The sequence below is a fragment of the Frankia sp. Mgl5 genome (assembly GCF_023242985.1).
GTDB classification, from domain to species: domain Bacteria; phylum Actinomycetota; class Actinomycetes; order Frankiales; family Frankiaceae; genus Parafrankia; species Parafrankia soli.
On sequence record NZ_JALKFY010000640.1, the window covers coordinates 1 to 47070 of the forward strand.

Here is a 47070-nt window from a genome sequence, read left to right on the forward strand (position 1 = left end):
GCCCGCGCTCGCCGAGACTTCGCCGCCTGCGCCGACTACACCGCGGCCGCCGCCGAGCTGTCCATCTCCACCGTGCATGTCGAGGTCTTGGCCGTCGCGCTCGCCGCGGGCGACATGCGCGTCGTGACGGCGCGAGTCCGAGAGATGCTCGCCATGCGGCGCGCCTACGTCGAGCGACGTGCCGAGCTGGACGCCGCGCTCAACGCCCGGCGGGCGGCGCTGGCAGTGGACACCGAGCCGGCCGAGGACCCGGACGCCGCCATGCGCCGGCTGTCCGAGCTGGCCGCCGCCGAACAGACCGGCGGTGTCTGATGGGCCGGACCAGCGGACCGAGCGGCGGCACCGGCGGCCACCCCGCCACCATCCGCATCCGCGGCATCCAGGCCGACCCGCACGGCACCCGCGAGCAGCGCCGCGCCGCCCGCAAGCTCGGCGTCCTCTGCCCGGCCGGATGCGCGGGGTGCGCGGCCAAGACCCAGGGGCAGACGGGCGGTGCGCCGTGATCGACCTCGACCCCACGCTGCCCCACCGGCTCGCCCAGCCCCACGCCCCGGCCCCCGGGCGCAGCCTCACCGGACGCGCCCTCGGTGGACTCGCCGTCACCCTCGGCGGGCTCGCCATCGGCATCGTCGGCAGCGGCGCCGCCCTGTACTGCCTCGGCGCGGCGATCGTCACCTACCGGCTGTGGCCCCTGTGAGCGGCAACGAGGACAACCCGTGGTGGGCCATCGCCCTCGGCATCGCCGTCCTGACCGCCGTCATCTTCGGCTGCGCCTGGATCTACGACTCGCTACCCCAGCCCTGATCGACACGGCCGCCGGCCGGGACGCCCATCCCGACCGGGGCCGTGCAGCCCTCACCACCCGACCTACCGGGAGTGAAAGCCGTGACCATCCTGGACCACCCCACCCTCACCGCGCCGCCGAAGCTCAAGCCCTGGCCGGCGGCCGTCGCCGTCGCCCTGGCGCTCCTCGCCGTCACCGCCACCTACCAGCCCGCCGCCACCCTCACCAGCCTCCGCATCGCACCGGCGCTCCTCCTCCTCGCCGGCGCCCTCTGGGCCGCCTACCAGACCCGGGCCGGCGTCTGGGTCACCTCCCGCACCCCCACCGGCCACGCCATGACCACGGCGACGCTCGTCCTGATCGGCATCGTTGGCGTCCTGGGCCAGCCGCAGGATCTCGCCTGGGCCCACCCGGCCGGCGCGGCGGTGGTGGCCCGATGAAGTTCCGCCTTCGCCGCCAGCCGCAGGCCCCCAGCGCGCCCGCGATGCCCACCGTCACCCGGCGCCACAGCCAGCCCTGCGAGCACCCCCGCTGCCCCCTCACCATCACCGGGCAGACCCACGCCGACCTCACCGAGAACGCCGAACGACACCGGTGGCTCGTCCACACCGGCGCCGTCAGCGCCGGAGGGGAGTCCCGATGAGGACCCGCACCCGGACCGTGCAGGTCCCCGGCACCCACACCATCAACGGGCAGACCATGCCCGTCATCCGCGAGCAGCAGATCGTCGAGCCCGTGCCGCCCCGCGACTGGGACGTCCTAGCGACCCGCGCGGCCGTAACGGTCATCGTCGTCCTCACCACGTTCTCCGTCGTCTGGTCGACGGTGTCCATCGCCCGGCTCCTCGGCGGCGGGTGGGCTGCCACCCTCGCCGCGGCCACCTTCGACGCCGCATGGATCGTCACCGGCGTCATTGCCTACCTCGTCCGTCACCAGCCCGACCGGCGGGCCGTTGTGGACCGGGGCGGCTGGGCGCTCGTCGCCGTCACCGTGATCGCCCTCGGCGTCGAGGGCTGGCGGACTAGTGGCCTCGCCGCCGCGTGCGCGGGTGCCGCCGTGTCCCTGATCGCCAAGGGGCTGTGGTGGATGTTTGACCGCGCCACCCGGGCGCCGCTGTCCTCGGATGACCGGCAGTGGCTCGCTGGCCGCCGCTCCCAGCTCGGCGCACAGCGCGCACTCCTCGCGATGCAGCGGCAGGTCGCCCGCGAGCAGGCCCAAGTCGCCGAGCTCGCCGGGTCGACCCCTCCCGACCCGGACCGGCCCCGCGGGTCGACCCAGGTCGACCTCGACCCGCCGCAGGTCGACCCGACCCCGGCACTGGAGTCGACCCCGACCCAACCCAGCCCGGCCCCGACCGCGCAGGTCACAGCCCCGCAGGTCGACCCCAGGTCGACCCGGCAGGTCGACCCGACCCCGGCCCCAGGTCGACCCGAACTCCACGCCGTCCCCGACCAGGTCGACCCGGCCGACCTCGACCGGGCCCGCGCCGTCGTCGCCGCCCTCCGCCGCGACCAGATCGCCCCGAGCACCGAGCAGATCCGGCGGCGGATGGGGATCGGCCGCGACCGGGCCCGCGCGTGCTGGCTCGCGATCCAGGCCGACGAAGCCGACCCGGCCCGCCGCACCGCCTGACCGACCCGACCTCGACCCGCCCCGGGACCGCCCACGCGGTCCCGGGGTCGACGCGTCAGGAGAACCATGACCACCGACCCAGACCCGACCCCACCCGAGCCCGGGGTCGGACCCCTCACCCCCGGTGCCCTCCTCGCCATCGGCGCCGAGGTCCTCGTCACCGCAGGCGCCGGCGTCTACACCGCCGCCGGTGTGGTCGGCCTCGCCGCCGCCGGTGTCGCTGGCGCCGGTGGGACCGCCATCGCCACCTACGCCCGCCGCGGCCACCGAACCTCCGCCAGCCGCGGGCCGACCCAGACCCCGGGCAGGTCGACCCGCGCGACCCGAGCAGGTCGACCTGCCGGGCCGGCCCCCACCCGGGCCGGGTCAACTGCCGGCCGGCCCCGCGCGACCCCGGGTCGGACCGCCACGGCACCGGCCGGACGCAGTGCGGGTCGACCTGCGGGGAGCGCTCCGGCCCGCACCGGGTCGACCCGGCGGCCGTCGCTGTTCGCCTCGAGGCAGCCCGCCGCCAGCGGGACGAGCCGGCGGCGCGGCGGCCTCCGGCTGCCGACGCTCGGCCTCAGCCTGCCCGGCCGGCGCCACAGGTCAGGTCGGCCCGGGTCGACCCCAGCACGCGGACACGGGTCGACCTCGACCCGCGCCGCAGGTCGACCCCGCCGGGCCGCCGGCCGGCTCGCCCAGCTCGGCCGCCGGGTGGCCAGCGCGCCGACCCGCAGGACGACCCGCCCCGCCCCGGCCCCCACAGGACGAGTCCGGCCCCACGTCCAAGCCCCGCCCGGCGTCGCGGCCCGACCCCCGACCCGCCTGGCCCGAACCCGCGCCGCTGGCCGGCCCCACGCCCGACCCGCGCCCGCCATCCCCCCACCCGACCCGACCCGGAGGCCCGCCGTGACCACACCCGACCCCTACCGCAGCCCCCACGGCTGGGCCCCCGCACAACTCCTCGCCGAAGCCGCCGACGCCATGACCCGGTACGAACCCGACCACATGGAGGACTACATCGGCCACCTCGGCCAGCTCCCCGCCATGGCCGGCAACTTCCAACTCATGATCCGCAGGCTCGCAGAGAAGACGGAGAAGGAGCTCCCCGCCGCCGGCGCGGTCTCCGCGCTCCTCCACGACATGGCCCGGGCCGTGTCCGCCGTGCAGGGCGCCGCCGAAGAAGTCGCGCCCGGCGCCCGCCGCGCGCACCGCGAAGACATCGAGCGCCTCGAGAACCCCCGTAACGGCGTCCAGGCCGAGAAGAAGTGGAACGCCCGATGAGCCGCAGCGCGCTGCGCTGGCCGTCCACCCGCCCCGACTGGACGTTCAGCCCCGCGTCCGCCGCAGTGAACATCGGTGGGGCGCTCCTCACCCTGGGCGCCGTCGGTCACGCCGCACAGCTGGCGCCCGTCTGGTCCGTCGCCGCTGTCGCCGCGGCCGCCGCCGGCAGCCTCATCGCTGCCCGCGGGCGCGACCTGTCCCGACTGTCCCTCGCCCTGCGGATCGTGCTGTGGGTCGGCGCCGGAGTGTGGCTGTGGCTCGCCCTCGCCGGCTCCCCGTGGCGGGTCGGGATGCTCGCCAGCCTGGCCATCGGCACCGTCGCCGCCACCCTCGCAGCCCCCGCGCTGCACCGCCGCGACCAGCGCCTCGAGGTCACCGCGGCAGACCGGGTCGAGGCCCGCGCCCGCGACGACCAGGGCGCCCAGTGGGAGACCTGGCTCCGCAACCTCGGGATCCGCGACGCGAAGGTCGTCGGGCTGGAGCGGTGGGACCCGGTCGACGTCAACGGGCAGCAGGTCCAGCCCGGCTACACCCTGGACGTGAAGGCGGCCGGCGCCACCCTCGACCAGTTCGCCGGCGTCACGGCTCGGCTCGGCTCGCTGGCCGAGCTCCCCGCAGGCGCCGGAGTTGAAGCAGCAGAAGGGATCGACCAAAGCCGTTTCCTACTCTTCGTGGCGACCGCCGACACCCTGGCCGATGACCTGACATGGGAGCACGGCCCGCAGTCCGAGGTCACCGACGACGCCGTGATCGGCCGATACCGCAGTTCGTTCCCCACCCTGGTCAACTGGCGTGAGCGGAAGGTGCTCGTCGTCGGCACACCCGGCACCGGGAAGAGCACCACACTGCACGGCCTGATCGGACGGGCCCGGGAACAGGTCGGCCACCTGGTCTGCATCATCGACCTGTCCGGTGGCGGGGACCTGTCCCGGCCCTGGCTCCAGCCATGGCTCGACGGGCGGATGGACCGGCCCGCGATCGTCTGGGTCGGCGCCGACGTCGAGGAGGGCATCCTCATGGCGGAGGCGGTGCTGGACATCGGCCGGTGGCGCAAGGGTGCGACCGTGCAGGCCCGGCAGGACGCCGACACCACCCTGATCCCTCTGGGCCCCGACCTGCCCCGCATCACGATCATCGTGGACGAGGGTGAGACGTCCGCCGGGGGCAGCGCGGACCGGCGCGGCCAGTACCTCGGCGGGCTTCTCCTCACCATCAACAAGGAGATGCGGAACCCGGGCTGCGACGTGTGGTTCTGCGCGCTGCGCGGCATCGGATCCAGCCTCGGCAGCACCGACTACCGGGCCCACGCCCCGATCCGGATCCAGACCGGCGGCGGCCTCGACGAAGCCACGCACACCTTCGGCAGCGCCCGTGGCCTGTCCTCCACCGACACCGCCCGGCAGGGCCGATCCTGGATCCAGATCGACGAGGGTCTGCCCCGGCCGTACATCGCGCCGAACCTGGCCCCGTCCACCATCGCTGAGATCGCGATCCGGACCGACGAGTGGGCGGTCGACCTCGACGAAGGCAGCGCTCGGGCGGCCGGGGAGGCGTGGGCCCGCCGGTGGGACCCGGCACGGGTCGCGTGGCTGTTTGCCGACTCGACCGCACCGGCCGTGCGACCAGCGGCGGCCGTCGTCGACCAGGCCCCGGCCGCGCCGACCGAGTCGATGGGGGCCGCGGTCGCCCGGATGGACGCCACCGCGGCCCGGCTCCGCGCCGAACGGGAAGCCGATGAGGCCGGCCAGCCGGGCCCTGCCGGCCCGGCCGATGACGACGTGCTCGCCGGGATCCTCGCCGCCACCGAGGAACGGGAGTCCGCCGCTGTGCGCCTCGCCCGCGCCGGTGACCGCCGCGGTGCCGCCCTCGCCCTACTCCTGGACGCCGGGAGAGACGGCATCGGCCCGAAAGCCCTCGCAGACCTCCTCGCCGAGGCCCTCACCACCGCCGGGGACACGACCACCGCGACGAGCAGGCAAACCGTCCAGGGATGGCTCCAAGCCGAGCACCGCGCCGGCCGGGTTCACCGCCGCCGTGGTGGCCGGTACGTCCACGGCGACTACCCGGAGCCCGCCGACATCGAAGACGGCGACGGAGAGTCACAGTCGTGAGTCGCGTCGCCAGTCGCGTCGTGAGTCGCGTCGCGCCGACCGGCCCTCGATGCCTGGGATTTCCCGGGGGCGACTCCTGCCAGGCGGGCGACGCGACACGACGCGACTCGTGACACGACTCGCGACTCTGCTACAGACCGTCACACCCGGGCGGATCGCGGCTGGCCACGGCTGATCGCCGCCGTTACACCCCCGCAACTTTTGCTCACCGAAAGCGCACATCCCTACTACCGTGCGCAGCACAGATCATCCCGCCAGATCAGGAGAGGCCATGGACGCACAACAGAGACACGCTCACCCTGGGCACCAGAGACCACCCACCAGGGAGACCCCATGCCACCCATCACCCGCCGCGGGCTCGCCCTCGGCACCCTCGCCGCGTCCGGCCTCGCGATCGGCGGCCGGCTCGTGACCATGGACCAGATCGACACGTCCGCCGCCGAACGTGAGCGGATCGCCGCCGAACTCGACGCCGTCGCCGACCAGTGGGAAACCCTTCCCCCTGCGACCCTCCGCGCCCGGCTCTACGCCATCGAGACCCGACTCGGGATCGTCGGCCGCGGCCGCGTCGGTGCCGGCGACTGGGCCGCGCTCGGCGCCACCACCCTCGTCATGCTCGCCCAGGCCGAAGACGACGCCGGCGACCCGGAGGCCGCCGCGGCCACCGTCCACCGGGCCCAGACCGCCGCCGCGCAGGCCGGAGACGGGCCACTCCAGGCCCACGCCGAGCTGATCGCCGGGGAGATCTACGGCCGGTACGCCCCGAACGGCGACGAGCCGATCGACATGCTCGAAACCGCCGGTCTACGAGGCGGACAGACCGTCGTCGGCGTCCAAGCCCGCGCGCTGGAGGCCATCGCACGGGCGAACCGCGGCGAACCGGCCGGCACCGTCCTCGACATCCTGCGCACCGCGGAGGAGATCCAGGCTGGGCTGCCGGTCACCCCACGGTGGGGCCCGGGGCATCTACACGCCTACGCCGGCCGAGCCGCCATCCGCGCGGGCGCGCTCTCCCAGGGTGCCCGCTGGCTGTCCACCGCCCGCGCGGAAACCGCCGGCCAGCCCGGCATCGGCTCCGCCGCCACCGTCTACACGGCGCACGGGTACGCCGCGGTCGGCCAGTGGGACGGGGCGTTGCAGACAACGCGGGATGCGCTGTCGGTGTCCGGGCCCCGCGGGGTGCCGTCCTGGCTGGCCAGTAACGCCCGCACGCTGGCACAGGAGGCACGGGGCCGCGGCGGCGACTGGACGCCGGTCCGGAGTGCGGTTTCAGCAGCCGTTTAGGCGTTCCCGCCCAGTCGTGTTGGGCGGGAACGTGCCCGACCGTATCGCCCGTCCGGGCTCCCCGGGCGGGCGATCATCGATCTACCATGAACATCCGCGACGGCGCGCACACGGGGAGACGGCATGGCGTGGAACAAGCGGGGCAGCACCGAGGGCGGCGCGTCCACCGGCCGTGACGGCGTCAAACGCGGCGGCAAAGGCGGCACCACCGGCAGCAACGTCCAGTCCGTCGAGTTCGCCGACTGCCCGACCTGCAACGGCACCACCAAGGTCACCCGGGACGTCGTCGAAGGCGACCAGGACGGCCGCTTCACCGGCACCCAGGAAGTCGACTGCACCAGGTGCAACGGCACGGGAAAGGTGAAAAAGAAGTGACCGCGGAGCAGCCGGCGGATAGGCCGATGGTGCGGATGCTGTCGATGGTCGCCTGCAACCGATGCCGGCGGGACCGCGGCGACCAGCTCCGGCGTACGGGCCACGTGGAGCCGGTGCCGGAGTCGGGGACCTGCCCGCACGGGAATCCGCTACGGACCGCGTGGGCGGACGGCTTCGGCCCCGGCTCGGAGCCACCCGAGGACTCCGGCTACGACCGCACCCCACCCGTCTGACCCCGGACGTGACGAAGCCCCGCTCACCCGTCGCCAGGATGAGCGGGGCTTCGTCGTGTCCGCCACCGAACAGCGGCAGGCTACCTGCCGTGCCGTGACGACCACGGCACCCGACACGGCGCGCCGCCAGACCCCGGACACGACGGCGGCCGGCCCTGCCGGGAGGTGGCAGGCCAGAGAGCCCTCGGCCGGCGGAAGCTGGCACGGATAGGCCGCTTCTGCCAGAGTTGGCGGCGTATGGGAACGTTGCGCGTCGTGGCGCAGTTTCCCCGGATGAAGGCGCGCGAGCTCATCGCGGTGTTGCGCCGAGAACCCTTGAACTACGAGGTGACACGGCAAAGCGGGTCGCATCGGATGTTGGAGGCCCCAGGACGGCCCCGGCTGACGATCTCGTACGCCGACGGCGACGACGTACCACCGGGTGTGGTCCGAAAGTATCTGGTGAAGACCATCGAACTCAGCGACGATGCGGCTCTGCGACTCCTGGGGAGAGGCTGACATGGTTGAGATCACTGTTGAGTACCACGAGGAAGACGGCCTGTGGTGGGCGGAGTCCGAGCAGGTGTCGGGCTGGGCTGCCGGTGGTGACACCCGGGAGCAGGCCCGCGAGCGGGTCCGCGAGGGTCTGCACTTCATCTACGGCGAAGACGTGATCGTTGACGAGAGGTTCCCTGACCTGATCAACGATCTCCATGTGTCCGCCACAGGCGTGAGTCTGATCTTGGCCGGAACCGCTGGCGGAACCGCCTTGCACGCCGTCCACCAGCGTGTGACCACGGCAGAGATCAAAGTCCCAAAGGAGACCGTCTCTGCATGAGACTCACCATGATCCTGTGTGATGCGGCTCAGGTATCCGCAGGGAAGCTCTTCATTCTCGGCGGGGGCTGGAATATCGCCGGACCAGGACCGTTCCCCTCCGCGCTCGCAGTCCTCGTCGAGGTCCCCTGGGATCGTTCGAACACGCCGTTCACTCTGAGCCTCGAGCTTCTTGAGGAGGACGGTGAGCCGGTCATACATCAGGGGCCCCTAGGCCCGCAGCCGGTGCGAGTTGAGGCGCAGATGGAGGTCGGCCGCCCGCCAGGGATCAAGAAGGGCTCACCGCTCAGCGTCCCATTCGCGGTCAACGTCGCATCTATGCAGCTGACGCCCGGTAGTCGCTACTACTGGGAAGCGAAGATCGAAGGCCAGCCACCGGATGGGGACCGGACGGTCAGCTTCCAGGTCCGGGCGAACTAGATCGCTACCCGACTCCCCAGCCCGACCCGGACACGACGAAGCCCCGCCCACCTCACCGGCGGGTGAGATGAGCGGGGCTACGCCACATGGGCCATCGGACAGCGGCAGACTACCCAGCCAGGCGCCGCCAGCCCCAGCACCACGGCCCGTGTCGCCCCCGGACACGACGAAGCCCCACCCGCGTTCCCCTGCAGGTGGGGCCCCGCCGCAGATGCCTCCCGCAGGAGCACCTGCCGGCAGGCTAGCCCGCGCCGCACACCCCTGACACGACGAAACGCCGGCCACCCCGGGTGGGGTGACCGGCGCTCGCTGCGTCAGGGGGGAACGCCCCCGCAGGCTACCGGGCGTCCAGCTTCGCGACCGGCGTCACCCGCTTCCGCGTCTCCCACGTCGTCCACACGGCCAGCACGGCACCGACCAGGCCGATGACCCACTGCTGGGTCGCGTCGTCCAGCACCAGCACACCCGTACCGGCCAGCGCCAGCAGGACGTACTTCACGGCATCGAGGATCAGAACGGGCTCGAACTTCACAGGGTCTCCTCGGGGTGGGACTGGGTGGGGACGAGGCCCACGGCGTGCGCGCTGGCCGCATGCGCCAGGCGTATGGCGTCGACCGCGTCGAGTCGGGTGACGGCGTCGAGCAGGGTGGCGAGCGGGAGCGGGGCGACCATCGCCTGCGCGGCCGCCGGCGCCGCGGCCGACAGCCCGCGCTCGATGCGGTCCAGGCGGGCGATCGCGTCGCCCGAGGTCTCGTAGGTACGCCGCAGCACCGCGCCGGCGTGGGCCTGGAACGGCTGGTGCCAGTCGGCCGCCGCGCCCTGGGGCCGCTCCCCCATCTGCTCCCACAGCTTGCCGAGCACGGTGTCGGCGACCGCCTCACAGTCGGCCGGCGTCAGCGGCATGTCAGGGTCCTCTCTGAGCTGCTGGACGGAGTTGATGGCCAGGGCCTGGCGCAGGATGTCGCCGCGTCGACCGGCCCGGATCGGCCCCGGACATCTGTGCAGCCCCCACGCCTTGCCACCCATCCGGTGCGTGCCGAGCCCGTAGCCGTCGGGCGAGTCGGTCACCTGCGGCGCCCACCCGAACTCGCGCATCCCCCAGGCGTAAAGCTCGGCCAGGCGCTGGACCTGGATCGGGGTGTAGTCCTCGGAGTCGAAGCCCGCGCACTCCACGCTGATCCAGTACGAGTTGCCCGCGGCCTGCGCCCAGGCCCGGCGGTTGAACGGGACGTACTGCTCGAAGTCGCCCGTCTCGCTCAGCCACAGGTGCGCGGAGACCTGGCTGGACGGGTTGTCGAACCAGCCGAACAGGCTGTTGCGGCCGACCTGGACATGCGGGATCAGGCCCCGAGTCGGCTCCACCATGAACCCGGACGTGTTCCGGACCGGGCGGAACTCGGCCGACGGGTAGAGCATCGGCGGCGCCATCATCCCGAGCAGCCCATCTCCCGGGCCGCCAGCTCGTGCGTTCCGACGATCTCCCGCGCCAGGGGGCTTGACCGCTCCGACAGCAGCTCCGGCCGGCCGACGCTGGCGAACGCCACGCAGCTCGCCTTCTCGTTCTGCCGGATATCCGCGACCGCACCGACCAGATAGACCATGACCACTGTCAACGCCGTGGCACCGACCAGAACCGCGCCGAGCACCCACCGCCACAGCCGGCGCGTACGCCGCCCCAGGTCGCCGCGCAGCCGCTTGACCTCCTCGGCCAGCTCCTCAACTGCCTGCGTCAACGTCCCCATCGCCCCCGCTGGCATCGGCTCGCTCACCGCCACCCCCCTCTCCCTCGTCCTCGGATAGCCGGTCGATCTCGTGACGCAGGTCCGCCACCAGATCCGCAAGTCGGTCCGCAAGCCCGTCCAGCCGGATCCGGGCATGGTCCGCGTCGGTAGACAGGCGAGTCCGGTCCGGCATTACCGCACCCGACTCAGCGTTGTGGTGGCGTCGGCGACCGCCCGCGCCGCTTCCGCTAACGCGCCCGCATATCGCTCCAGCACGGTGCGGTTCAGCTCGTCGAGCTTCTCCTCGAGCCGATCCGCGCGAGCGGTCTCCCTGGCGTATGCGGTCCGGGCGAACACCATCAGCACGGCCGCCAAGGTGCCCGTGACGCCGGTCTGTACCAGCGTGTCCAGGCCCAGCCCGCCGCCGTCGGTCGCCGCCTGAGCGAGCAACGGCGAACCGGTCACGGTGCCGGTCAGGGCGTAGAGACGGATCACGTCACTGTGCCCACAGCCGCTTGTACTCGGCCGCCGCCTTCGGGTTCTGGCCCTGCGAAATGTTCATCTTCTGCGGCAGGTCGTCGTAGTAGCACTCGAACGCCAGCAGCCGCCGGCCGTCCGGCAGCCGCCGGTTCCACGCCTCGGTGAACACCTTGTGCATGTTCGTGATGAACGCCGGGTTGTCGCCGCCGCCGTCCAGCGCGGTGTTGTTCTTGACCGCCCACTCCGGCACGGCGAACTGCAGGCCCAGGGAGAACGCCAGGTCGGCGTACCAGCGGACCCCGTTCACCGCCGCCGCCTCGCTGTCGAACGGCACCCGGGTCGACGGCGGGTAGTGGTCGTAGTAGTCCACGGCGATCGCCCGCAGGTACTTCGGGTCGGGGAGGATGTTCCGCGGGTCGTTCGCCGGATACCGGTCGGCCGCGAATCCGGGGCTGTCGTGCCCGTTCATCGTCCAGATGATCTGCGCGTCCGGGTCGACCTCGAGGACCGTTTTCCCGAACAGGTCGAACGTGTCGACGTACTCGTCGTACGACCGGTAGTTCTGAGAGTTGGACGACGGGCCGGACCAGTAGTGCAGCCGGTTGTGGTTCGCCTCCCACCCGGGGCTGATCCACTTGCGGCGGCCTTTCCAGTTCCGGGCGAACTGCTGCCACTGCGGCACGAAGTCCCCGCGGGCCGCGGCGGCGTACGAGTAGCCCCCCGCGGGGAAGAACGGCATCTGGATGACCGGGGTGATCGGCGAGTTCACCCACAGGCCCGGCTGCCCGGACGTTGCAGAGACCAGCGTCTGCCAGTTGTCGCGGGTCGGGTAGCACAGCGCGACGTCACCATCGTCGACCGGCCGGCCGCGCCAGACACCGAACTGCGTGGACGCCGCCACGCTGTTGATGTTCGGGCTTCCACCCGACGGCCAGAACCCGGCCGGCTCAGGTTCGGGTTCGGGTTCCGGGGTGGGGTCCGGCCCGTGGTCGGCCACATGTTCGAACAGTCGGCGCTCCAGCTCGGTCACCCGCGCGGACAGCGCCACGTGGTCGTCCCACGGCGGCACACTCACCCCGGCCATACCGCCCCCACCCTGCATAGACAACACCTACCGACACGATAGGCCCGACCTATACCGATCATCCCCTCGGCGCGCACAACACGGACCATTCGCACCATTCACACCGCGATCCGGGCGATCACGAACGGTGCGCCGCCGTGCTGCCGGCCACCACCCCGCCCCGACCCACCCGACTGCGTCACCAGCACCACCACCACATCCCCGACCGTCGGCGTGGTGATCGAATCCGCGTAACGAACCCCGGCGCCGGCGATCTTCCCGCCGGCCGTCACCGTCAGGTCCAGCGACTTCGGCGGGCCCGCGTTCACCGCCGAGATCACCCATGTGCGCATCGACACGGCGCCCGCCGGCTGCTCCTGCACAATCGTCGCGGCCAGATCCACACCCACCGGATTGCGGCTCATCAGCTCACCGTCCTGCGTAGCCAGCAGGTCATCTGCATGTCGCTCTCGTCATCGACGGGCAGGGAGATCGAGTCGACGATCACCACATCGTCGAAACCGCTACGCTCACGCCGCACGTACAGCAGGTCGCCCTCGTCCACCGCGTAGTTCGGGACGCAGGTCACCGTCACCTGCTCCGTCAACCCGAACAGGCCCCGCCCGCGCGCATCCGCCGCCGCCTGCGCCTGCGCCGTCGTCGTGATCAGGCTCGACTGCTCCCACGTCGGCCGCTGCGGATAGTCCCCATACCAGTAGGTAGGCGACTCCGGGTCCAAGTCGTAGGCGACCGCCCGCACCGGCACGGTAGAGACGCCCTCGCCGATCATCACGACCGCGTTCACACCACCGTGCGACTTGCTGTAGGTGCGGCGCAGCGCCTTCACCGTGCACCGGGGGCCCTCGATGAGCTGCCAGGCCACCGGCTGCACCGTCGGATCCGGCACGTCCCGGATCGTCAGCCGCCCCGACCGGTCGAAATACGTTTCCGCGCCCACCGCGGCGGCGAACGTCGAAATCCCGTCCGCCCACGGCGACGCTTTCTCCTCGAGGATGTGCGCGGGAAACACATCGGTCGCGCTCGTCAAGTTCACGATCTCCACGAGGGGATAGCGGTCCTGCGCCAGCGCGGTGATCGCGCTCACCGCGTCCGTGCCGTTCGCGGTCGCCCACGGCTCGAGCAGCGTCGACTCGCCGATCCGCTCGGCCCGGTCCGATCCGCTCAGAGCGACCTCGACACCGTCCGAGGTGTCGACGAGCTCCGAGTCGGTGATCGTGAACACGCCCTGCGGGACCAACTCCGACGTTCCGTCCGGGTAGCGGATACCCGCACGGATGATCAGATCGTTGCCGTAGATGTCCAGCGGGGTCCGCTGCCGGCTCGTCGGGATCAGTTCCCGCGGCACCCCGACAACTGCCAGCCGGCAGGTTCGGCGCACGTCGGCGGACCGGGCTACGGAGATGCTGCCGCCGGTAACCCGCAGGTCGGTGGCGACCACCACCCCGCCGCGCATGATCTCCGCCTCGGCCGCCACCTGGTAGGAAGCCGTGACCGCGGCCTTGAACCGGTCGGAAACCTCGTACGCCATCCGGGCCGCCTACAGGGCGGACAGGTTGATACGGCCGAACCGCAACGCCCTCGCGGACGCGGCGAGGGTTCGGAGCCGGGCGGTGTAGCCGAGCGCCGTCGTGGCCGCCGGCAGATTGGCTGTGTGCGTCGCGACCAAGGTCCCGTTGACCCAGAACCGGATCGACGTGGCCGCCGAGTTCACCTCGACGATCAGTTCGTAGGAGGTGTTGGCGGCGATCGCCGCGGTGGTCGTGGTCACGGTGGCGTTCGCCGCGTCTGATGTGACCGTCCGCCAGAACGCGGTGCCGTCGACATCCGTCGCATAGCGGAACCAGGCACCCGACGCGACCGCGTACGCGCCCGTCGACGCCGGCCCAGCATCCGCCGCGATCTCAGCGGAGACCAGGCCAACCGCCAGCCGCGTAGACGTGACCGCCGACGCGTCCGTCATGATCCGCCCATAGAAGTACGGCGCCCACCTGGCTTGGATCCGGCCGAAGTCGGAGAGCACCCCAGCGTCCACCCCGGATGCGGCCGTCGTCGTGTACGAGTTCATCGGCCCGGCGGCCTGGTTATCCACCGCGGCCGTGATGTTCGTCGTCGCCACAGTCGGCGTCGCCATCCCGTACGAGCCCAGCGTCGTACTCGACCCCGTCGCAGCGACGACGAGTTCCCGGCGGTGCACTGACGCGAGCAGCTCGTCCTCATGCCCGACCGAGGTCCGCGCCCGAGGCCGGCCGCCCCGGCTCCAAGCGACCGTCCCGGCGGTGGTCGTATACGAGCCCTCGACGGTGTGCGTCCCGTCCGGGTTGCTGGTCGGCGCCGTGACAGCGTTACCGAGCGCGAGAACGCCATCCCCGCCACCCGGGTCTCCTCCGGCGATCCTCAGCCGGCCGTTGGAGTTCAGCGAGCCTTTCCGGTTGGTAGTGGCCGTCCCCGTCGCGGTGGAGATCGAGTCGTTGGGGTCCGCCGATAGCAACCCGAATCCGCCGGTCGGGTTCACGAAGAGGATGTCCGAGCCCTGGTGGTCAACGACCTTGAGCCCGGACTTGAGTGACGAGCTGTTGAGGCGGATGACCATCCCGTAGCGGGTGTTCTCCCCCTCGGGCACGACGAAGTTCCACACGCCCTCGTTCGCGCTGCCCGAGGTGCCGAGGAGGCGTTGCACCTGCCCCCCGGAGGTGTACGAGCCGCTGCCCACCGCGCCGTTGAGCGTGAACGTTGTAGCCCCGGTGCGAGTGATCGTCCACGTGCCGTTGGAGCCGACATGACCGGCCACCCCGGCGATCTTGACCACATCGGCCGTGCCGTAGCCGTGGTTCGCCGTGGTGGTCACTGTGACCGTGCTCGTGCCGGACACGGTCGACACGGTGAGCGGCGCGCCGCCCATCGCGATCGTCCCGTCCGCGCGGATCACCAGCCGGGCCAGCAGATCACCCGCGAGCAGCACGGACAGCAGCTTGGTTGTGGCCGCAGCCACTTCCTTGTCGGTGTCGGTCAACGCGGCGATCAAGTTCACGTAGTGCGCCAGATCGGAGTGCTTCTGGGCGTGGCCGGTGTCGCCTACCGACACGGTCTCGTCGAGCGGCAGAGCAGTGGCCATTAAACGATCTCCCAAACCAGATCAGTGATCACATCGTCGTTGGACAGGTCCGGGTCGAGCCGGTCAACCTCGGTTGCGGTGATCTCCACCGAACGGACAGGCGTGTTCGCCCGGTCCGCGCTTCGTTTCAGCAACGTGCGGCGGGCCGGGCCGAGCTTCACCGGCCACTGCTCCCCGAAATCGCCCTGGAACAGCAGCGGGTAGCCACCCGCGCGCATCTCCTCGAACTGCGCGTAGGCAGCCGCCGAGGTGAACGTCAACGGCCAGGTGAACTCCTCGCCCTTCACCACATCGCTGACCACGACCGGGTTGCGGCGGCCGAGCGTGTCGTGGACGGTCTGCGGCTCCCGGCTGGTGTGGTCCAGGTCCCCGGAGTGCCACACCTCGATCAGTCGCGCCGGTGTCAGCACATCCCGCAGCCAGAACCGGTCCGCCGGCATGCTCGCCGACACCTCCGCCGACGGCTCGGATGCCACCGCCGCCCCATCTGCATCAAGGGCGTAGTCCACGGCGGCCGTGCTCGCCCGGTAGATCCTCGCCGACCCGGGTGGCGCCTCATAGTCATAGACGGTGATCACACGCTCGGCCGGGTAGTAGGCGCGGGTGGTACCCCGCACCTGCTCCCACGTGCTGCCGCCGTCGTCGGAGTACTCCACCAGCGCGTACGCCCGCGCGGACGGTCCCGGCTGGTACACAGCAGGCGCGGAGGTGCCCGGTACCAGCCGCACCGCAGTGATCGCACCCGCCCCGGTGACGACCGCAGACACGGCCATCACCGCATGCACAAACGCGGTACCAGCCGGCGCGCGCATCGTGTGCGACGAGTCCACGAACTCGACGCCGACCTCTGGCAGGACATTCGCGCCGAACGACTCGGCGAGCGTGCCGCCTGAGCTGTCGGTGTACCGGATCCCGATCCGCTGCAGGGTCACCCCGGCGGCGATCCGCCACAGCCAGCCGGCGACCGCCCAATCCTCACCCGCCGTCGCGGTCTTCCCCGGGCCGACGGCGTACACCGCATCCGGCGGGAAGCTGCCGCCATCCCACGCCAGCTCCAACGCACTGCCTGACGGCGCCGGGTCGTAGCCGGTCCCACGGGCAACCGAAGCGTCATCCGACGCCTCCCAGCCCGCCACCCCCACCGCCGGATCCTCGAAGCACGATTCGTTCGTCGAATACACGTTCGAAATCCCGAGGCCGCCCCGCGACCAGGGACGCCCCGACCCGGGCATCGCCCCGAGGAAATCGAACAAAAACTCCTCGCCCGCCCCCTGCGAGAACCCGATCGCGATCGGCACTCCGTAGGAGGCGCCAGCCGGCACCAGCACATCCCGGGAGTGCGCGACAAGATCCCCGCTGGTGCCTGTGGTGAACGTCGACCCGAACGAATGCATGCTCAGGTCGTCGACGGTGAGATGGTCAAACGTCCATGTCCGGGAGACGCCGTCGGCGCCGTTGTTCGCCGTCAGGCTGACCTTCCCGGACGTGAACATCGCGTTTTCGCCGATCCACCCCCACGTCGCCGGCTCCTGCTCGGTGGCCGTCCACGCCTTCAGCCCGAGGGTGGTTCCCTGCGCCCGCAGCCGCACATACACACCCTGCGCGGGGATGGTGATGCCGACCGTGGCGAGCACGGTGGACGAGCCGTCCTGGACGCGCAGGAACACCGCGGAGAAGTCGGGGCTGACCTCGGCCCAGTAGCCGGCGTTCGGATGCCCCGGGTTCGGCCCGTTCCACGTCCCATCGCCGCGCACCCCGATCACCGCGCGCATCTCCGCCGACGTCGACGATGGGACAGCGAGGACGAGGACCTCACAGTCGTCCTGCGCGTCCATCCCGGAGGCGTACATCCGCGCCGGGTTCGAGTAGGCGACCGCGCCGGTGGTCAGCACACCCCGGTTGTTCTGAATGCTGCTCGTCGCCGTGCCGGCATGGGTGGATGTCCACCGGCCCGTGTCCCACGCCGACCCGTTCGCCCCGGTCCACGTCTCCTCAAACACCAGATTCGTCAACGGCGCGTCGTCCTCGCCGAACCACTCGATGTCGAACCGGGCGTCCCTGGCAAGGTTGTCGGACTGCCATGCCGACATGGCGGCGGTGAGGACCTCCCCGGGCTGCGCGGGCATGCCCCAGCCGTACCGGCCGCCGCCGATCGCCCGCACCTGCCGGGCCGCCGCCGACGTGACCCGCAGCAGCCACCCATCCAGATCGGTGCCGCCGACGACCTCGGTCAGGTCAGCGGCCTCGAAAGTGTCGACGAGGACCGTGCTACCCGGGTTGTACATGCCGATCCCGCACCGGGACCCTGTCGTGATCACCCCGTCCAGCGTGTGCGTGTTCAGCAGCACCCCGTCGAGGTAGACGCTCATTTCGTTACCGCGGATCTCCGCACGCCACGTCGCGGGCAGCGCGAGGGGCTGCGGCAGTGGCATACGCGGCGTGATGCTGTTGACGATCACCCCGTTTTGGACCCGCCAGATCACATAGCCGTCCACCTGCTCCTTCAGCTCCGCGACATAGCCGGTGATCGCCGACGCGGAAGCGCGTAGCAACAGTGCCGCGGTCCGGTTCGTCGACGGCGCCATGGCGTTGACGACCATCTCGGCGTAGTGGTCCGCCGAACCGAGGTCGGTTTCGCAGCGAACCCACGCGAACAGCGACGCCGAGGACGAGGTGAGCTGGTTCGACGCGACAGCGAAAGCGCCAGCCAGCACCGTCCACGTCAGGTCCGTGTTCGCCGCGGACAGGGCGCCGTTCGCGCCGGTGAACGTCTCCACCGCGGTGACCGTGGCCGGCGCCGACGTGGAGATGTTGTCCACCGTCGAGTTCGAGAAGTCCCCGGAGTACCAGCCGTCGCCCTGGTTCTCGGCGCCCTTGTAGGCGGTGGACTGCCCGTAGGACAGCAGGTTGTCCCGCGGGGTCACCGTGAGCGCAACACGCCGGTTGGTGCTGTCGACGGTGGCTGTCAGCAGCGGCGTGGCCGGCAGATGCCCACCGATGCTGAACGTCACGGACGCCCACGGGCCGAACCGTCCCCCCGACCCGGCGTCGGCCACCCTGGCGTACACGGAGTAGTCGCCGAACGGCAGCGACTCGTCGACCGTGACCGTCGGGGACGCTGTCAGCACATCGCCGGAGTCCCACAGCGCGACCGTGGTGTCCGGGCCGAACCCGAACGCCGCCACCTGCGCGGCCGTGAAGACCTTCGCCCTGATCCGCTCGAGCGGGCTGCTGTCGGCGTCCGAGTAGACGACCTCGATCGTCGGCTGCTGCGATCCGACAACATCCCCCACCGGCGAGGTGATCACACAGGTGGGGGCCTCGTCGTAGACGACGTCGACATACACCTCGTGCACGCGGATCGCCGTACCAGCCGCCCCGAACGCGACTTGCAGGCCGGCGAGGATCGCCGACGACCAGGCCGCCCCACCCGGCGCGTTGACCAAGCTGCCGTACGTCTTCGTCGCGATCGTCGACGTCGGCTTCTCGCCCGCCGACAGCACCTGCGACTGGTACGAGCCCGACGTCGGCTGATACCCAACCGCCACATCCAACGGCGCCGACGAGTCGCCACGGCGGCGGACCCGCACCGACACCGATCGGATCTGCGAGTAGGCCGGCAGGGTGGGTGTGGCCACGTCCAGGCTGCAGACCCAGCCGCCGGGCGCCGCCTGAATGTAGGTGGCGTCGCTGTTGTCGGAGGTGGCGGCGTGCGCGGAGCCGGCTCCCCCGCCGATCGTCCACAGGCCACGGAAACTCGTGCCGTTGGGCCGGACGGTCGTCGTCGCCATCAGCGTCTCCCCACGCCGGCGCGGATCTGCGCGGCAACCTGCCCGAGGGCGTCTTCGATCTCGGTGCGGACCATCCCGGCGAGCGCCATCGCACCATCGCCACCGTTGACGGTGATGTGGATCTCGACCGGGCCGAGGTTCGCCCCGCCACCCCCGGCGCCAGCCATCCGGCTGGCCATCCCCGCGGACTGCCCGGCCGGGTACACATGGCTGCCGGACGGCAGGCGGATCATCTCCGCGCCGCGCTCGTTGACCTGCGTCCACCCGGAGCCGATCCGCCCTGACGCCGCCGCAGGGAGATCGCCGACGACACCGCCGGACGCGAACCCGAGCAGTCCGCCCACCGCGCCGACCGCCTTGCCGGGGAGCCCACCGATGGCGCCCATGACCCGGCTGATCGCGCCAACCGCCCGGCCGGCGGCGCCGATAAGCCGCTCCAACCAGCCGACCACGGTCCCGATCGCGCCACTTACCGCGCCGAGCGCACCCACCACAGGCCCGGCAAGGGTGGTGTACAGCGTGGTGAACGTGCCGATGGCCTGCGTGATCACACCGATAGCTGTCGTGACCGCGGTTGAGAACGCCCCGATGAGGATCGCGGCGATCTGTACCAGCGGCGGGATCACCGGCATGATCGCCTGTAGCACCTGTACGAACAGCTGAGCCAGCTGCAAGATCGACGGGAGCAGCGGCACCAGGGCGTTGAACAGGTTGATCTGCGTTTGGATCAGCGTCGGCATGATCGGCAGCAGCGCGTTGATCGCCGTCACCAGCAGCGTCCCGATGTCCTGCGCGAGCGTCACCAACTGCGGGAGCAGCGGCGTCACCGCGGTGAGGATCCCGGTGATCTGCGTGGCGACCTGCGGGATCAGCGGCGTCAGCGCGAGGATCGCCTGCGTCAGCGTCGTCCCCATCACCGTCGCGAACTGCGTGATCTGCGGTAGGACCGGCGTCAGGGCGATGAGGATCTGCCCGATCGCGGTCGTCAGCGCGCTGATCAGCGGCGACGCGGCGGTGATCGCCTGCGCGAGCGTCGTTCCCACCGTCGTCGCCATCTGCACCAGCACCGGCAGCACCGGCTGGATCGCCGTCAGCAACCCGGACAGCGCCTGCAGCAACGCCGAGCCGATCGCCAGCGCCACCTGGGTGACGATCGGGATCAACTGCGCCAGCACCGGCGCGAGCATCCCGACAAGCTGCGCGGCCAGCGTCGCCAGCGGGCCGAGGAGCTGCCCCACAGCCACCAGCAGCTGCCCGAGCGGGGGAAGCAGTGGTGTCAGCGAGGTGAGGATCTGCCCGAACGCGGAGGCGACCATGCCCAGGAACGGCGCCAGCTGCTGCACCGCGGTCGCGAGCTGCGTGCCCAGGGTCGTCGCGAGCGTCGCGAGCGGCGGCAGGATGAGGTTCACGGCGGGGGCGAGCGCGGTCATCAGCGTCGTGGCGATCTGCGTCAACGACACCGCCAGCGGGGTGATCGCCCCCAGGAAGTTCCCGAACGCGACACCGATGCTGGCGATCTCCGGCGCTACGGCCTGGATGGCGGTCGTGAGCTGCGCGCCCAGCGTGGCGGCCAGCGACGTCAGCGGCGGCAGGATCGCGTTCACCGCGGGCAGCAGGGCGGAGATCACCGACCCGGCGAGCTCACCGACGACTGGGCCGACCGTGGCCAGCGTCGCCCCGATCTGCGTCATCAGCGCGGCGAACTGCGGACCGGCACCGTCCAGCGCGCCCCGGAACGCATCAACCAGGCCCTCGAGCCCGACGCGGAACCCGACCAGCATCGACTCCAGCGGCGCCAGGTTCGCCGGGATGCTCGTCCAGTCCTGGAACTCCTGGGTGACCTTTTGTAGCGGGGCGAGCATCACGAGCGCGTTCGACCCGACCGTGGCGAGAATGTTCCCCAGCCCGCCGAGAACGTTACCGACAACCGAGGCGATGTCGCCGAGGACGTCCATCGCCTGGGACATCATGCGCGTCAGCTCACCGCTGTCACGCGCCTTCTCCACCCATGTAGTCAGGCGCTGCGCACCCCGGTTGATGGCCTCGGACAGGCGTAGCCACACACCCTGGCCGGCAACAGCGACATCCCAAAGAGATCCGAGGACTGCGATCCCAGCATCACCGAAATTGCGGATGGCCTGACTGTTCGTTGACATGACCCGCGCCAAGTCGTCGCGGAACGCCGGCCCGGAAAACACCTGACCGGCCTTCTCCGCCAGTTCACCGAACACCGTGGCCGTCTGCCGGACACCCTCACGGATGACCGGAAGCGAGCTTTTGAAGGCGTCGATGCCTTTCTGTAGGCCCGGGCCGAGCGCGTCGGCAGCCACCCGCTTGAGGTCGTCCATGGCCGGCTTGAGTTGCTCAAGCTGCTTCTTCGCCCCGTCCGAGGCGAGTTTGAGGACCCCGAACGCCTGGCCCATGGTGAGGATCGCCGGGGCGGCGAGCAGGGCAGCCGGAGCCGTTGCGGCCAGGATCGCGCCCATGCCGGACAGGGACGACAGCGTCGCCGCGGCGGCAGCCCCTGCGGCCACCACCCCAGCCGTCAGCTTCACCATCCCACCCGCGGCTACCGCGCCGAGCGTGCCGAGCGTCCGGAACGGCGCGGACAGCGCCGACAGCCTGCCGCGCAGCCCGGACAGCCTGTTGTCGAGGTCGCCGATCTGGTTCGCCAGCCCAGCCCCGTTGAGGCCGTCGCCATCCACCCGGACCCGAACCCGGATGTCCCGCTCGATCCGCTCGAGGAGCCTGTTGAGTTCCCGAACCTCCTCGATACTGTCGATATCGACGAGAATGTTGATCTCAAGGTCGTCCCGGAACGACAGTTCGTTCAGCGCATACGACAGCCGGTCGAGCTGGCGCAACGCCGAGCCCATCGTGACCGAGACCTTGACCTTGACGGACCGCTCTATCCGCTCCAGGTCCTGGCGCAGCTGAGCAAGCGCATCCTGGCCGGTGATCTGGACGTCGACACGGGCGACCACATCCCGCGCCACCTGATCCAGGTTGCGGCGCAGCCTGTCCAACTGCCGCTCGATACCCCGGGTGATCCGCGCGAAATCCCGGGTGGCGTCGTCACGCGCCCGGACGGTGATCTCGACCAAGTTCGCCACTAGCCGAGATCACCTCCCTGGTCCTGCTCGGGCGGTTTACCGAGCGATTCGATACGCAGCAGCCGGAGCAGCTCCGCCGATTCGACGAGCACTTCCGACGGCAGCTTGTGGAACTCCCGACACAGGCCGAGGACAGTCCGTGCGCGGATCAGCTCGGGAGGTTCACGGACAACGGTTCCATCGGCAGCGACCCCACCAGGGAGTCGCTGCCAGAGGCCGAGTCTTTTCCCAGGTCCTCATCCACCCCGTTTATCGCATCGAGGCAGGCGTTCAGGACGGGCATCACGAACCGTGTCAGGCTCTGCCGTCCCAGCGCCGCACGGGACACCGGCTCCGGGCCGCCGTTCTTCGTCTCGAGGTTCCAGGAGACGATGACGTCCGCGAACGAGGTCAGCAGCTTGTCCACCGCGGCCAGGTCGCTGGCCGACTGCTCGCCGGTCTTGAGTGCGGCAGCCATCCCGCCCAGGGTGAGCAGCTCGTCGGTAGACAGCTCCCGTAGGGAGATCTCCAGGCCGGCGAGTTTGGTGTCGGAGAAGTCGACGTTGTAGACGACCTCGTCGGGGATAAAACCCATGGCCAGCCCCCTATGTCCAGGTCGGAGTTGTTCCGTCCGCGAGGCTGCCCTCAGCGGTCCACGTCAGCTCACCGGAATCGGAACGCTCCAGGCTGTACGTGCTGTACAGCAGCTCACCGGCCAGCGTCTGCCCGGACACGCCGATCGTCGTCGTCCGCGCCACCGTCGTCGACGGCACCGTCCGGAACACGCTGTGTGAAAAGTTTGTCGCGTCGTCGAACGCGCCGTTCAGCTCAACCGAGAAATCGGCCAGGAGCAGCGTGCGCTCCACCGCGCTCTTATCGATGCCGGTGAACTCCCACACCTCACGCGGCGTCTCCCAGCTCAGAGACGTGACGTCATTGCTGATGGTCCGGGCAGTGCCGGCGCTGTCATCGACAGCGAGCGACATCCCGAGGCCGCCTTCCTTCGCCATCGAGTCACCCTCCCTTCGTTAGAGCGCGTTCTCGCGCGCCCGCTGGACTTTTTCCTGGTGCTCCGAGAAGTGGTCCCGCCAGTCCTCGGGGGCGGATCTACCGGTGAACTGGCGGACTGGCGCGTTCCCGAACCGGCGGTCGCCCTGGCGGAGCACGTACAGGCCTGGTTTGCCGAGCTGCACCAGGTGCTTGTCCTTCGTCGGGCAGGGCCCGCCGAGCGCCGCATGCCGGGCGAAACACTGCTGCCCGGGACCGAACCGGAACTCGATCAGCCCACCCTCGGCGGGGAGCTCGATGAACTGCCTGCCGGAGGTGCGCGCGAGATCGGCGTGCGCGCCGTCGGGGACGATCGTGCGCCACCCGTTGTGGTAATTCGGGCAGTCGACTTCCTCGCAGCGCGCTGGGCGGACGCTGCGGCAGTCGACCTCTTTGCAGGTGGCGTGCCGCCAGTGCGACCCCAGCGGGGCATGGACCTCGTACCGCTGGATCCACCTCGGGTTGATGTCTCGCGCGGTCCGCGCTGCGAGGCGGGACGGGGGTCTCCGGGTGCGCATCTCAGAAGCTCACAGCCGTCTCGTTGCGGATCACGTTGACCGCGAACTGCAGGTTCGTGAACGTGCCGGTGGTGACAGCCCGCAGGTAGCGCTCCACCGTCTGCGTGCCGGACGTGGCGATCCGCTGGGCGCCGACCGCGGTGACCGTCGTGAACGCGCCGCCAGTCACGTCCGCCCACGCATCGCCGGCGCCGTTGTCGGAGCTCTCCTGCAGCTTCACCACCGCCGAGGTGCCGGTGAATGCGAAGACGTGCAGGAACGCCTGTGCGCCGAATGCGATCGATCCGGTCCCGAGATCGACCGAGGTGCCGTTCGTCGCCGTCGTGTCGGTCCTCCGACCAGGGGTGAGCTGAACCCCCCACTGCAGGCCGTAGCTGTTGGCCAGGGCCTCGACGGAGAGGGTGAGCGACCCGTCGTCGCCCCGCTCGCCGTCGTAATTGCCCTGCAGGGCAACCAGGCTCGCCGCCGCGCTCCCCAACGCGGTGCCGCGGAAGTAGGACGCCACCCGGTCGGTCAGCGGTAGGCCCGCCAGAGCGAGGTGTGCGGCGCCGGGCGCCTTGTTGAAGAAGCTGGACCACTCGACGCGGCCGTCGCGCTGCAAGCCGATCCGCTCGAGCGCGCTCTTGTTGATGCCGGTGGTCTCCCACAGTTCGGGGCCGCCGGAGATCTCACCGAGGCTGCCGACGTCGCCGGAGAGGTCGTAGGCGTCGAGGTAGAAGTTGTCGCCGAGGCCGCCACCCTTACTCATGGCCGGTCACCTCCTTCGACAGTTCGTGTGTCGATCATATGGGGATGTGTCACCTATCGGAGCGTGTGGGAGTGCTGTGAGCTGGGCAAGTCGGGCTACGGGGCTTCGGGGTAGATGTCGTTGACGATCAACGGCACGGTGATCTCCGCGAACCGGTATCGCTGGTCCGGGAACGTCATGTGTCCGGTCTGCACGGTCAGCCCGGCACCTGTCCCGCCGCCGGACTGCTCGGAGCCCCGGACGTCGACCATCCGCACCAGCCCCCCGAGCGTGAAATCGCCAATCAGCGAGGCGAGGATCGGATCGGTCGCCTCGAGCAGGACGATGTCGATGTCGTCGGCGGGCTCCTGCTCGAGCGGGACGAGCACGAACACGGTGAAGATCGGCACCATGCTGGTGGCGTCCAGCCCCGAGCTTCGAGCCGGGACCATGCGGTTGAACGCGACCAGCCCGTGCACGCCCGTGCCAGGCAGCGCGTCCGGGGCCCGCGCCGACACCGTGTCGAACACGCCGAGCACCATCAGATGCGAGATGAGCGCGTCCCGGATCTGCCGGATCCCGAGGGCCATCAGTTCATCCGCCGTTCGTACCGGTCAGCGAACAGCCGTTCGGCAATGGTCCCGGCCACGGCCTGCAACTCGGGGGTGGTCTTCTTCATCGACCCGTAGCCCGGGAAACGGGTCGCAGGGCTGTTCCGGCTCCCGGTGCCTTCCAGCCACGGGCCGTACACGCATTCGCCGCCGTCCCACAGGTGCGCGACGCCGTACTCTGCGAGCTTCTCCGGCTCGATGAGGTACTCGTAGTAGGGAGTCGGCTGGCGGACCTGCGGCCGGTAGATGGACAGGTAGATCCCGAGTCCCTCGCGGGCGATCTCGTATGGCGCCTCGTCGACGAAGTCGTGTAGGGCGCGGACCGCCCTGCCGTCGAAGAACGGCCCGGACGTGTCGATGTCGACGTCGATGCGCATCGTCACACCGCCCGGATCCGGGCCTTGCGCCCGTAGGCGCCGTACACGTCCTCGCGGAGCGCCTTGACGCCGCGGCCGGATGCCTCCCGCTCGTTGTCACCGCTCCCGACTACCCGGGCGTACGCGGCTGCTTCCTGCTGCACGGTCGCGAGCGCCTCCGCCCGCGCGAGCTGCCGTACCAGCGCGGGCGGGGCGTGCCGGCGGACCGCAGCGCCCTGCGTGTGCGCGGCCGCGGTCGTGCCCGCGTAGCCGCGGACGACGGTCAGGGTGCGGGGGGCGTAGATGTCGGCGCCGGAGGTGTGCGCGGCGAGGGTGGATCCGTCCCAGGCTCGGCGGACGGTGAGCACGTTCCCGGTGATGTCCTCGACACGGAACCGCTCGGTGTCGACGGCGAGCGTCTCACCCAGGGCGTACGCGGACCCGTCGGCGACCACCATCCCGGCGGCGGCGGCCGAGGCGGCGAGGTCCGCGGCGAGGTTCTGCCCGGTGTCCACACTGGCCCGGCCAGTGACCAGCATCCGCTCGTCGTCCACGCGGATCAGGTCGCCTACGCCGACCGCGGCCGAGCTGGACACGGTCAGGCTCGTCGACGAGCCGTCCAGCAGCGCGGCGAGGGTGCCTGCGGCGGTCTCATCGTTGCCGTAGCCGAACAGGCCGCCGATGACGATGGCTTTCTGGTGGGTGGCTCCCGGGGCGAACGCGGCCGACCCTCCCAGGTTGATCTCGATGCGGGTGTAGGGCGGCCCGCCGACCGGATAGAGCAGGTAGTCCGCGGGGGCGATCGTCGTGCCGCCGGCGGTCAGGGCGGTGATGGAGATCAGCTCATGCTGGTCGAGCCACAGCCGCCACGACGTCGGGCTTTCCCGGGTCGGCCAGTCGAATGCGCGGCTGTCGACCTGCGGCCAGAACTGGCGGTGACACAGCCGGTCGACGTCCTCGGCCGCAGCCTGGATCGCGTCGTCAACGATCCCGTCCATCCGGGCCGTGAGCTTCACGTCCAGGCGCGCCTTGACCGCCTCGCGGGTCGTGTACGTCGGCCGGGAGATGGTCATGCGACCAGCCACCAGCCGAACCCGCCACCCAGATTGGCGCAGCGGAAGATCTGTCCGTTCGGGCCGCCGATCCACAGCTGGCCGTTACGGACGCACACCGCGCCGTTCGGGGCGTCCGGGGAGATGGTGGTCTGCGCGTGGTAGATGTCGCTGCCGGCAAAGTTGCTGATGTTGTCGCCAGCGACCCAGAAGCCGCCGGCACGGTTGAAACCGCCGATCGGCTGGTTGAGGTAGTCGTAGACGATGAACGGCTGCCCGTTCGCGCCCTCGGCCGCGCGGATGACGAGCCCCTCGGCCTGGTCGTCCGTCTCCTGGAACACCCACGGGTTACCGGTGTCCGTGGACTCGGCGGACGCGGGCGACTGCGAGACGGCGGCGACGGCGACAACCGAGATGGCGGCGACCAGCAGGAACGCCAGTAGCGCCAGCCGCAGGCGGGACAGTCGCAGCATCATCAGAGCCCTCCCAGGGCATCGCCTATGTATCGGCCGCCAGGCCGCCAGCCGCAGAACCGGCAGTGCAGCCCGCCGTCGTGCGACGCCTCGAGCGGGATCCCGTCATCCGGGCAGGCTGTCGGGGGCGCCGAAGCGTCTTCCTGCGCGAGCTGCCGGGCCTCGCGGAGGATGTCGGCGAGCTGCTCCCAGCTCATGACACCGACAGGCTGTATTTGCTACCGAGGTAGGTCATCACCTGCGATGCGTCGGCCGCGGTGAGCGCGTGATCGAAGATGAGGAGCTCGCTCACCTCGCCGTCCAGGAAGACTGACGTTCCAGCCGAGTTGGTCCCGAAATGCACCCGCGAGAGTGTGGCGGCGCCACTCGTCCCGGTCGTTCCCGTCGTCGTCGGCTTCTGCTTGTCCAGCCGGACCGACGACGACGACCCGTTGTAGACCGCGCAGACGATGTGCGCGCTGCCCACGTCCATCGTTTCGGTGATCGTGATGTCCGCAACGGCGCCGGCCCCGATCGAGAATGTCCCCGCGCCCGCGAACCCCGCGTAGACGAATGCTCCCGGCTGGCCGCTCATCAGGTTCCCCACCGCGGTGGTGTACCGGAACACGGCGATCACGGTCAGGGGCACGGCGTGCGAAGCCGCCCATGCGCCGGTGTCCATCCACTGCGAGTTCGCGGCGACGCACAGGAGCGACGGGAGGCCGCCGATTCGCCCCGTCCGGTAGGTCGGCCGCGCCGTGCCGGTCTGCGTCAGGGCGGCCGTCTCAGAGCCGGCGCGTGGGGTCCATGTGCTGACCGGATCCCCGTTGGACAGGCCGGTGATGGTTCCCGCGTCCCACCAGGCGAGCAGACCCGGCAGGGACGACGGAAGGAATGGCGTATCCGCGCTGGACGCGACAGCCAGCGGGGCCACCACGGGCGTGGTGAGGGCTTCGATAGCGAGGTCGGCCAGTTCGGCGTGCCCGCGGTCGTTGAGGTGCACCGTGTCGGCGTTCCGGACCGACCACACGTCGGTTGCCATCGAGACAGGGAACGGCTGTCCGATGTCTACGAAGCGACAGGTCCCGTCCCCGTCGGCCACGGCCGCCATCGCGGCCACGTACTGCGACCACGGGTAGGTCGGGGCGATGACATCCAACCGCTGATGCTGGGCCCAGATCTCGAAACCCGGGTCGATCGCACACGCCGCCTTGATACCGGCGATCAGCCCCTCGAGGTCAGCCTGGAACGCCGCCGGGTTGGTCTGCGCCTGAAACTCGTTCGCCCCGAAAGCCAACACCACCAGCCCGGGGGCGAGTTGGCCGATGCGCTGCTGATTCGTCGCGGTCCCCGCGAAGTCCGACGTCACCGCGCCGGACCGGCCGCCGTTGTAGACCTGGATCCCGGAGGCTTCGTCTCCGTTGTGGAAGTAAATCCCGTTGATCACACATGCGTTCGTGGCCGCGATCGTGACCGTGTGGGAGCCGACCGCCACCGACGGGGATGTGTATGTCCCGTCATGCCTGCCAGCGGCCCCGCCGGTGTTGGGTGTGACCGTCACCGGGGTGAGCGCATCCACCTGGACCGTGAACGTTCCCGAACCGGGCCCCTGGGCGAAAAGCACGGTAACCGCGGTGCACGGGTTGATGGTGCGGGCCATCGTCGCGCCCGCGCTCAGGGACCTGGACTGCAACCCCATGCCGGCCACCGTGAGCGACTGCGTCCCGGTGAACGTCCACCCGGTGTCCACGGCCGGGATATACCGGCCACCCACCACGCCGGGCGTGGGGAGCCGCTGGTGCAGCATCGTCCCCCACCGGTCGACCCACGCCCGATCGATCGACGTAGCCCCAATGCCCTGTGTTGTGCTGGACCCGAGGCACACCACCCGCGCGGCCGACAGATACCGAGCGGCCAACGCCGCGCGGGAGTGCGACTGCCGCGGTACCAGCAGCGTGGACCCGGTCACGGTGAGGGCCGCCGTCTTCCCGTTGAGAGTGGAGACGACCGGCGCCCCGTTTACGGCAAGCCCACCCGCAGAAGGATCGCGGCTCACAACCAGGTCCGGCGGCTGCCCGTCCGCGGAAAACTCGATCCGCCCGTCACGGATCCGTATCCGCCGACCCAGGATCGGCAGGACAGCGCCCTCGCTGGTAGAAGACCCGCCAGCCGACGCGCCGCCTTGCGCGGACAGTTTGCCCATGGCGGCTGGCTACCCTCCCAGGTACAGCCGGGCAAGCGCGTCGACCTGCCCGGTGAGGGCGTGCGCCTGGTCGGTGAGGGTCCGTACCTGCTCGCGGGTCTGCGCCGCCGTCGGCGCGTCGGCCTCGAGGTACGTCCGGTCGGCCAGGAACGCCTCGTTCCCGGCGCGGGCGAGCCGGAGCTGCGCGCGGAGCTCCAGAACGCTGGCGCGCCGCGGGTCCACGGCCCCGTCGACGCTCGACCCGCCGTGCACGGTGGTCTTCGGCATCACGCAGCCGCCACGGACGCGCCGTTGTCATACGGGACGTAGGTCAGGTCCCACTTCACAGCGCCGGTGTTGCTGGCGGCGCAGTCCAGGAGGATCGCACCGGGCTTGAGGACCAGGGGCTGTGCCAGCACCTTGTTACTCGACAGGAAGTTCAACGCGTCCTGCATCGCCGTCGCCGGGGTGCCGGTCAGGGAGTACATGGTCCCGACCGCGTCGGCGGTGATGTCGAGGACAGCGCACAGATCCTGCGTCGCACCAGCGTCCGTCGGGTCGAAGGACAGCTTGGTGTTGTCGGCCTGCGTCTGGATGACGGTGGTGACCTCGCCGACCAAGCTGGTGATGAGGACCCGGCCGCCGGTGACGGTGAACAGGGTGCTGGTCGTGGTCTGCGGGAGTGCCGCAGTGGCACGGGACACCTTGATGCCGGACAGGAGCGACCGGATCTGATCGCCCTGGATGAGGGTGCTCACGGTCAGACTCCCATCGCGGGCAGGTTCGCCGGGGTCCGCTGCGCGGCCAGGTCGCGGACGACCGCGTTGACCGTGCCGGCACCAGTGCTCGTGAGCTTCACGAACTTGTAGGTGTCGGACAGCGACGTCGCTTCGACCTCGACCACCGCGGCGTTCTGGACGGCCGTGGCGGTGGTGGTGACGGTCGCTGCGGCGGCCTGGGTGCGCCGGGTCCAGGCGTCGGATCCGTTCCCGGTGTTCGTGTGGTACTCGGTGATCACGGCGAGGTTCTGCGCGCCGGTGCCGGACGAGTCCTTGGCTTCCTGCAGGGTGTACGTGTCGCCAGCGGCGCCGGCGAGGTAGCACAGGAACGTGATCCCGGCCGCGTCCTTGAGGTTGATCCACACTCCGTCGGCGGCGGGGGTGGTGTTGATGAGGCGGCCGAGCGCCTTCTGGCCCATGCTGGTTTCCTTCCGTCTGCGGTGCCCTGCCGGGGCGACACTGCCGGCCCGGGTGGTAGCGGGCGCCGGGAGGTGAAGGCCGGCGCCCGCCCGGTCAGCTCCTGGTCTCGATCTCGACGAACGGGGACAGCGTCGGTCCGCCGTTCGCCGGGGTGATCGCGGTCTTCAGCCACGGGCGGCCGTCGACGCGCTGGATGATCCGGAACGCCGTCTGGTCGTTCCCGAACCGGTAGTCGGTGCTGCTGTCCGCCGACATGACCTGCCGATCGCCGATCAGGTAGTAGCTGAGGTCGACGAAGGCCACGTCGCTGCGGGTGCCGAGGCGGCCGGCCTTCTCCGAGATGACGATCGGGCGGCCGAGCATCGTGGCCGGGCCGGGGCCGGCCGCGTTCACGAGCATCACGGGCGCGCCGCCGGTCCCGACGGAGATCGCCATCGTGTACAGCTCGGGGATCGTCTCGGGCGAGACGACCCAGATCGCCCGGTTCAGGCTCGCGGGGAGCATCCGGCTGTACTGCTTGATGATGTTCTCGACGAGGATCGTGGAGGCGGCCTGTCCGGTCTCCTTGGTGATCGCGATGCTCGCGCTGTTCGCGGCGCCGAGGAACCCGAGCGGCTCGCCGACACCGGTACCGCTCATGAACGCGACGTCTTCGAAGAACGCCAGCGCCTGCGGCCACAGGGTCTCGATCAGCGCGGCGAATGAGATCAGCGAGTCGGCGAGAAGCTCGTTGGGGACCAGGGCGAACCCGGTGAGCTTCTTCGCGTCGAGCTCGACCCGGCCGAACTGCGGGTTCGACGCCTGGAGGGCGGCGGACTCCTCACCCCAGTAGCCGATCATGCCGCCGAACACCGAACCGGCGTTCGTCGTGCTGTCGATCATCGGGAAGGGGACGCGCGGCGCCTCCATCGGCACGACCGTCGCCCGCGAGCGGACCACGCTCTGCTCCAGAGCGATCGACAGGAGCTGCGACCGCAGCGTCTCGGGGACGAGGAACCCGCCCTCGGCCGGCACCACCGAGCTGTACGCGTTCTTGATCCGGGCCATCTTCGCGTGGGCCTCGGGGTCGCGGTTGAGATGCCAGGCCGTCCGGAAGTAGTCCGCGGCGTTGGCGAACTCCTTGTCGAGGACGACGCCGGGAGCCGTCGGGTTGTGCGCGGTGGCCTGCCGGTGAGAGCTGAGCATGTTCGCCGGGCGGGTCTGCGGGTCGAGGTTGAGCCGGCGGACGTCGGTGGCGTTGGCGTCGTCGGCGTGCTCGCGGAGGTAGGCGGCGATCTGCCGCTGGGTCTCTTCGGCGATCTGCCGGTTGAGGTCGGTGCCGTCGCCCTGCTGGGCCTGCGCGTACCCGTCGATGAACTCGCGGAGGCTGTCCGAGGTGGCGAGGATCTGCTTGCTGCGGGCCGGGTCGGCGAGCATCTCGGCGAGTTCGGCGCTGGTCTTCGGGACGGGCGGTGCGGCGGTCGTGGGCACTGGTCAGGCTCCTGTCAGGTGTGCGGTTGCTGCGGCCCAACCGCCGTCAGCGCTGGTCGTGGTGAGACGGGCTGCCGTGGCGGCCCAGTCGTCGATCGGGTCGGTGGAGGTGGCGGCGGCTGCGGCCTGCTGGATCGCGTCGGCCTGGTCCGGGGTGACCGCCGGCCGGAGGGCGGGCGGCGGGTCCACCTTGCGGTCCGCGAACGTGTCGGCGAAGTTGGCGAGCTCCTCGCGTAGCCGCGCGGTGATCAGCTCGTCGAGGGTGGCCCAGGCGCGCCGGTCTTCGGCGATCTCGGCGGGCTGCTCGGGTAGCTGTCCGACGGGTTTGATGTGCGGGTCGCTGGCATCGGCTGCGGCGGCGTCGGGTGCGGGTGCCTGCTCGCGGCCGGCGTACCGGTAGATCGACAGGTCCCACGGCTTCACCTGGGCGGCGAGGTCTTCGGTCTCCTCGACGGGGCCAGACTCGCCGGCGTCCGCGGTCTGCGTGCTGGCGGGCCGGTCGTACTGGGCGACCTTGTCGGCCAGGCCGGCGGCGACTGCCTCGTCGGCCATGTACCAGGTCTCGGCCTTCATGCGGCCGCGCCAGGTGTCGTATCGGCCGCCGGCCCTCGAGGCGTACGCGCGGGCGATGTTGTCTGACTGGCGGTTGAGCAGGTCGGCCATTTCGATCATGTCGGCCTGGTTGCCGTAGGTCATGCCGATCGCGTCGTGGATCATGAGCTGTGACTGTGGCTGCATGATGATCGTGTCGCCGGCCATCGCGATCACGGACGCGATGCTGGCCGCGATGCCGTCGACCACGACCGTGACATTGGCCGGGTGCGAGCGGATCAGGTTCGCGATCGTGATGCCCTCGAAGACGCTGCCACCGGGCGAGTTCAGCCGGACGGTGAGGTTCTTCGCGGTGACGGTGGCGAGGGCCTGGGCGAAGCCGGTGGCGGTGACGCTGTCGTACCAGCCGCCGATCGTCGAGTAGATGGTGAGTTCGGCGTCGGTGTCGTCGTCGCCAGCGGCGTTGGCGAGCCGGTACCAGTCGCCGGTGGTCGCTTCGACGGGTCGGGCGTGGTCGAGGAGGGCGCGGAGGCGCCGTGGGAGGTCGACGGCTGCGACCAGCTCCATACGTGGCACCTCCGGTGACGATCGCAAATGGTCATGCTGACCATTACGCGATCAGTATCCACCATGAACGGCGCGAACTGCACGAACGGGGCCTACGGAGGGTCTGGGCATGCCGCGAGGTGTCTGCCGGACGGGGGTGGCACCCCTAGCCGTGGGGGTGTGACCGGCGTTACTCTCGTTTGCGCGGGGACGGGGCGGCGGCTGGCGGGTCGGGTCTCAAGGGGTCGGGGTCGCGCCCGGCCCGGTCTCCCTCACCGCACGAGCCGGGCGAACTCTGACGTAACGTCAAAGGCCCGATAAGTCTTGATTCTCGGGTTGCAGAACGGAAGTTATCCACAGGATTCGGGCATGCCAGGTACCGGAACTGGACGGCGCCAGAACCCCAGATGAGAACGGTTCTCAGTCCTCGTCGTCGGGCTCGTGTTGCTTCCGGTGCACGGCGAGCGCCAACCGCACCCCTGCTGTCTCCGCGTCGACGGCCACCGATCGCGCACCGACGCGGGCGAGTAGGGCGAGGTGGATCGGCCACGGGCAGTCCGGGCAGTCGATGACCGCCGTGCCAACCCGGACGAGACTCTCAGCCACGGTCAGGCGGCGGCGTGCTCTCCTTCGCACGGCGCGGGTGCGGGTCGCCGGTATCGCGGCCGGGCCAGTCGTGGCCTGCCGTCTCGCCGCACCAGCAGCGACCCGACCCCCGGCCGAGGACAACCATGAGATGGTCGGCGCGCGGCGCGCGCACTTGACGGTGTCGGCCGTGCGCCCAGTCGGACCGGTCGCGGATGGCGGCCCGGTCGGATGCGCGGCTTCTAGGCAGTGGCATGTCAGGCGACCGGGGGCCTGGTGGCAATCGCCGCGCGCATCAGCCGGGCGACCTCGCGCGCCTGCTCGTCGGTCACCTTCGGGTTCTCGAACCGGATCACTCCGCCATCCGCCAGCCCACCCCGCCGGGCCTGGAGCTCCGCCAGCCGCCGTTTCGCCGCGAGGTAGTTACGGCGGTTGTACAAAAGACTCGCGAGCGAGACGGCCAGCGCGACCAGCGAGAACCCGAACACGAACGTCTCGTTCATCGTCAGCCCTTCTTCCACCGGATGAAGTACGTGCCTCTGCAGCGCTCGCGGCCGAGGCAGTCGGGGTAGCCGCCCGCGTCGTACATCTCCCGCGCCTCCGCCAGCGTGGCGAACTCGTGGCCGTCCCAGTCCCGGCACGGCTCGCAGGCGTTCGGGTCGTTCTGCTCACTCGCGTAGATCTTCCCCCCGCGGCGTAGCTTCAGCGCAGCAGCGAATGCCGCACCTCTCGCCAGGTTCGTGGCCCGGTGCATCGCCGCACCCACCTGCGCCGCCCGGTCGCTGCCCTTCAGCGCCTCGAGGCGGTCGCGCACCTTCCCGGCGACCCGGGACCCGACCGCACCCGGGGTGTAGTGCCGCAGCGCCTCCCGCGCGGCAGACCCGGCGAGCCCGGCCGCGGCGAGTTCGGCGGTGACGCGGGCGATCTCGACCAGCTCGGCGCCGAACGCGACGATGTCGGGCAGGCCGAGGTCGGTCAGGTCTTCGTCGACGTCCGGGGCGACGACGTCCACGCCCTGCGCTGCGCACTCCCGCGCCGCACGCTGTGCCGCGGTCGCGGCGAGGTCACCGAGCGCCCGGCGCAGCAGATCCGCCCCGGTCAGATCGTCCGGCACCGCGAGGTCAGTGAGCGCGTCGAGGTCGTCATCGTCGATCGCGGTCTCGACCTGCTCGACGAGCGCGTCGATCTGCCGGGCGAGGATCGGCGCGAACTGCTGTTCGAACCGGTCGAGTGCCTCGTCGAGGTCGTCACGGACACCGGACAGGTCAGGCTCGGGGTCGTCCTCGTCGTCGGCGTTCCGCGCTGGGGGTAGCGCGGGCGGGTGCGGGTGGCGGTGGCCGTTGTGCGCGGGCAGCGCCAGCGGACGACGCGCACCGTCCACCTCGGAGGGGGTTTTCGGCCCGGGAAGCGACCGGCCGGGCAGGCCAGCGCCGGGCGCAGCGGGTGCCGTGTAGTCCATGGGCGGGAGGCCAGCCCAGTCCAGGACGGCGGCCGGGTCGTAGCCGGCCGCGGCGAGCGTCGCGACGGCGGTCGCCTTGCTGGTGCGTTCCCGGTCGTCGGCCTCCCGGTCCTCCGGGACGGGGCTGTCGTAGGCGAACTCAAGACCGCGGCCGGTCGGCCCGTACATCGGCAGAAGTCGGGCGTTGAGCTCGTCACGGATGTCGGACAGGCGGGGGACGGTGTGCCCGGACGCGAAGATGTACGTCTCAGCCTCGGCTGACGCGCGGTTCACGTCCTCGATGTCGCCGAGCATGGTCTTCGGGAACGCGAACGCCTGACGGATCATCTCCGAGGACGCGCCGCGGAGTTCCACGAACTGCATGTCGCGGGGCGAGAACGCGTTCTGCACCCACTTGACCTGCTCGAGGATGGCGACGCGGTGGGCGTTGTTGACGCCCTGGTGCTGCTCGCGCCACCGGGCGGTCATCTCGTTGAACTCGTCGTCGGACAGGCGGCGGTCGACTTCGACGACACCGCCAGGTTCGGCGCTGTTGATGAAGAACTGCCGGTTCCACTCTGCTGCTGCGCTCGCCGAGTACAGGTCGGTGAGGATCGTCTGCACCGCGCCCATGCCGTGGTACGGATCCCACGGGCACGGCGCCTGCTGCATCTGAATCACCTGGTCGGGCAGCAGCGGGACCCGCTCGCCGTCCGGGCCGTGGTAAATCCACCCGGCCAGGTACCGCTGCGGGTGCGGGACGGGTTCCATCCGGTCGGGGCGCACGGGCCACAGCTCGATCGGCAGGGAGCCGACTTTGACGACGACCAGGATGCCTTCGCCGACCAGTTCTTTGTGCTGCTGGAAGGCTTTCACGAGCCGGGTCCGGGTGTAGTGGGCGTTCGTCGTCGGTTTGTTCCACAGGTCGAGGGCGGCGTGTGAGGTGACCTCGACCGGTTCGGTGTTCCGGCCGGTGGCCTGTCGGTTGAGGTGCCAGGTGGCGGCGGCTGTGGTGGCGGCGTACTTGTTGACGATCGCGAACAGAGTGCCGTTCGCTCCGAGACTCTTGAGCTCGGCTTCCTGACCAGCGGGGCGCATGAGGCCGGAGAAGCCGGAGCCGTAGGCGCGGCCGACGTAGGGGACGGGTGTGGTGGTCTGCGCGGGGGTGCGCGCGGCCCGGATGGCGGAGACGAGGGACTTCACAGGCGTCCGTTCGTGGCCGTGTCGGGCTTGGTGACCTCGTCAGCCAGGCCGAGCGCGACCGCACCAACCACCGCGGCGGCGAGCAGACCCCACCCGATCCCGGCGAGGACCCACACCCCTGCGGTGAGTAGCCCGGTGAGCCATAGCAGGGCGGCGAGGGAGAGCAGGCCGTGGGGTGGCCTGGCGAGGCGTGCCCGCGGTCTACGCATGCCGATCACGATACGCGGGAGGGGTATCCCGGTCTGCCCGTGACGTGCAGGTCAGACGCTGGGACGGTCCGGTTCATCCGAGCACGGTCTTCACGGTCGACAGGGATACGCCGACAGCTTCGGCGATCTTCGGCTGAGACAGGCCGGTCCCGCGTAGTTCCCGAATCGTCTCCTTGCGCGCGTCGCGCACTCGGCTGAGCGCGCGGTTCGTCTCCTCGATGAACGCGGTCATGTGGGCTGCCCGCTCGCGCGGGTCTTCGATGGCGAGGATCTTGTCCACCTCGCTGGCGATCGTCATGGGTGCAGTGTAGCCGCCACCCCTCTACCGGCCGTCCGTTGACCGGTAACCGGTTAGCGGGTAACCTATGGTCTACACCGACCACGGGGAGCCGAGATGACCGCCACCACCACCGCCCACACCAACTGCGGACGCTGCGGCCGGAAGCTCACCGACCCCAAGTCGATCGCCACCGGCTACGGGCCCGTCTGTGCCCGCAAGGTCGCCACCGAGACCACCGAGTTCAGCCCCGAGCAGGTCGCGAAGGCCGTCCGGCTGGTCGCCGCCGGTGGCGTCGAGCGCACCCGGTCCCGCCACTTCCACGGCCTGTACCTGGTCGCCGGCGCCTACGGCACCTACCAGGCGACCACCAGCGACTGCACCTGCCAGGGCGCGGCCGAGCACGGCGGCTGCTACCACATCGCCGCCGTCCGCCTGGCCCTCGCCAGCCCGGCCACCACGACGCCCGCGGCCCGGTACGCCCCCGCCGCCTGACCGCCCCGCACCCCACTGACCCGAGAGGACCGATCATGACGATCGCCCAGGCCGGCACGCTGGTCTACTACATCGGCAGCAAGACGTCGCTACACGGCCCGGTGCGGGTCGTGGCCGTCGGGCAGTGCTGGTGCTGCCACTGCAACGGGCACGCCCGGTATCGGCTGGTGCAGTCGCTGCCGGCCTGCGTCGACGGGCCGCGGCCGCGGAGCATCACTCACGTGCGGCCCCGGTCGGTGCGGCAGCTGCTGCCGCTCGTCGACTGACCGGCCCCGCCCCCCGTCGAGCCCCCGCCACGCGCGGGGGCTCAGTCGCGTGGGGGTCAGCCCATGCTGCGGATCCGCGGGGCGCCCATCTCCCGCTCGTTACACAGGTAGCGCAGCGCGTCCATGCCATGATCGTTCTCTTTGAGTGGCTCTTCCTTCGGCGCCTGGCTCGCCGCAGTCGCGCCGGGCTTCCGCCAGATGTACTGCGGGAACTCCTCCTCCGTGCAGGTCGGTAGGCGCGCGTCGGCGAGTTCCTGATCCCGTCGGATGACGGCATTCCGCATGATGAACAGGCGGGGCCGGCCGTCACCGGCCGGCTTGAGTCGCTTCTGGACGGCCTGGATGCCGTCGGCCACCCCTTTCTTCGCTGGGATGGTGCCCAGGCCCACTGTGGTGGACAGGACGACGCGGCCTTCAGCATCGTGGTCGCAGATGACCGCCCGGGGGCGGGGTTCCCGCCAGGCCCACCGGCCGGTTTCCGGGTTCAGGTCGGCGACCTCGGCGAGGATCTCCCGGCCGTTCTCCTCGACCGTGCGTTTGGTGAGGTACAGCTCCCGGTAAAGGTAGAGCCGGCCGTCGCCGTCTTCAGCCCAGCACTGGATGACCATCGGGTTCGTGTACCCGAAGTCCACGCTCCACCAGCGGGTCCAGGTGTCGGGAATGGGGAACGGGTCGATGACGTGGACGCCCGGATCCCACGCCTCGTAGATCATGCCCTCGGAGGCGACCCAACGGCCCCAGCGCAACCGGTGGTAGCGGGCCCCGGAGAGGTTCTCGAGCCGGTCGAGGTAGCCGCGGCCGGTCTTGGTCCACTCGCCGTCCTGGTACAGGAGCGGGTTGTCCTCATGCTTCGAGTACAGGATCTTGAGCCGGCCGTCCCGTTCCCGGGCCTTCAGATGGTGGGTGGGGCCGTCGGGGTTGGTGGCCATGATGAGCTGCTGGTAGCTCAGCTTGCCGTTGCGGAGCCGGGACAGGATCGTCTCGACGTCGTCGACGGTGACTTCGATGGCCTCGTCAACGAACACGATGTCGTACTCGGTGGACAGGAGCCGGGTGGGCTGGTCGAGGCCGCCGACGTTGATGACAGCGCCGTTCTGGTACCGGTAGCCGGGCGCCTCCTGCGAGGATCCGCCGAACCATTTCAGTAGCTGCGCGTCGATCGCTTCTTTCGCGACCCGCTCGCGGAAGCTCACCAGGGTGGATGCACCAAGGCTGGCGAGCGTCTTGCGGACGATGAGGCACCGCGCGCCAGGTTTCGCGAGGCTGACGAGGTGCAGTTTCATCAGGCACGGCACGCTCTTGCCGGTGCCGGCCGCACCGGACATGAGGATCTCTGTCGCCTTCGAGCGGAGCATCTCGATGGCGGCGCCCCGCGGTTCGAAGCGGACGACGGCCCCGGGGGGTGGCGCGAGGTCGACGCCGGCAACGCTCATTCGCCGATGATCTCCGCCGGGTCGATGCCGACGATCTCGTACCGGACCCCGCCGGCCACGCTGACTTTCTGCTCGGCGTCGAGTCCGAGGAGCTTCGCCCGCCGGTCCTGGATCTTCAGGAGCCGGTCGACCGCTTGGAGCACGGGCGCGTCGTCTTCGAGTGGCTCACCGTCGAGGTAGATGACTTTGCCGTTGGAGACGGTGACGTGCTGCTTCTCCAGCACGGCCATGACGGCGACGTGCATGCGGTCGAGCCGGTCGAGTTCGAGTTGCCGGACTTCGGCGGCGGGTTCGTTGGGGATGGTGGCGTCGAGGGCGCGTTGGACGGCGTCGTGGGCGCTGCTGACGGAGGCCATGCCCATGGTGAGGGCGATGTCTCGGTAGGGCATGCCGCGGGATCGGTGGCGGAGCGCTTCGGCGTCACGTTCAGCGCTCTGTTGGGTACGTATGTACCGTCCGTTACCGGGTGTTCGTGTGGCCTGGTGTTCGGCCTCCGGTTCCCGCTCGTCCATGTGATCAGTTTGCTCCGGGTTCGCTCTGGTGTTCGGTCATGCGGCTGTGATGCGGCGTGCGATGCGGGCCCAGGTGGCGGCGCTCGTCGCCCATGTCACGAGCGCGTCGAGGCGGCGCCATGCTGCCTGCTGCTCGGCCTGCCGCCGCCGGTCCTGGTGCTGCCGCCGGGCGGTCTCGGCGGCGCGGACGATGACCTCCGCGCGGGCGGCCGGCCAGTCCCACGCTGGCGGGAGCGGGATGGCCGCGCCGCAGTAGACGCACCAGCCTGGGTCGGCGCTGTTGGTGATGTGGCCGGTGCCGTGGTGGGGCTGCGCGGTCATGTGGCCTCGCTCGGGCTGGTCGTCTCGGCCGGCGGGGCAGCGTCTGGCCGTGGGTCGCATCCGCAGACCCATTCGCGTTCCGTCATGCCCCAGCCGGTGACCTCGATCCGGTTGGGGCAGGCCTCGCCGGTGTGGGGTGTGAACTTGGCCGGCATGTTATGCGGTTGATCTCCGCTGGCCGGCGGGAACAGCTCGGCGGCGATGACCGCGGCGACATCGGCGAGGTCATCGAGGCGGGTCGGGTTGAAGTCGGTCCAGTCGAGGGCGCGCAAGGCGTCGACGATGGGGAAGATCTGCGGTTTCCAGCTTCCGTGTTCGGCGGTGCTGGGCTCGCGGGCCTGCTGGACGGGTGCCGGCGTGCCGGCGGCGTCGAGGGCCTCGCGGATGCGGCTGATGGCCATGATGAGCCCGGAGCGCTCGGCTGCCTGGGTCTCGCGGTAGCCGCGGCGCTTCTCGGCCTCGGCTTCGATGTCGGTCAGCGCTGCCCGTACCCGTTCCACGGCCGCCTCGGCGGTGTCGGCGCGCTGGTGTGCGACTGTGGCCGCGGCCCGAAGGTCTGTGATCCGGGCGGTGGCTGTGGCCTGGTCGCGCTGGGCGGTGGTCAGTTCGCCGCGGACCTGGTCGAGGCGGTCGAGCACGGTGGCCAGCTGCGTGTCGGCGGTGTTGGCGCGCTGGCCCAGCCTGCCGAGTTCCTGTGTCCATCGCCGCGCGTTCGTGATGGCGGCGGCCTCCAGTTCGGCGACCCGGGCGCGGAGCTGGGCGATGGTGCGCGCGGCTTCGTGTGGCAGCAGGGTGAAGACCTCGCCGTCGGGCTCAGTCGGCACGAGCGACCTCCTCGGCGTGTGGGATGAGCTGGCGGGTGGTGGCGGCGTGGCCGCTGCCGTGGCAGAGGGCTCGGGTGATGCGTCCTTGTGCGTCCAGCGCGCGATGGCCTCGTAGGCGGCCGTTGACGCGGATGAGGATCGCCTGGCGGCAGTGGGGGCAGGTGGCGCGCTGGGCGCTCACCGGGTGCCCTTGACTGCACCTATGGCGAGCACGATCAGCGCCCCGTATCCGAGGGCGTAGGTGAGTGCGGTGCGTAGGTCTCGCCAGGTCCATCGGTCGATCGGGTCGTCCTGGTCGCAGTCACAGCGGACCTTGACGGTGGCGCCGGGGGTGGTGCAGATGGCCCAGGCGAGGGCGGCCTGTGTGAGGGCGTCGACGGCGCCGAGCGCCTCGTCGGTGGGTGCCGCCAAGGTGACGGCGATCGTGTGCTCAGGCACGGCGCTCCCCCTCGGCGCTGGTCTCGGCCGGGGCGGGTGGCTCGCCGTGGGGTACGTGGCCCAGATGCTGCTGGCAGCTGCAGCCGTCGACCGGCCCCCATGACGGGCAGGCGGACGTAGCCCCGGCGCCGTGCTTGCAGGGCAGGTTCCAGAAGCCGTTGTCGCAGCCGCACTGGCTGTCGTCATGCCAGCCGGTGATCCACTGCCCGCACTCGTCGCAGGTCAGGTACGGGTTGGCGTGGGTGATGTGGACGTGGGTTCGGGTGTGGGTACGGATCATCGCTCGCTGTCCTCGCTGGTCTCGGCCGGGCGGAGCTTGCCGCTGGCGATGTCGGCGGCGATCTTCGCGTGTTCGGCGCGGGCGGCTTTCTCGGTGCCGATGTCGGCGCCGACCCACGCGCAGATGCCGCAGGACCAGTGCCACCGGCCGTCGGCGCTTCTGACGATCTCGATGTCGTGGTCGCTGCCGGGGGTGTCGGCCGGCTCCTCGCTGGCGGCCGGGGTGGCCTGCGGGATCTCGACCCAGCCCGGGAGTCGGCGGAGCGTGGCGTCCGGGGCGGGCACCTCGGTCCAGCCGATGCCGTCCGCGTCGCCGTCGTATGCGACCTGCCACCAGCGGTCGCCGTCGGCGGCCCAGACGGCGATGAACGGCCAGGGGGTGTGCGCGGCGTACAGGGCGGCGCGGGTGACGGGCCCGTCGGCGTCGTCCAACCCGTCGGCGGCCTGCTTGGCGGCCTGGGCGCGCAGGGCGGCGATCCCGCGGCGCCCCGGGCCGTCGCCGAACTGGTCGAGGTCTCGGGATGTTGCGAGGGCGGTGGCTTCGGCGACGGTGCCGCACAGGTCGGTGTCGTCGAGCACGACGCCGCCGTAGTCGGTCCGGAAGGTGATCGCCCACCCGAGGAGCTGGCCGGCGCGACGGTCGAGTTCGTCGGCGACGGCGCGAGCGAGGTCGGCCGTGTCGATGGTGATGGTGATGCTGGGGTCAGCCATGGGTGGTCTGCTCCTCGGTGTCGTCCGCGCTGCACCCGTGGTGCCGCCCAGCCGGGCCGTGGGCGGCCGTTTGCCCGTCCTGCGCCTCTTCGGGTGCGAACGCGGCTTTCGGGGTGCCACGAGCCTCGTAGCGCTTCCATGCGCGGCGGGCGGCCCGGTTGCCGTCCGGTTTCGGGGTGGCGGGCGGCTGGTTCTTGACGCGGCGGGTGGTGCGCCGGCCGCCGACCGGGCCCGAACGCTGACTCACCGGGGCTGCCCGGTGGCCGTGTGGGCGGCCTCGAACCGGTCGGCGAGCAGACGCAGCAACCGCGCGGCTTCGGGCCGGTCGACGCGGCTGGACATGACATGGGCGCCGCCCTCGAGGTCGATGCCGACGAGGAGGGCCCACTGGTGGGCGTCGATGACGGCGATGTCGTCGGTCGTGTCGGGCTGGTCGGTCACGGTCATGCCTTCCGGTAGCTGGTGCAGTCGCAGTCGCGGATGCCGCAGTGGCTGGCGGACGGGTTGCGGTGGCGGTGGACGTGCGAGCCGTGCCGGCACTGGCAGGCGGGGCCGCGGTGGGCGAGGGCCTGGCGGAGCGCGCGCAGTGCGGCGGCCCGGGTGCGCTCGTCGGCGGGCTCCGGTGGTGGGGCCGCCGGCGGCACGTAGCCAGCCGGCGGGCCCATCCGGAACTTCTCGTCGCTCACGCCGGCCGGTTCGCCTTCGGGAACGGCTCGTTGTCCCGCCACATCAGCAGCGAGATCGGCCGGTCCTCCAGCCAGGCGTTCCACGCCTTGATGTAGGCGGCGAGGATCTGCCTCGTCTCGGCCTTGCGGGGCGCTCCGGCCTCGCGGGTGAGCCGGTTCCGCAGGACGAGGATCGGGCTACCGGAGGTGAGTCCGGCGCCGTCGAGGAGCGGGCCCCAGAACAGGGCGGCGTACTCGGGCTCGGCCTGCGCGATGATCCAGTAGGCGGCGGCTGCCGTGGAGATCCGGATCGGCAGCATCTTGCGGAGCGCCCGGCCTTGCTTGAGTGCGGCGTCGAGGGTCTCGGCGCGCCCGTCGACGAAGGTGACGATCTGCTGCGAGGTCCCGCGGCGCTGCTGGCTCTGGGCGTTGCCGAGGGTGCCGTGGACGTAGCCCCAGCAGAGCTGCGCGGCGGCGGCGATGTTGCTCGAGTCGGCCATGCCGTGCATCTGTAGGACGTTGCCGATGGTGCGCTTGGCGCCCTGGTCCATGGTGTCCTGCGCCGAGGCGGGCAGGCCGACGGCGAGAACGAACGGCTGGGTGGCCCCGGAGCCGACGATGGCGGCGAGGCGGTGCTGGCCGTCGAGGAGGTTCCCGTCGGTGTCGAAGCGGATCGCGTCGCCGTTGAAGCGCCAGTCGCCGCGGTTCATCTCGGCGATGTAGCCGGCGACGCGGCGGTCGCCGAGGTTGCGGTTGCGGGTGTTGCGGTTGGCGAGCCAGTCGGCGGCCATGTCCGGGGTGACGTTGACGATCCGCACGTCGGGGATGGGGCTGATCGTCGGGTCTCCGACGGTGGTGATCATGTCGAGTTCGGGTGTGGTAGTCACGGGGTTCTCCTCGCGGCTGGTCTGGTTGATGTCGGGTGTGCTGCGGGGGTCCCGGGGGGCGCTGGCGGGCGCCTCCCGGATCTCGGCGACGAAACGCCGGAGGTCTGTGGCGCTCACGGATTCGGCCGCGCCTGCGCATCGGAGGAGGTATTCGATTCCTCCGACGGCCTCGAGATGGCCTCGCTGGTCGAGTTCGACGGCGACAGCGACGAGGTCGTGTGGGAGTCCGCGCTGGTGGAGGTCCTTGACGGTCTCGAAGATGAGCCGATGCGCTTCGGTGGAGAAGTTCGAGGCGGAGAGCTCCGAGGTGACCAGGTGTGCCGCTTGCCCTGGCGGCAGTGGCTCGTCGAGCGGGTCGAAGTCGTCCGCGCTCCCGAAGGTGGCCATCAGGCGGCCTCGACTTCGGGCCGGGGCTTCCACGTCGTCGGCTTGCGGACGGCGCGCTCGGCGCCTGCGCGGTCGTCGGCCATGCGGGCGGCGAGCTGGTCGAGCCACGCCTGGTAGTCGTCCTCGTCCGTGAGCTGGTAGATCCGCTTCCGGGGCTTGGCCGGGGTGGTGTTCGCGGCCCAGCGGGTCAGCTCGACAGCGGCGTCGGTGCTCACGCGGTCGCCTCGGTGCCGTCGTCGCCCATGGCCTCGAGGGCGCGCAGCGCAGCGGCGCGCCGGGCTTCGAAGTCGGCGGCTTCGGCGCTGTCGGTGTGGCGGGCGATCTCGAGGCGGGCGCGGCGCATCGCTTCGTCGATGTCGGTGTCGGCGCCGTAGTCGCGCATGCGGTGGCGGAGCGCAGCCTGCCCGAACCTGCTGGTCGGGTTCGTGTTCTTCGGCAGCAGGAACCGGACGTCGCCACCGAGCGATGCGATGGCCTCGTCGAGGCGGGCGAGGTCGGCGACGCGGCGGGAGCGGAGTTCGACGGCCTTCTCGAACGTCTCCGGTGCTGGCGGGGCCTCGAGCGCCGGGCGTGGCCGGGGCGGCGGTGCGGCGATCTCTCGCCGGGCGCCAGCGATCCCGCCCGGGGCCAGGGCGCGCTGCTCGAACTCGGCGACGCGCGGGGCGTAGGCCGTCCGCCAGTCGAACAGGCTCATCGAGCACGCCTGTTCGATGCCAACCAGGTTGATCGTTGCCTGTACGGCGGGGTGGATGGCCGGGCGGGTGGAGGGGCCCGGGAGCGGGGTGCCGGCCGGGCCGTACCAGGTCCGGAGGGCGATGGCCTGCGCTCGGGCGGTGGCGACGTCGGGCGGGAGGACTCCGGCGGCGGTGGCGGCGTGGCGGCGGATGTCGGCCGGCATGATCCACGGGCCGTTGCTGGCGAAGTGGGTGCGGACGGCGGCGGCGGCCACGTCGGCGGGGATGTCTGCGAGGAGGCTTGCCCACGCGGTCGGGGTGCCCTCGTTGACAGCGAAGTTCGGCGAGAACCCGCGGATGAGCTTCAGGAGCTGGATCACTTCGTTCGGCGTCATGCGGTCTCTCCGTGGATGACTTCGCCGTCGATCACGGTGAAGGGGAAGATCGAGGACTGGTCGGGCTCGGTGGCGCCGTTGAGGCGGGCTTCGGCGGCGTCGAGGATCTGGTCGGACTGCTGGGCGCGGGTGAGCGGCCGCACGTTCGAGCGGGTGCGCTGGCCGCGGCGGATCTCCTCGCGGACCCAGCGCTTCCAGGTGCGGGCCCAGCCGACGTCACCGGTCTTGGTCGCGTCCCTGCCGGTCTTCGAGCACCAGAAGTCGCGGAAGTCCTCGACGGTGCGTCGCGCCTGCTCCGGGGTCATGCCCTGGTCGAGGGTCCACTGCTTCAGGCCGCGGTCCGGCTCCCAGTCCTCAGGGAGGCGGGTTCCTCGCTTCGGTCCTCCGCTGCGGGGTGGCGCGCTGTGCGTGCCCCCAGCTTTTAGATCCTCTTCCCTTCCCTCTTCCCTTTCCCTTTCCACTTCCACTTCCACTTCAGGGCGGAGGGTCTCGGGAAGGCTCCGGAGATTCTCCGGAGGATTTCCGGAGGACTCCGGAGACGTTGCCTGACCTGCGGTTATGCCGGTGTCGCCACTCTCCGCGGTGATGCCGTCGCGACTCTGGGCTGTCTGTGCGTCGAGCACGTCAGCGGACGCTCCGGACGTCTCGGAAAACCTTCCTGCGGCCTCAACCGGGGCGTTTCCGGGGCCGGAAAGCCTGCCGGAGGGCTCCGGAGGATTTCCGGAGGACTCCGGAGGAGCCGGAATCTTGCTCTTGGTCGGGTGGCTGATCTTCTGGTGATCGGCCCATCCGGGTAGGTGCAGGTACAGCTTGGCGGCCACCTCGTAGCGGCGGATGCAGCCGACGTGCTCGAGCGCGTCGAGGTCGGCCGCGACGTCGCGCGCGGTGATGTCGTCGTCGAGCGGGTAGACGTGGGCCTTGATCAGCCGGGCGTCGGCGCGGCACCGGCCGTCGTCGTCGGCGTAGGTCCAGATGCCCGCGAAGGTCCAGCGTGCACGGACGGGGACCTGTGAGAGGGAGTCGGACGCGAAGGCGTCGGGCTTGATCGTTCTGATGCGGGCCATCTCAGACGTCACCGACTGTGCTGGTGGTGACGGAGGCCGCATCCGCACGGAAGATCACGCGCGGGCATGGCAGAATAGGCAATGCACTGCTCTCTCTGTTGCTTCCATCAACAGGGGTGGTGCGTCGCGGTTCGGATTCCCGTCCGTTCCGCTCGCCCTTGAGGCGGGTTCCCACCGGGCAGACGCTAACTGCCCGGTGGGACACCTCGAAGACTTCCCCCAGCATACCCCGTACGGGGCATTTGCACGTGCGCACGGCCGTCCCTTCATGTGACCTCACCGGCCCGCACACCGGCCCCCCAACAAACCGCCTGGCCAGGCCGAACACCGTGCACGCGGAAACCCCGGAACGCCTTTCTGCCAGGCTTTCCGGAGTTATCCCCAGCGCTTTCCGCAGGCTTTCCGTCACGCACCTCCCGCCCCGGTCATGCCGCTTCCCTGGCAGCCCGGTACCGGTCGAACAGGTCCAGCTCGCGCAACAGCACCGCCCGGTGCTCCCGCCACGTCACCCCCGGCTCATCCGCACCGATCTCCCCAATCGGCCGCGACCGGTCAGGCTGCCGCCGGTCCCACCGCTGCCACCGCTCCCGCGTCGTCTCGCATGCCCGCCGGGTACACAGCCGGTACGGGCTGGTACTGCCCGCGTTCCGGTAGTAGGGGCCGCCGCAGTGCTCACACGTCGACCGGGACCGCTCCCGGCCGCCGTGGCGACGCCGGTGCCGTTCGCTGCGCCGCCGGTCCCGTTCGGCGCGGCACATCCGGTCGTCGCACCACCAGACGGCACCGGGCTTGCGGTGCCCGCCGGACAGCACGGGCTTACGGCAGTGGCCGCAGGGCTGGGTGTCGAACGCGGTCCGGATGCGGGACTTGACGGCCCCGACGGCGAGGGCGCGCGCGAGGATCTGGCGCCGCTCGGCGGGTGTCGCACCGGGCGCGTCCGCGGTCACGCCGCACCGGCCATGAGGACCCGGCCGACATGCTCGGCGACCTGCGGCACCACCGCGTTCCCCAGCCGGGCTACTCGACGTCCGTCCAGCCCTCCGGGAACCCCATCAGCCACTCGACGGCCTCGGGAGCAGGCCGCCACGAACCGG

General features: G+C 70.8%; 62 protein-coding genes. 16 read left to right on the plus strand and 46 right to left on the minus strand.

Going from position 1 to position 47070, the window contains the following annotated elements:
* The 14 genes from MXD62_RS19795 to MXD62_RS19860 form a co-directional block, all read left to right on the plus strand.
* On the plus strand, positions 1-312 hold a 312-nt coding region (locus tag MXD62_RS19795; RefSeq protein ID WP_248831005.1), incomplete at its 5' end, for a hypothetical protein.
* On the plus strand, positions 312-503 hold the full coding sequence (locus MXD62_RS19800) for a hypothetical protein (protein WP_248831006.1): 192 nt from the start codon (positions 312-314) through the stop codon (positions 501-503). The genes MXD62_RS19795 and MXD62_RS19800, both read left to right, overlap by 1 nt.
* Positions 500-697 (plus strand): hypothetical protein, encoded by a 198-nt coding sequence (locus tag MXD62_RS19805; protein ID WP_248831007.1) that lies wholly within the window; start codon positions 500-502, stop codon positions 695-697. Before MXD62_RS19800 ends, MXD62_RS19805 begins: the two co-directional genes overlap by 4 nt.
* Positions 698-885: 188 nt before the next feature.
* Positions 886-1224 carry a hypothetical protein gene (locus MXD62_RS19810; protein WP_248831008.1) on the plus strand — a complete coding sequence of 113 codons (339 nt, stop codon included), beginning with the start codon at positions 886-888 and terminating at the stop codon, positions 1222-1224.
* Positions 1221-1427 carry a hypothetical protein gene (locus MXD62_RS19815; RefSeq protein ID WP_248831009.1) on the plus strand — a complete coding sequence of 69 codons (207 nt, stop codon included), beginning with the start codon at positions 1221-1223 and terminating at the stop codon, positions 1425-1427. Before MXD62_RS19810 ends, MXD62_RS19815 begins: the two co-directional genes overlap by 4 nt.
* Positions 1424-2416 (plus strand): hypothetical protein, encoded by a 993-nt coding sequence (locus MXD62_RS19820; protein ID WP_248831010.1) that lies wholly within the window; start codon positions 1424-1426, stop codon positions 2414-2416. The genes MXD62_RS19815 and MXD62_RS19820 overlap by 4 nt, the downstream gene beginning before the upstream one ends.
* A 66-nt stretch (positions 2417-2482) precedes the next feature.
* Positions 2483-3682 (plus strand): hypothetical protein, encoded by a 1200-nt coding sequence (locus MXD62_RS19825; protein WP_248831011.1) that lies wholly within the window; start codon positions 2483-2485, stop codon positions 3680-3682.
* On the plus strand, positions 3679-5793 hold the full coding sequence (locus tag MXD62_RS19830; RefSeq protein WP_248831012.1) for a type IV secretion system DNA-binding domain-containing protein: 2115 nt from the start codon (positions 3679-3681) through the stop codon (positions 5791-5793). Before MXD62_RS19825 ends, MXD62_RS19830 begins: the two co-directional genes overlap by 4 nt.
* 333 nt (positions 5794-6126) lie before the next feature.
* Positions 6127-7077 (plus strand): hypothetical protein, encoded by a 951-nt coding sequence (locus tag MXD62_RS19835; RefSeq protein ID WP_248831013.1) that lies wholly within the window; start codon positions 6127-6129, stop codon positions 7075-7077.
* A 123-nt stretch (positions 7078-7200) separates the two neighbouring features.
* A complete protein-coding gene (locus tag MXD62_RS19840) occupies positions 7201-7452 on the plus strand; it encodes a hypothetical protein (protein ID WP_248831014.1) in 252 nt (83 codons plus the stop codon).
* On the plus strand, positions 7449-7685 hold the full coding sequence (locus MXD62_RS19845) for a hypothetical protein (RefSeq protein WP_248831015.1): 237 nt from the start codon (positions 7449-7451) through the stop codon (positions 7683-7685). Before MXD62_RS19840 ends, MXD62_RS19845 begins: the two co-directional genes overlap by 4 nt.
* Positions 7686-7940: 255 nt before the next feature.
* Positions 7941-8183 carry a type II toxin-antitoxin system HicA family toxin gene (locus MXD62_RS19850; protein WP_248831016.1) on the plus strand — a complete coding sequence of 81 codons (243 nt, stop codon included), beginning with the start codon at positions 7941-7943 and terminating at the stop codon, positions 8181-8183.
* 1 nt (position 8184) lies between these two features.
* Positions 8185-8502: a type II toxin-antitoxin system HicB family antitoxin gene (locus MXD62_RS19855; protein WP_248831017.1), complete on the plus strand. Its 318-nt coding sequence runs from the start codon at positions 8185-8187 to the stop codon at positions 8500-8502.
* Positions 8499-8921 carry a hypothetical protein gene (locus tag MXD62_RS19860; RefSeq protein WP_248831018.1) on the plus strand — a complete coding sequence of 141 codons (423 nt, stop codon included), beginning with the start codon at positions 8499-8501 and terminating at the stop codon, positions 8919-8921. Before MXD62_RS19855 ends, MXD62_RS19860 begins: the two co-directional genes overlap by 4 nt.
* A gap of 337 nt (positions 8922-9258) precedes the next feature.
* Here the strand turns inward: MXD62_RS19860 and MXD62_RS19865 are convergent, their stop codons facing one another.
* The 30 genes from MXD62_RS19865 to MXD62_RS20010 all read right to left on the minus strand — a co-directional run bounded on the left by MXD62_RS19865 (position 9259) and on the right by MXD62_RS20010 (position 36646).
* Complete coding sequence (locus MXD62_RS19865) at positions 9259-9453, minus strand: hypothetical protein (protein ID WP_248831019.1); 195 nt, start codon at positions 9451-9453, stop codon at positions 9259-9261.
* Positions 9450-10352 carry a peptidoglycan recognition family protein gene (locus MXD62_RS19870; protein ID WP_248831020.1) on the minus strand — a complete coding sequence of 301 codons (903 nt, stop codon included), beginning with the start codon at positions 10350-10352 and terminating at the stop codon, positions 9450-9452. Before MXD62_RS19870 ends, MXD62_RS19865 begins: the two co-directional genes overlap by 4 nt.
* Positions 10349-10690, minus strand: a complete 342-nt coding sequence (locus MXD62_RS19875) for a hypothetical protein (protein ID WP_248831021.1) — start codon at positions 10688-10690, stop codon at positions 10349-10351. Before MXD62_RS19875 ends, MXD62_RS19870 begins: the two co-directional genes overlap by 4 nt.
* 144 nt (positions 10691-10834) lie before the next feature.
* Complete coding sequence (locus tag MXD62_RS19880) at positions 10835-11137, minus strand: hypothetical protein (RefSeq protein ID WP_248831022.1); 303 nt, start codon at positions 11135-11137, stop codon at positions 10835-10837.
* 1 nt (position 11138) lies between these two features.
* Entirely contained in the window at positions 11139-12206 is a 1068-nt protein-coding gene (locus MXD62_RS19885; protein ID WP_248831023.1) for a hypothetical protein, read from the minus strand.
* Positions 12207-12304: 98 nt separating this feature from the next.
* Positions 12305-12610, minus strand: coding sequence for a hypothetical protein (locus tag MXD62_RS19890; RefSeq protein ID WP_248831024.1), 306 nt, complete (start codon positions 12608-12610; stop codon positions 12305-12307).
* Positions 12610-13734 (minus strand): DUF5047 domain-containing protein, encoded by a 1125-nt coding sequence (locus MXD62_RS19895; protein WP_248831025.1) that lies wholly within the window; start codon positions 13732-13734, stop codon positions 12610-12612. The genes MXD62_RS19890 and MXD62_RS19895 overlap by 1 nt, the downstream gene beginning before the upstream one ends.
* A 9-nt stretch (positions 13735-13743) precedes the next feature.
* Positions 13744-15318 (minus strand): hypothetical protein, encoded by a 1575-nt coding sequence (locus tag MXD62_RS19900; protein ID WP_248831026.1) that lies wholly within the window; start codon positions 15316-15318, stop codon positions 13744-13746.
* Entirely contained in the window at positions 15318-19109 is a 3792-nt protein-coding gene (locus tag MXD62_RS19905; protein WP_248831027.1) for a hypothetical protein, read from the minus strand. Before MXD62_RS19905 ends, MXD62_RS19900 begins: the two co-directional genes overlap by 1 nt.
* Positions 19109-22222: a hypothetical protein gene (locus MXD62_RS19910; RefSeq protein WP_248831028.1), complete on the minus strand. Its 3114-nt coding sequence runs from the start codon at positions 22220-22222 to the stop codon at positions 19109-19111. Before MXD62_RS19910 ends, MXD62_RS19905 begins: the two co-directional genes overlap by 1 nt.
* A gap of 148 nt (positions 22223-22370) precedes the next feature.
* On the minus strand, positions 22371-22796 hold the full coding sequence (locus MXD62_RS19915; protein ID WP_248831029.1) for a hypothetical protein: 426 nt from the start codon (positions 22794-22796) through the stop codon (positions 22371-22373).
* Between the two features lie 10 nt (positions 22797-22806).
* Complete coding sequence (locus tag MXD62_RS19920) at positions 22807-23211, minus strand: hypothetical protein (RefSeq protein ID WP_248831030.1); 405 nt, start codon at positions 23209-23211, stop codon at positions 22807-22809.
* An 18-nt stretch (positions 23212-23229) separates the two neighbouring features.
* On the minus strand, positions 23230-23766 hold the full coding sequence (locus MXD62_RS19925; RefSeq protein ID WP_248831031.1) for a hypothetical protein: 537 nt from the start codon (positions 23764-23766) through the stop codon (positions 23230-23232).
* Position 23767: 1 nt separating this feature from the next.
* Positions 23768-24514 (minus strand): hypothetical protein, encoded by a 747-nt coding sequence (locus MXD62_RS19930; protein ID WP_248831032.1) that lies wholly within the window; start codon positions 24512-24514, stop codon positions 23768-23770.
* Positions 24515-24609: 95 nt separating this feature from the next.
* On the minus strand, positions 24610-25083 hold the full coding sequence (locus tag MXD62_RS19935) for a hypothetical protein (RefSeq protein WP_248831033.1): 474 nt from the start codon (positions 25081-25083) through the stop codon (positions 24610-24612).
* Positions 25083-25481 (minus strand): hypothetical protein, encoded by a 399-nt coding sequence (locus MXD62_RS19940; RefSeq protein ID WP_248831034.1) that lies wholly within the window; start codon positions 25479-25481, stop codon positions 25083-25085. The genes MXD62_RS19935 and MXD62_RS19940 overlap by 1 nt, the downstream gene beginning before the upstream one ends.
* A 2-nt stretch (positions 25482-25483) precedes the next feature.
* Positions 25484-26533, minus strand: a complete 1050-nt coding sequence (locus tag MXD62_RS39280) for a hypothetical protein (RefSeq protein WP_285224124.1) — start codon at positions 26531-26533, stop codon at positions 25484-25486.
* Positions 26530-26988: a hypothetical protein gene (locus MXD62_RS19950; RefSeq protein ID WP_248831035.1), complete on the minus strand. Its 459-nt coding sequence runs from the start codon at positions 26986-26988 to the stop codon at positions 26530-26532. The genes MXD62_RS39280 and MXD62_RS19950 overlap by 4 nt, the downstream gene beginning before the upstream one ends.
* Complete coding sequence (locus MXD62_RS19955) at positions 26988-27182, minus strand: hypothetical protein (RefSeq protein ID WP_248831036.1); 195 nt, start codon at positions 27180-27182, stop codon at positions 26988-26990. The genes MXD62_RS19950 and MXD62_RS19955 overlap by 1 nt, the downstream gene beginning before the upstream one ends.
* Positions 27179-29167: an SGNH/GDSL hydrolase family protein gene (locus tag MXD62_RS19960; RefSeq protein WP_248831037.1), complete on the minus strand. Its 1989-nt coding sequence runs from the start codon at positions 29165-29167 to the stop codon at positions 27179-27181. The genes MXD62_RS19955 and MXD62_RS19960 overlap by 4 nt, the downstream gene beginning before the upstream one ends.
* Before the next feature lie 9 nt (positions 29168-29176).
* A complete protein-coding gene (locus tag MXD62_RS19965) occupies positions 29177-29434 on the minus strand; it encodes a hypothetical protein (RefSeq protein WP_248831038.1) in 258 nt (85 codons plus the stop codon).
* On the minus strand, positions 29434-29904 hold the full coding sequence (locus MXD62_RS19970) for a hypothetical protein (protein ID WP_248831039.1): 471 nt from the start codon (positions 29902-29904) through the stop codon (positions 29434-29436). Before MXD62_RS19970 ends, MXD62_RS19965 begins: the two co-directional genes overlap by 1 nt.
* Before the next feature lie 2 nt (positions 29905-29906).
* Positions 29907-30344 carry a hypothetical protein gene (locus MXD62_RS19975; protein WP_248831040.1) on the minus strand — a complete coding sequence of 146 codons (438 nt, stop codon included), beginning with the start codon at positions 30342-30344 and terminating at the stop codon, positions 29907-29909.
* A 94-nt stretch (positions 30345-30438) separates the two neighbouring features.
* Entirely contained in the window at positions 30439-31815 is a 1377-nt protein-coding gene (locus MXD62_RS19980) for a phage major capsid protein (protein ID WP_248831041.1), read from the minus strand.
* A gap of 3 nt (positions 31816-31818) precedes the next feature.
* Positions 31819-32934 (minus strand): head maturation protease, ClpP-related, encoded by a 1116-nt coding sequence (locus MXD62_RS19985; protein ID WP_248831042.1) that lies wholly within the window; start codon positions 32932-32934, stop codon positions 31819-31821.
* Positions 32935-33333: 399 nt separating this feature from the next.
* Positions 33334-33519, minus strand: coding sequence for a hypothetical protein (locus tag MXD62_RS19990; RefSeq protein ID WP_248831043.1), 186 nt, complete (start codon positions 33517-33519; stop codon positions 33334-33336).
* 236 nt (positions 33520-33755) lie between these two features.
* Entirely contained in the window at positions 33756-34001 is a 246-nt protein-coding gene (locus MXD62_RS19995; RefSeq protein ID WP_248831044.1) for a hypothetical protein, read from the minus strand.
* 2 nt (positions 34002-34003) lie between these two features.
* Positions 34004-36139 (minus strand): phage portal protein, encoded by a 2136-nt coding sequence (locus tag MXD62_RS20000; RefSeq protein WP_248831045.1) that lies wholly within the window; start codon positions 36137-36139, stop codon positions 34004-34006.
* Positions 36136-36348, minus strand: coding sequence for a hypothetical protein (locus MXD62_RS20005; protein ID WP_248831046.1), 213 nt, complete (start codon positions 36346-36348; stop codon positions 36136-36138). Before MXD62_RS20005 ends, MXD62_RS20000 begins: the two co-directional genes overlap by 4 nt.
* Before the next feature lie 73 nt (positions 36349-36421).
* Entirely contained in the window at positions 36422-36646 is a 225-nt protein-coding gene (locus tag MXD62_RS20010; RefSeq protein WP_248831047.1) for a hypothetical protein, read from the minus strand.
* 96 nt (positions 36647-36742) lie between these two features.
* On the opposite strand from MXD62_RS20010, the gene MXD62_RS20015 reads away from it, so the two are divergent.
* Both MXD62_RS20015 and MXD62_RS20020 read left to right on the plus strand, forming a co-directional pair.
* Positions 36743-37120: a DUF6011 domain-containing protein gene (locus tag MXD62_RS20015; protein ID WP_248831048.1), complete on the plus strand. Its 378-nt coding sequence runs from the start codon at positions 36743-36745 to the stop codon at positions 37118-37120.
* A gap of 35 nt (positions 37121-37155) precedes the next feature.
* The gene (locus MXD62_RS20020; RefSeq protein ID WP_248831049.1) at positions 37156-37386 is read left to right on the plus strand and encodes a hypothetical protein; all 231 of its coding nucleotides are present in this window, start codon (positions 37156-37158) and stop codon (positions 37384-37386) included.
* Positions 37387-37442: 56 nt separating this feature from the next.
* Here the strand turns inward: MXD62_RS20020 and MXD62_RS20025 are convergent, their stop codons facing one another.
* From MXD62_RS20025 to MXD62_RS20105, 16 genes are all read right to left on the minus strand, one after another.
* The gene (locus tag MXD62_RS20025; protein WP_248831050.1) at positions 37443-38819 is read right to left on the minus strand and encodes a phage terminase large subunit; all 1377 of its coding nucleotides are present in this window, start codon (positions 38817-38819) and stop codon (positions 37443-37445) included.
* Positions 38816-39208: a hypothetical protein gene (locus MXD62_RS20030; protein WP_248831051.1), complete on the minus strand. Its 393-nt coding sequence runs from the start codon at positions 39206-39208 to the stop codon at positions 38816-38818. Before MXD62_RS20030 ends, MXD62_RS20025 begins: the two co-directional genes overlap by 4 nt.
* 159 nt (positions 39209-39367) lie before the next feature.
* Entirely contained in the window at positions 39368-39652 is a 285-nt protein-coding gene (locus tag MXD62_RS20035; protein ID WP_248831052.1) for a hypothetical protein, read from the minus strand.
* Positions 39649-40476, minus strand: a complete 828-nt coding sequence (locus MXD62_RS20040) for a hypothetical protein (RefSeq protein ID WP_248831053.1) — start codon at positions 40474-40476, stop codon at positions 39649-39651. The genes MXD62_RS20035 and MXD62_RS20040 overlap by 4 nt, the downstream gene beginning before the upstream one ends.
* Positions 40466-40657 carry a hypothetical protein gene (locus MXD62_RS20045; RefSeq protein WP_248831054.1) on the minus strand — a complete coding sequence of 64 codons (192 nt, stop codon included), beginning with the start codon at positions 40655-40657 and terminating at the stop codon, positions 40466-40468. The genes MXD62_RS20040 and MXD62_RS20045 overlap by 11 nt, the downstream gene beginning before the upstream one ends.
* Positions 40654-40914: a hypothetical protein gene (locus MXD62_RS20050; RefSeq protein ID WP_248831055.1), complete on the minus strand. Its 261-nt coding sequence runs from the start codon at positions 40912-40914 to the stop codon at positions 40654-40656. Before MXD62_RS20050 ends, MXD62_RS20045 begins: the two co-directional genes overlap by 4 nt.
* Entirely contained in the window at positions 40907-41194 is a 288-nt protein-coding gene (locus tag MXD62_RS20055; protein WP_248831056.1) for a hypothetical protein, read from the minus strand. Before MXD62_RS20055 ends, MXD62_RS20050 begins: the two co-directional genes overlap by 8 nt.
* Positions 41191-41904, minus strand: a complete 714-nt coding sequence (locus tag MXD62_RS20060) for a hypothetical protein (protein WP_248831057.1) — start codon at positions 41902-41904, stop codon at positions 41191-41193. The genes MXD62_RS20055 and MXD62_RS20060 overlap by 4 nt, the downstream gene beginning before the upstream one ends.
* Complete coding sequence (locus tag MXD62_RS20065; protein ID WP_248831058.1) at positions 41897-42151, minus strand: hypothetical protein; 255 nt, start codon at positions 42149-42151, stop codon at positions 41897-41899. Before MXD62_RS20065 ends, MXD62_RS20060 begins: the two co-directional genes overlap by 8 nt.
* Positions 42148-42345, minus strand: a complete 198-nt coding sequence (locus MXD62_RS20070; protein WP_248831059.1) for a hypothetical protein — start codon at positions 42343-42345, stop codon at positions 42148-42150. The genes MXD62_RS20065 and MXD62_RS20070 overlap by 4 nt, the downstream gene beginning before the upstream one ends.
* 2 nt (positions 42346-42347) lie before the next feature.
* Positions 42348-42590, minus strand: a complete 243-nt coding sequence (locus MXD62_RS20075; RefSeq protein WP_248831060.1) for a hypothetical protein — start codon at positions 42588-42590, stop codon at positions 42348-42350.
* Positions 42587-43843 (minus strand): DnaB-like helicase N-terminal domain-containing protein, encoded by a 1257-nt coding sequence (locus MXD62_RS20080; protein WP_248831061.1) that lies wholly within the window; start codon positions 43841-43843, stop codon positions 42587-42589. Before MXD62_RS20080 ends, MXD62_RS20075 begins: the two co-directional genes overlap by 4 nt.
* A complete protein-coding gene (locus tag MXD62_RS20085; protein ID WP_248831062.1) occupies positions 43843-44058 on the minus strand; it encodes a hypothetical protein in 216 nt (71 codons plus the stop codon). The genes MXD62_RS20080 and MXD62_RS20085 overlap by 1 nt, the downstream gene beginning before the upstream one ends.
* Positions 44055-44912 carry a hypothetical protein gene (locus MXD62_RS39285; RefSeq protein ID WP_285224125.1) on the minus strand — a complete coding sequence of 286 codons (858 nt, stop codon included), beginning with the start codon at positions 44910-44912 and terminating at the stop codon, positions 44055-44057. Before MXD62_RS39285 ends, MXD62_RS20085 begins: the two co-directional genes overlap by 4 nt.
* Complete coding sequence (locus MXD62_RS20100) at positions 44909-45976, minus strand: hypothetical protein (protein WP_248831064.1); 1068 nt, start codon at positions 45974-45976, stop codon at positions 44909-44911. The genes MXD62_RS39285 and MXD62_RS20100 overlap by 4 nt, the downstream gene beginning before the upstream one ends.
* A 425-nt stretch (positions 45977-46401) precedes the next feature.
* Positions 46402-46923 carry a hypothetical protein gene (locus tag MXD62_RS20105; RefSeq protein ID WP_248831065.1) on the minus strand — a complete coding sequence of 174 codons (522 nt, stop codon included), beginning with the start codon at positions 46921-46923 and terminating at the stop codon, positions 46402-46404.
* Positions 46924-47070 lie beyond the last annotated feature (147 nt).

Excerpts from the sequence above, each read along its gene's own strand:
- MXD62_RS19800 (WP_248831006.1), top strand. The coding sequence starts at position 312 with ATGGGCCGGACCAGCGGACCGAGCGGCGGCACCGGCGGCCACCCCGCC.
- MXD62_RS19815 (WP_248831009.1), top strand. The coding sequence starts at position 1,221 with ATGAAGTTCCGCCTTCGCCGCCAGCCGCAGGCCCCCAGCGCGCCCGCG.
- MXD62_RS19820 (WP_248831010.1), top strand. The coding sequence starts at position 1,424 with ATGAGGACCCGCACCCGGACCGTGCAGGTCCCCGGCACCCACACCATC.
- MXD62_RS19825 (WP_248831011.1), top strand. The coding sequence starts at position 2,483 with ATGACCACCGACCCAGACCCGACCCCACCCGAGCCCGGGGTCGGACCC.
- MXD62_RS19830 (WP_248831012.1), top strand. The coding sequence starts at position 3,679 with ATGAGCCGCAGCGCGCTGCGCTGGCCGTCCACCCGCCCCGACTGGACG.
- MXD62_RS19835 (WP_248831013.1), top strand. The coding sequence starts at position 6,127 with ATGCCACCCATCACCCGCCGCGGGCTCGCCCTCGGCACCCTCGCCGCG.
- MXD62_RS19840 (WP_248831014.1), top strand. The coding sequence starts at position 7,201 with ATGGCGTGGAACAAGCGGGGCAGCACCGAGGGCGGCGCGTCCACCGGC.
- MXD62_RS19855 (WP_248831017.1), top strand. The coding sequence starts at position 8,185 with ATGGTTGAGATCACTGTTGAGTACCACGAGGAAGACGGCCTGTGGTGG.
- MXD62_RS19860 (WP_248831018.1), top strand. The coding sequence starts at position 8,499 with ATGAGACTCACCATGATCCTGTGTGATGCGGCTCAGGTATCCGCAGGG.
- MXD62_RS19870 (WP_248831020.1), bottom strand. The coding sequence starts at position 10,352 with ATGATGGCGCCGCCGATGCTCTACCCGTCGGCCGAGTTCCGCCCGGTC.
- MXD62_RS19885 (WP_248831023.1), bottom strand. The coding sequence starts at position 12,206 with ATGGCCGGGGTGAGTGTGCCGCCGTGGGACGACCACGTGGCGCTGTCC.
- MXD62_RS19890 (WP_248831024.1), bottom strand. The coding sequence starts at position 12,610 with ATGAGCCGCAATCCGGTGGGTGTGGATCTGGCCGCGACGATTGTGCAG.
- MXD62_RS19895 (WP_248831025.1), bottom strand. The coding sequence starts at position 13,734 with ATGGCGTACGAGGTTTCCGACCGGTTCAAGGCCGCGGTCACGGCTTCC.
- MXD62_RS19900 (WP_248831026.1), bottom strand. The coding sequence starts at position 15,318 with ATGGCCACTGCTCTGCCGCTCGACGAGACCGTGTCGGTAGGCGACACC.
- MXD62_RS19905 (WP_248831027.1), bottom strand. The coding sequence starts at position 19,109 with ATGGCGACGACGACCGTCCGGCCCAACGGCACGAGTTTCCGTGGCCTG.
- MXD62_RS19915 (WP_248831029.1), bottom strand. The coding sequence starts at position 22,796 with ATGGGTTTTATCCCCGACGAGGTCGTCTACAACGTCGACTTCTCCGAC.
- MXD62_RS19920 (WP_248831030.1), bottom strand. The coding sequence starts at position 23,211 with ATGGCGAAGGAAGGCGGCCTCGGGATGTCGCTCGCTGTCGATGACAGC.
- MXD62_RS19925 (WP_248831031.1), bottom strand. The coding sequence starts at position 23,766 with ATGCGCACCCGGAGACCCCCGTCCCGCCTCGCAGCGCGGACCGCGCGA.
- MXD62_RS19930 (WP_248831032.1), bottom strand. The coding sequence starts at position 24,514 with ATGAGTAAGGGTGGCGGCCTCGGCGACAACTTCTACCTCGACGCCTAC.
- MXD62_RS19935 (WP_248831033.1), bottom strand. The coding sequence starts at position 25,083 with ATGGCCCTCGGGATCCGGCAGATCCGGGACGCGCTCATCTCGCATCTG.
- MXD62_RS19940 (WP_248831034.1), bottom strand. The coding sequence starts at position 25,481 with ATGCGCATCGACGTCGACATCGACACGTCCGGGCCGTTCTTCGACGGC.
- MXD62_RS39280 (WP_285224124.1), bottom strand. The coding sequence starts at position 26,533 with ATGACCATCTCCCGGCCGACGTACACGACCCGCGAGGCGGTCAAGGCG.
- MXD62_RS19950 (WP_248831035.1), bottom strand. The coding sequence starts at position 26,988 with ATGATGCTGCGACTGTCCCGCCTGCGGCTGGCGCTACTGGCGTTCCTG.
- MXD62_RS19955 (WP_248831036.1), bottom strand. The coding sequence starts at position 27,182 with ATGAGCTGGGAGCAGCTCGCCGACATCCTCCGCGAGGCCCGGCAGCTC.
- MXD62_RS19960 (WP_248831037.1), bottom strand. The coding sequence starts at position 29,167 with ATGGGCAAACTGTCCGCGCAAGGCGGCGCGTCGGCTGGCGGGTCTTCT.
- MXD62_RS19965 (WP_248831038.1), bottom strand. The coding sequence starts at position 29,434 with ATGCCGAAGACCACCGTGCACGGCGGGTCGAGCGTCGACGGGGCCGTG.
- MXD62_RS19975 (WP_248831040.1), bottom strand. The coding sequence starts at position 30,344 with ATGGGCCAGAAGGCGCTCGGCCGCCTCATCAACACCACCCCCGCCGCC.
- MXD62_RS19985 (WP_248831042.1), bottom strand. The coding sequence starts at position 32,934 with ATGGAGCTGGTCGCAGCCGTCGACCTCCCACGGCGCCTCCGCGCCCTC.
- MXD62_RS19995 (WP_248831044.1), bottom strand. The coding sequence starts at position 34,001 with ATGAACGAGACGTTCGTGTTCGGGTTCTCGCTGGTCGCGCTGGCCGTC.
- MXD62_RS20005 (WP_248831046.1), bottom strand. The coding sequence starts at position 36,348 with ATGCGTAGACCGCGGGCACGCCTCGCCAGGCCACCCCACGGCCTGCTC.
- MXD62_RS20010 (WP_248831047.1), bottom strand. The coding sequence starts at position 36,646 with ATGACGATCGCCAGCGAGGTGGACAAGATCCTCGCCATCGAAGACCCG.
- MXD62_RS20015 (WP_248831048.1), top strand. The coding sequence starts at position 36,743 with ATGACCGCCACCACCACCGCCCACACCAACTGCGGACGCTGCGGCCGG.
- MXD62_RS20020 (WP_248831049.1), top strand. The coding sequence starts at position 37,156 with ATGACGATCGCCCAGGCCGGCACGCTGGTCTACTACATCGGCAGCAAG.
- MXD62_RS20025 (WP_248831050.1), bottom strand. The coding sequence starts at position 38,819 with ATGAGCGTTGCCGGCGTCGACCTCGCGCCACCCCCCGGGGCCGTCGTC.
- MXD62_RS20030 (WP_248831051.1), bottom strand. The coding sequence starts at position 39,208 with ATGCCCTACCGAGACATCGCCCTCACCATGGGCATGGCCTCCGTCAGC.
- MXD62_RS20035 (WP_248831052.1), bottom strand. The coding sequence starts at position 39,652 with ATGACCGCGCAGCCCCACCACGGCACCGGCCACATCACCAACAGCGCC.
- MXD62_RS20055 (WP_248831056.1), bottom strand. The coding sequence starts at position 41,194 with ATGATCCGTACCCACACCCGAACCCACGTCCACATCACCCACGCCAAC.
- MXD62_RS20060 (WP_248831057.1), bottom strand. The coding sequence starts at position 41,904 with ATGGCTGACCCCAGCATCACCATCACCATCGACACGGCCGACCTCGCT.
- MXD62_RS20080 (WP_248831061.1), bottom strand. The coding sequence starts at position 43,843 with ATGGCCACCTTCGGGAGCGCGGACGACTTCGACCCGCTCGACGAGCCA.
- MXD62_RS39285 (WP_285224125.1), bottom strand. The coding sequence starts at position 44,912 with ATGACGCCGAACGAAGTGATCCAGCTCCTGAAGCTCATCCGCGGGTTC.
- MXD62_RS20100 (WP_248831064.1), bottom strand. The coding sequence starts at position 45,976 with ATGGCCCGCATCAGAACGATCAAGCCCGACGCCTTCGCGTCCGACTCC.